The 41318-nt window shown below is 60.9% G+C and carries 48 protein-coding genes and 1 pseudogene (1 of these 49 running past the window's edge); 32 read left to right on the forward strand and 17 right to left on the reverse strand.

The genetic code is table 11. From position 1 onward, the window contains the following. Nucleotides 1-63: the 5' portion of an Abi-alpha family protein gene (locus AC1RWL_RS28680; RefSeq protein ID WP_493096834.1), read on the reverse strand. The gene continues 648 nt to the left of window position 1, outside the view; the window shows 63 of its 711 coding nt (coding positions 1-63); it begins with the start codon at nt 61-63; the stop codon falls past the left edge of the window. Nucleotides 64-163: 100 nt separating this feature from the next. After that, nucleotides 164-820 carry a hypothetical protein gene (locus AC1RWL_RS28685; protein ID WP_493096835.1) on the reverse strand — a complete coding sequence of 219 codons (657 nt, stop codon included), beginning with the start codon at nt 818-820 and terminating at the stop codon, nt 164-166. Nucleotides 821-890: 70 nt separating this feature from the next. Here AC1RWL_RS28685 and AC1RWL_RS28690 point away from each other — a divergent pair, with 70 nt between their 5' ends. The 20 genes from AC1RWL_RS28690 to AC1RWL_RS28785 all read left to right on the forward strand — a co-directional run bounded on the left by AC1RWL_RS28690 (nt 891) and on the right by AC1RWL_RS28785 (nt 18138). After that, a complete protein-coding gene (locus AC1RWL_RS28690; protein WP_493158560.1) occupies nt 891-1358 on the forward strand; it encodes a DUF5681 domain-containing protein in 468 nt (155 codons plus the stop codon). A 125-nt stretch (nt 1359-1483) separates the two neighbouring features. Beyond that, nucleotides 1484-2746 (forward strand): terminase large subunit domain-containing protein, encoded by a 1263-nt coding sequence (locus tag AC1RWL_RS28695; RefSeq protein ID WP_493096837.1) that lies wholly within the window; start codon nt 1484-1486, stop codon nt 2744-2746. Nucleotides 2747-2804: 58 nt separating this feature from the next. Beyond that, nucleotides 2805-3200, forward strand: coding sequence for a hypothetical protein (locus AC1RWL_RS28700; RefSeq protein WP_493158561.1), 396 nt, complete (start codon nt 2805-2807; stop codon nt 3198-3200). Between the two features lie 6 nt (nt 3201-3206). Then, nucleotides 3207-5054, forward strand: a complete 1848-nt coding sequence (locus AC1RWL_RS28705; RefSeq protein ID WP_493096839.1) for a portal protein — start codon at nt 3207-3209, stop codon at nt 5052-5054. A 1-nt stretch (nt 5055) separates the two neighbouring features. Beyond that, nucleotides 5056-5856: a hypothetical protein gene (locus AC1RWL_RS28710; protein ID WP_493096840.1), complete on the forward strand. Its 801-nt coding sequence runs from the start codon at nt 5056-5058 to the stop codon at nt 5854-5856. Between the two features lie 19 nt (nt 5857-5875). Continuing rightward, a complete protein-coding gene (locus tag AC1RWL_RS28715) occupies nt 5876-6976 on the forward strand; it encodes a phage capsid family protein (RefSeq protein ID WP_493096841.1) in 1101 nt (366 codons plus the stop codon). 12 nt (nt 6977-6988) lie between these two features. Further along, nucleotides 6989-7312 carry a hypothetical protein gene (locus tag AC1RWL_RS28720; RefSeq protein ID WP_493096842.1) on the forward strand — a complete coding sequence of 108 codons (324 nt, stop codon included), beginning with the start codon at nt 6989-6991 and terminating at the stop codon, nt 7310-7312. Nucleotides 7313-7437: 125 nt separating this feature from the next. Then, complete coding sequence (locus AC1RWL_RS28725; RefSeq protein ID WP_493096843.1) at nt 7438-8076, forward strand: phage adaptor protein; 639 nt, start codon at nt 7438-7440, stop codon at nt 8074-8076. A 95-nt stretch (nt 8077-8171) separates the two neighbouring features. Next, nucleotides 8172-9920, forward strand: coding sequence for a hypothetical protein (locus AC1RWL_RS28730; protein ID WP_493158563.1), 1749 nt, complete (start codon nt 8172-8174; stop codon nt 9918-9920). A gap of 4 nt (nt 9921-9924) precedes the next feature. Continuing rightward, nucleotides 9925-10824, forward strand: coding sequence for a virulence factor Pgp3 (pgp3, locus tag AC1RWL_RS28735; protein ID WP_493096845.1), 900 nt, complete (start codon nt 9925-9927; stop codon nt 10822-10824). Beyond that, nucleotides 10824-11270: a GNAT family N-acetyltransferase gene (locus tag AC1RWL_RS28740; RefSeq protein WP_493096846.1), complete on the forward strand. Its 447-nt coding sequence runs from the start codon at nt 10824-10826 to the stop codon at nt 11268-11270. The genes pgp3 and AC1RWL_RS28740 overlap by 1 nt, the downstream gene beginning before the upstream one ends. Continuing rightward, complete coding sequence (locus tag AC1RWL_RS28745) at nt 11254-12018, forward strand: hypothetical protein (RefSeq protein WP_493096847.1); 765 nt, start codon at nt 11254-11256, stop codon at nt 12016-12018. Before AC1RWL_RS28740 ends, AC1RWL_RS28745 begins: the two co-directional genes overlap by 17 nt. Next, on the forward strand, nt 12018-13349 hold the full coding sequence (locus AC1RWL_RS28750; protein ID WP_493096848.1) for a hypothetical protein: 1332 nt from the start codon (nt 12018-12020) through the stop codon (nt 13347-13349). Before AC1RWL_RS28745 ends, AC1RWL_RS28750 begins: the two co-directional genes overlap by 1 nt. Further along, on the forward strand, nt 13346-15022 hold the full coding sequence (locus AC1RWL_RS28755; protein ID WP_493096849.1) for a hypothetical protein: 1677 nt from the start codon (nt 13346-13348) through the stop codon (nt 15020-15022). Before AC1RWL_RS28750 ends, AC1RWL_RS28755 begins: the two co-directional genes overlap by 4 nt. A gap of 24 nt (nt 15023-15046) precedes the next feature. Continuing rightward, a complete protein-coding gene (locus AC1RWL_RS28760; RefSeq protein ID WP_493158565.1) occupies nt 15047-15340 on the forward strand; it encodes a hypothetical protein in 294 nt (97 codons plus the stop codon). Nucleotides 15341-15486: 146 nt separating this feature from the next. Beyond that, complete coding sequence (locus tag AC1RWL_RS28765; protein WP_493096850.1) at nt 15487-16617, forward strand: phage head spike fiber domain-containing protein; 1131 nt, start codon at nt 15487-15489, stop codon at nt 16615-16617. After that, entirely contained in the window at nt 16614-16904 is a 291-nt protein-coding gene (locus AC1RWL_RS28770; RefSeq protein WP_493096851.1) for a hypothetical protein, read from the forward strand. Before AC1RWL_RS28765 ends, AC1RWL_RS28770 begins: the two co-directional genes overlap by 4 nt. A gap of 11 nt (nt 16905-16915) precedes the next feature. Further along, on the forward strand, nt 16916-17344 hold the full coding sequence (locus tag AC1RWL_RS28775) for a D-Ala-D-Ala carboxypeptidase family metallohydrolase (RefSeq protein WP_493096852.1): 429 nt from the start codon (nt 16916-16918) through the stop codon (nt 17342-17344). Between the two features lie 333 nt (nt 17345-17677). Beyond that, nucleotides 17678-17890 (forward strand): hypothetical protein, encoded by a 213-nt coding sequence (locus AC1RWL_RS28780; protein WP_493096853.1) that lies wholly within the window; start codon nt 17678-17680, stop codon nt 17888-17890. Further along, complete coding sequence (locus tag AC1RWL_RS28785; RefSeq protein WP_493096854.1) at nt 17890-18138, forward strand: hypothetical protein; 249 nt, start codon at nt 17890-17892, stop codon at nt 18136-18138. The genes AC1RWL_RS28780 and AC1RWL_RS28785 overlap by 1 nt, the downstream gene beginning before the upstream one ends. Before the next feature lie 316 nt (nt 18139-18454). On the opposite strand, the gene AC1RWL_RS28790 is transcribed toward AC1RWL_RS28785, so the two are convergent. Further along, complete coding sequence (locus AC1RWL_RS28790; protein WP_493096855.1) at nt 18455-19360, reverse strand: ArdC family protein; 906 nt, start codon at nt 19358-19360, stop codon at nt 18455-18457. 109 nt (nt 19361-19469) lie between these two features. Between AC1RWL_RS28790 and AC1RWL_RS28795 the strand changes: the two genes are divergently transcribed. Then, nucleotides 19470-20948, forward strand: a complete 1479-nt coding sequence (locus tag AC1RWL_RS28795) for a type IV secretory system conjugative DNA transfer family protein (protein WP_493096856.1) — start codon at nt 19470-19472, stop codon at nt 20946-20948. A gap of 1 nt (nt 20949) precedes the next feature. Here the strand turns inward: AC1RWL_RS28795 and AC1RWL_RS28800 are convergent, their stop codons facing one another. Continuing rightward, nucleotides 20950-22203, reverse strand: a complete 1254-nt coding sequence (locus AC1RWL_RS28800) for a hypothetical protein (RefSeq protein ID WP_493096857.1) — start codon at nt 22201-22203, stop codon at nt 20950-20952. 297 nt (nt 22204-22500) lie between these two features. Between AC1RWL_RS28800 and AC1RWL_RS28805 the strand changes: the two genes are divergently transcribed. From AC1RWL_RS28805 to AC1RWL_RS28825, 5 genes and pseudogenes are all read left to right on the forward strand, one after another. Next, nucleotides 22501-22938: a hypothetical protein gene (locus AC1RWL_RS28805; RefSeq protein ID WP_493096858.1), complete on the forward strand. Its 438-nt coding sequence runs from the start codon at nt 22501-22503 to the stop codon at nt 22936-22938. Between the two features lie 38 nt (nt 22939-22976). After that, nucleotides 22977-23288, forward strand: coding sequence for a hypothetical protein (locus tag AC1RWL_RS28810; protein WP_493096859.1), 312 nt, complete (start codon nt 22977-22979; stop codon nt 23286-23288). Nucleotides 23289-23301: 13 nt separating this feature from the next. After that, entirely contained in the window at nt 23302-23664 is a 363-nt protein-coding gene (locus tag AC1RWL_RS28815) for a hypothetical protein (protein WP_493096860.1), read from the forward strand. A gap of 23 nt (nt 23665-23687) precedes the next feature. Then, nucleotides 23688-24185, forward strand: coding sequence for a site-specific integrase (locus AC1RWL_RS28820; protein ID WP_493096861.1), 498 nt, complete (start codon nt 23688-23690; stop codon nt 24183-24185). Then, nucleotides 24185-24436 (forward strand): annotated as a pseudogene (locus AC1RWL_RS28825) (site-specific integrase); the annotation flags it as partial. The gene AC1RWL_RS28820 and the pseudogene AC1RWL_RS28825, both read left to right, overlap by 1 nt. A gap of 166 nt (nt 24437-24602) precedes the next feature. Here AC1RWL_RS28825 and AC1RWL_RS28830 read toward each other — a convergent pair. Then, nucleotides 24603-25115, reverse strand: coding sequence for a DinB family protein (locus tag AC1RWL_RS28830; protein ID WP_493096862.1), 513 nt, complete (start codon nt 25113-25115; stop codon nt 24603-24605). Nucleotides 25116-25249: 134 nt separating this feature from the next. Here AC1RWL_RS28830 and AC1RWL_RS28835 point away from each other — a divergent pair, with 134 nt between their 5' ends. Together AC1RWL_RS28835 and ndk are read left to right on the forward strand one after the other, a co-directional pair. Continuing rightward, nucleotides 25250-25951, forward strand: coding sequence for a glutathione S-transferase family protein (locus tag AC1RWL_RS28835; RefSeq protein WP_493096863.1), 702 nt, complete (start codon nt 25250-25252; stop codon nt 25949-25951). A 138-nt stretch (nt 25952-26089) separates the two neighbouring features. Beyond that, complete coding sequence (gene ndk / locus AC1RWL_RS28840) at nt 26090-26512, forward strand: nucleoside-diphosphate kinase (RefSeq protein WP_050742909.1); 423 nt, start codon at nt 26090-26092, stop codon at nt 26510-26512. Nucleotides 26513-26584: 72 nt separating this feature from the next. Here ndk and AC1RWL_RS28845 read toward each other — a convergent pair whose 3' ends face one another. From AC1RWL_RS28845 to AC1RWL_RS28855, 3 genes are all read right to left on the reverse strand, one after another. Further along, nucleotides 26585-27994, reverse strand: coding sequence for a hypothetical protein (locus AC1RWL_RS28845; protein ID WP_493096864.1), 1410 nt, complete (start codon nt 27992-27994; stop codon nt 26585-26587). A 62-nt stretch (nt 27995-28056) separates the two neighbouring features. Next, the gene (locus tag AC1RWL_RS28850) at nt 28057-28557 is read right to left on the reverse strand and encodes a hypothetical protein (protein ID WP_256118870.1); all 501 of its coding nucleotides are present in this window, start codon (nt 28555-28557) and stop codon (nt 28057-28059) included. Continuing rightward, the gene (locus AC1RWL_RS28855; RefSeq protein WP_493096865.1) at nt 28554-29108 is read right to left on the reverse strand and encodes a CGNR zinc finger domain-containing protein; all 555 of its coding nucleotides are present in this window, start codon (nt 29106-29108) and stop codon (nt 28554-28556) included. The genes AC1RWL_RS28850 and AC1RWL_RS28855 overlap by 4 nt, the downstream gene beginning before the upstream one ends. Before the next feature lie 65 nt (nt 29109-29173). Between AC1RWL_RS28855 and AC1RWL_RS28860 the strand changes: the two genes are divergently transcribed. After that, on the forward strand, nt 29174-30070 hold the full coding sequence (locus AC1RWL_RS28860; RefSeq protein ID WP_493096866.1) for a branched-chain amino acid ABC transporter permease: 897 nt from the start codon (nt 29174-29176) through the stop codon (nt 30068-30070). 63 nt (nt 30071-30133) lie between these two features. Here the strand turns inward: AC1RWL_RS28860 and AC1RWL_RS28865 are convergent, their stop codons facing one another. From AC1RWL_RS28865 to AC1RWL_RS28890, 6 genes are all read right to left on the reverse strand, one after another. Then, nucleotides 30134-30601: a molybdenum cofactor biosynthesis protein MoaE gene (locus tag AC1RWL_RS28865; protein ID WP_493096867.1), complete on the reverse strand. Its 468-nt coding sequence runs from the start codon at nt 30599-30601 to the stop codon at nt 30134-30136. 3 nt (nt 30602-30604) lie between these two features. Further along, nucleotides 30605-30859 (reverse strand): molybdopterin converting factor subunit 1, encoded by a 255-nt coding sequence (gene moaD, locus AC1RWL_RS28870; RefSeq protein WP_493096868.1) that lies wholly within the window; start codon nt 30857-30859, stop codon nt 30605-30607. Nucleotide 30860: 1 nt separating this feature from the next. Next, the gene (pgsA, locus tag AC1RWL_RS28875; RefSeq protein WP_256118876.1) at nt 30861-31445 is read right to left on the reverse strand and encodes a CDP-diacylglycerol--glycerol-3-phosphate 3-phosphatidyltransferase; all 585 of its coding nucleotides are present in this window, start codon (nt 31443-31445) and stop codon (nt 30861-30863) included. A gap of 143 nt (nt 31446-31588) precedes the next feature. Beyond that, on the reverse strand, nt 31589-32062 hold the full coding sequence (locus AC1RWL_RS28880) for a hypothetical protein (RefSeq protein ID WP_493096869.1): 474 nt from the start codon (nt 32060-32062) through the stop codon (nt 31589-31591). A gap of 67 nt (nt 32063-32129) precedes the next feature. Then, complete coding sequence (uvrC, locus tag AC1RWL_RS28885; protein ID WP_493096870.1) at nt 32130-34178, reverse strand: excinuclease ABC subunit UvrC; 2049 nt, start codon at nt 34176-34178, stop codon at nt 32130-32132. After that, nucleotides 34175-34939: an SDR family oxidoreductase gene (locus tag AC1RWL_RS28890; RefSeq protein WP_493096871.1), complete on the reverse strand. Its 765-nt coding sequence runs from the start codon at nt 34937-34939 to the stop codon at nt 34175-34177. The genes uvrC and AC1RWL_RS28890 overlap by 4 nt, the downstream gene beginning before the upstream one ends. Nucleotides 34940-35297: 358 nt before the next feature. Here AC1RWL_RS28890 and AC1RWL_RS28895 point away from each other — a divergent pair, with 358 nt between their 5' ends. Continuing rightward, on the forward strand, nt 35298-35939 hold the full coding sequence (locus tag AC1RWL_RS28895) for an outer membrane protein (protein WP_493096872.1): 642 nt from the start codon (nt 35298-35300) through the stop codon (nt 35937-35939). A gap of 58 nt (nt 35940-35997) precedes the next feature. On the opposite strand, the gene AC1RWL_RS28900 is transcribed toward AC1RWL_RS28895, so the two are convergent. The 3 genes from AC1RWL_RS28900 to AC1RWL_RS28910 all read right to left on the reverse strand — a co-directional run bounded on the left by AC1RWL_RS28900 (nt 35998) and on the right by AC1RWL_RS28910 (nt 38321). Next, complete coding sequence (locus AC1RWL_RS28900) at nt 35998-36588, reverse strand: glutathione S-transferase family protein (protein WP_439628363.1); 591 nt, start codon at nt 36586-36588, stop codon at nt 35998-36000. A gap of 72 nt (nt 36589-36660) precedes the next feature. Further along, a complete protein-coding gene (locus AC1RWL_RS28905) occupies nt 36661-37383 on the reverse strand; it encodes a ribonuclease T2 family protein (protein ID WP_493096873.1) in 723 nt (240 codons plus the stop codon). 77 nt (nt 37384-37460) lie between these two features. Further along, nucleotides 37461-38321: a 23S rRNA (adenine(2030)-N(6))-methyltransferase RlmJ gene (locus AC1RWL_RS28910; RefSeq protein ID WP_492648967.1), complete on the reverse strand. Its 861-nt coding sequence runs from the start codon at nt 38319-38321 to the stop codon at nt 37461-37463. A 57-nt stretch (nt 38322-38378) separates the two neighbouring features. Here AC1RWL_RS28910 and AC1RWL_RS28915 point away from each other — a divergent pair, with 57 nt between their 5' ends. After that, a complete protein-coding gene (locus AC1RWL_RS28915) occupies nt 38379-40538 on the forward strand; it encodes a molybdopterin-containing oxidoreductase family protein (RefSeq protein ID WP_493096874.1) in 2160 nt (719 codons plus the stop codon). Nucleotides 40539-40558: 20 nt separating this feature from the next. Beyond that, on the forward strand, nt 40559-41155 hold the full coding sequence (locus AC1RWL_RS28920) for an NUDIX domain-containing protein (RefSeq protein WP_493096875.1): 597 nt from the start codon (nt 40559-40561) through the stop codon (nt 41153-41155). Nucleotides 41156-41318 lie beyond the last annotated feature (163 nt).

Below are 41318 nucleotides of genomic sequence, written 5' to 3' on the forward strand. Positions count from 1 at the left end.
TTCCTTGACGGGGAGTTGGTCAACGAGCTCCTTGACGATCTTCGCTGCTGTGTCTTCGCTCATGGGGGGGGCTCGTTTGAATTTGGATGGGCGATGTCATATATTGCGAAAGTCGGCCCCGCCGATTGGGCGAGACCGACCGTGATGACGGCTTACGCTATTATCATGTACCACCCCCCGGAACGGCTTCACGCCCTTGCGCGCGGGGTTTATCGGAGGCCGCTGATGAGGTGCCCCGCAAAGGTCCGTCAGCGGCCTTATCCATATCGGCCAACCAGTACTGAGGCGCATCTTTCGCCTTGCACAGAGTCCCCGATTTCGCCATGCGCCAAGCGACGCTGTTAACGTTCTGTGTTTCGGGAACGGCCCCGAAAATGAGGCAGATGTTTTCTTCGATCTCTTTTGGTGTCAGGGCTTTTTTATCCTGACTGTGAGCAAAGCGTAGCGCGGCCTCAATCATAACCGGCATCGTGCGCTTTTTTCCATAAAGCTCATGCCAGAATGAAAACTGATCAACTGAAACACTGCGCCCGAGCTTCGATAGATGGTCGCATGAATAGGATTTCGTATTGGTGCGCCCCCACAGTTTGGTCATACCATCGAAATTGGCGCAAAAGTAACGCTCTGCACGTCGGTTGGTGTGATTAACGGTTACAACGGTATCATCGACGTAAGCCGCACCGGTAACCCGCGACAGAACATTCCCCGCCATATCCAACTCGAACAGCTCCCGTTCAAGGGCCTGTAAATCATCGCGTAGCGCGTCAATTTGAGCTAGAACCTCTGAACGGCGACGTTTCAAGGCGTTCATGTCGGACATTAGCATCACTCCTTAACATACCAATCACATATCAGATGCTATGTGAAAAGGATACATACCGCGTATAGTGATGTTATCCACAGCTATTGTCAGCTCTGTCTTACGGAGGTATGCTTTTGATATGCCAAACAGTGGACCAGCAGCGAAGATTCGCCCGGACGGGCGCTCTGTTGGTAGGCCGTTTCCAAAAGGGCAATCAGGCAATCCCGCAGGCCGCCCTAAAGGTCTTCGGGCAAGCAAAGTCATCCTTCGCGAACTGTTGGAACTTGTAGAGGAAGGCGTGTGCCCGCTTACTGGCCACACCGGAACTTTTAATCAACTGGATCTTATATTGGCCAAGATGGTAGCTAACGCCAAAAAGGGGGAGGGCTGGAGCATTGACCGTGTTCTTGACCGGCTGGAAGGGAAGCCGGAGCAGGCGACCAAGAACATCAACACGAACCTGAACGTGGACACGACAGCTGATGAATTGAAGGGTGCGCCTGATGAACTAATCGAGGCGCTCAGCAAGGTAATCAAGGGAAGCGTCACGAAATAGACGCCGCGATACTCGCGAGCAACCCACAGCTCGTCCTTGACGAGTATCGTCGTCGGTTCCTCCATTACCAGCCCCACCCGAAGCAGGAAAGTTTCCACGGCCTTGGTGCCGCATGTCGTGAGCGCTTGTTTCTTGCCGGTAACCGTGTGGGCAAGACCTTCTGCGGCGCCAACGAAATGGCCATGCACCTCACCGGCCAGTATCCGGCATGGTGGGTAGGTCGGCGTTTTACAGAGCCCGTTGATGCGTGGGCCGCCTCTGATACCAGTGAGACCACCCGCGATATTCTCCAGCGCGAGTACCTCGGCAATCCCAGCAAGGGTACGCGGGGCGCAATCCTTCCCAGTCTTATCGTTGACATGTCCCCGCGACGCGGAATTGCCGATGCCGTCGATACCGTCCTCGTCCGGCATATAAGTGGCAGGGTCAGTCAACTCGGGTTTAAGTCCTATGACCAGGGGAGGGCGAAGTTTCAGGGGACGCACAAGCACGCCATCCACCTCGACGAAGAGCCGCCGCTGGATGTGTATGACGAATGCTTTATGCAAACCGCCGCCGTCGGCGAGAAGGTGCAAGGCGTCATCCTCGCCACCATGACGCCGCTCGGCGGTATGACACCGCTCATTGCCAACTACCTTGACCGCATGGTTTCCGGCGTACCGGTGGATGGGCGCGTCTTCGTGCAGGCCGGCTGGGAAGACAACAACCACCTCTCTGTCGAAGAGCGGCACGACCTGATGAAGCGCTTTGCGTCCCGGCCGCATGAGCTGGAAGCGCGGATGCGCGGGGTGCCGTCCATTGGTTCGGGTATGATCTATCCCATTGAGGAGAGCCGGATTGTCTGCGACCCTTTCGAGATACCCAAACATTTCAAGCGCTGCGCCGGCATGGACTTCGGGTGGACGAACCCTACTGCCGTCATATGGCTGGCGCTCGATCCAGACACTGACTCGGTCTACGCCTACAGCGAATACGCGCAATCCGAGCTGCCACCCCAAACCCATACGAACAATATCCTTGCCCGCGGCGCATGGATACCGGTTGCATGCGACCCGTCCGGACAAAGCGTCGGCCAGAAGGATGGAGAGGCATTGCTGGCCGCCTATGAGAAACACGGATTGAAGCTCACCACTGCCGATAACTCGGTCGAAGCGGGTATACAGGAGGTCTTCGAGCGCATGCTCACCGGCCGCCTTAAGATCTTCTCCAACTGCGAAGGGCTCCTTTCCGAGCGCCGGTCCTATGCCCGAGACGAGAAGGGCAGGGTCAAGAAGGTCAACGACCACCGGCTGGACGCCCTGCGCTATGGGGTGATGACGGGTTTGACCATCGCGTCAACGGAGAAGCTCGTCGCATCCGGGTTCAGCCGTCGCGACTCCCCGTGGTAATTGCTTTACATGATAATTAGCTGATGCTTATATTATGACGGTAACGAAAGTAATCAGCATGTCCCGTAGATCGAACCCCAACCAGCCCCAGACGGAGCCGGCTGTTGACCCCGTGAGCGCTGCCGTCAGCCCCGAAGACGCAACAGGGGCTGACGCTGTAGGACAGTCGGGCGAGGTTAGCGCGCCCGCTCCCAATAACGATGAGGCGCAGGAAGCCGCTGATGCACAGGCAGAGGCCGAACGGATTGTGGAAGAGCAAAAGAAGGACGAAGAAGCCCGACTAGCTTCCGAGCAAGAGTACCAGCGAGTCTCCGATGAAAACTACGGCAAGGCCCGTGAAGAAAAAGACGGCCTCACACTTGTCCCGTCGCACAAGGTGAAGGCCAACAGCACTGTCGTGCTGTTGGAGCCGCGCATCGACCGCGATGGCATGACGGTTTGCAAGCGGAAGTAGCCATGGTTGGCGAAGCTAGAAGCCGCTGACGAATTCGCAAAGTGCCGGTCCATTTTTGAGGCGACGGTACTTAGCGGAGCCTATCGCGGCTGGCATGACGACGCCTGCCGCGATTACGACTATTACGAGGGGCGGTCATTCTCGGCCGAGGACCTCGAAAAGCTGCACGAGTCGTGCATTCGCCCATTCCAGCACAACCTCATCGGCCCGCGCATTAACAGCGTGGCCGGCAAGGCCATTCAGGCCCGTACCACCATTACCTACAAGAGCCGCACCGGCGCCGACGAAGAAGTGAAGACGGCCGAGGGTCTTAGCTCCCTCGCCATGTTCGTGCAGGACAAGAACAAGTCCATGCGCATTATCGGCGAAGCGGGCGTGTCGGCGATCATTTGCGGGCTCGGGTGGCACGCCTTTGATGTCGATGACGGTGTCATCCGTGAAAACCGCGAGAGCGTGTTTGACGTCGTGTGGGACGTTCGTGACCGCAGCCAGTACCTGACCAACCAGGGCTTTAACGCCTTGATGATCTGGAAGAGTCGCGAGGAGTGGAAGCTCATCTTCGAGGAGAAAGAGGCCGAGATCGATGCCCTTGCTGCGAATGGCTCGCAACTTGTCGGTGGTAGCTCCGATTATGGCGTTCAGGGCGAACGCCTGCGCCTCGTCACTAATGGCGCCTATTACGACAAGAATTTTGACGAGCTGTGCGTGATCAAATTTGAATACCGCGTCGCTGCGAAATATTACGTCTACACCTCCAAGGACAATGACGCCGTTTATCAGACCTTCGACAAGAAGGAGGCCGAGAAAAACCGCGCCAAGGGCGACGAGATCATCGAGCAGAAGGGCTACAAGACCTACATCTGCTATTTTTCCGGTGACGTGATGCTGGATTGGTTTGAGAGCCCGTACCAGCTCAACCCTGCACGCGGCGATCTCATGCTCACGCCCATCGTGGCGTTCCGTGAGGAAATGTCCGGTCGTCCTTATGGTCTGGTCCGCGCCGCCCGCGACCCGCAGAACCTCTATAACCGGGTGCTTTCCAAGGCCTACTGGTACATGAACAACAACCGCATCGTCATGGAGACGGGGGCGGTAGACAACAAGGCAGCCGTTGCTAAGGAGATAAACCGCGCGGACGCCATGATCGAGGTGAAGGCGGGCAAGCGGTTCGATTTCGAGAACAACGAGCGTCAGGTTGCCCAGCTTTACGAGGCCCTGCACCTCGCGGACGGCGACGTGCAAAAAGCCCTCGGCATCTACGACGAGATGATGGGCGTTGAGACCAATGCTAAAAGCGGCATCGCGATCCAGCGCCGGCAGGCCGCATCCCAAACCACCATTGCCCTCATGTTCGACCGGTTCATGGACGCGAAGTACCGCTGGGCCGACAAGCTACTCTGGCTGGTGCGCGCCACCTTTACCGAAAACAAGGTCATCAACGTCACCGACGACGAGGGCGTGGTCCAGTCGGTCAGCCTTAACGAGCCGGTGAAGGGCGAGAACGGCAAGACCGTCATGCGGCAGGACGTACGCATTGGCGCCTACGACGTTTCGATTGAAGAGACGATGGACGTGTCCAGCCAGCAGGAGGAAACCCGGATCAAGCTCTTCGAGCTGGTGCAGGCTGGCATTAGCCCCGACAAATTTACACCCGGCCTACTCGACATTGCAGGCGTTCTGAAGAACGCCAAGCTCCGTAAGGAAGTTGAAGCCGGAGTTCAGGCGGCAGTTGAGGCGCAGGCCCAGCAGAGAGATGCCGCCGACAAGCTTGCAGGACGCCCGCAAGGGATAACTCAAGGCCAAGCGGGGGCCATACCCGCTGCAATAACCAGTAATATAGTGGGACGTGCCTGATATGGACGACAATCAAATCGAGAACCCTTTGGACGATAACCAGCCGCAGGATGTGGTTGAAGACGCGCTCGAAGGCGACGATGACGATGCTGAGGAAGCTGCGACAGCAGAAGGTGTAGGCGACGGCAAGAAAGAAGAAGAACCGGAAGACGAACGCGACCAGCGAATCCGCGCTCTGGAGGCTGAGAATAAATCCGGCCGCGACAAACTTGCCAACGTTAAGGGGAGGGCCGAGACCTTACGGCGTCTCCTGAAAAAACAGAAGGATGAGGGCCTGTTGGAAGATGCCGACCTCGCCGTTGATGGCGTGGACGGAAAAGAGGTGGCGGCATGGATCGAAAAGGGCGTCGATAAGGACGCCGTTGACGATAAGCTCCGTTATTTCGACCAGCAGGTGTCGAACTCGAAAGCGTATTTTGACGACAAATACGGCGATGTGAACGATCTCATCCAGAACTACTCCATCCTCCTGCGTGTTGACCCTGACGAACGGGCCCGCCTCGACGCGACCCCCGATGCCGTGATTGTGGATTACATCCTCAGCCGCGGTAAGGAGATCGGCGCGGAAATCGGCGACCTGAAGGAAGCTGGTGGGCGCTCGCTGCCGGTCATTCGTAAGCTGACCAAAAAAACCACTGACCAGCAGGCGCGGATTACCGAGCTGGAAGCCGAAATCGCCGCCCTTAAGGGCAGTGGGGGCGAGGGTGGCGGGACACAGACCGTCGTCCATAAGCCGAAAACGAGCGTAAACACGCCGGCCGTCGTAACCCGACGGACCGGAGGGTTCTACGCAGACTTGTAATCAATGAAAGTACCGGGGAATGACAACCTTTACCCCGACTATCGGCACCGGGCATGAAGCCAAACCCATTAACGTGGCGGACTTCGTGTTCCGGGGCTACAAAGAAGACAACCGTTTCAAGCGGTTGATGGGCAACAACAGCGACGCGGTGATCTTCACCAAGGCGTTCGACAAGGTCGCAGGCGATATCTTCAAATTCGTCTTCAGCGGTCAGGTCCGTCCGGAAGACTGGGTGAGCGGCAATACGCGTCTCGATGACGCCGCCGTGCAGCTCGTCAAAGTGACCGACCAACTCGGTATCGATCTTCACCGTGTTGCAGTGGAAATCGCCGGCTACACCATGAGCCAGCAGCGCACCACCTTCGACCTGCTCGAAAGCGACAAGATCGAGTTGCGCCGCTCTGTAGGTGAGAAGATGGAGGCCATCATTCTGGCCGCCCTTCTCGACACCTCCGATGGTCGAGCGCAATCCCGCTACCGTTACGGCTCGGCCGAGACCAACTGGAACGCCACCGCAGCGACCGCCAAGGGCAACATCGACAATACCGATGACAAGCTCAAGCTGTCCGACATTGCCGCTCTCGCCCTCAAAGCGAAGCGTGCGACCGTGACCGGCGGCCTGAAGATGAATCCCGTGAAGGTCGTGAACGCCAACGGCGCTCCGGCCCGTAAGTGGATCTATCTCGGCCACCCGCTCGCCATCCGTGACCTGAAGCAGGACACGAACTTCAAGGACCTCGTGAAATACAAGGACCGTCCGGAGTTCGATCTCATCGCCGGTTCCGACTACATCGGCGAGTACGAGGGCGTGATGATGTACGAGTTCAACAATGACGCAATGATCGAGGCCTCTGGCATTCAGATCGCGCACAACGTTCTGCTCGGCTCTCAGGCTGTTGGTGTCGGTTTTGGTAAGACCGCGCTCGCGCCGGGCAACCGCGCCATGAAAATGGCAGCGCCCGACAACCGCGGTATCGTCACCATCGAAGACAGCGACCACGGTCAAATCGTGCAGGCTGGCTTCTCCATGGTTACGGGTGCCAAGCAACTGGTCGAAGACACCAGCGGCACGGGTCAGGCCTTCGGCGTAATGCACCACTACACCGCGGCAGTTGAATAAGGAGGACAGAAAATGAAGAACTTCATCAAGAACATCCTCTTTGGCGTTTCCGCGCTCGTCGTGGCAATCCTACCCGTGCTGCCGGTCCAAGCGGCCGACATTTCGGTCACGGAAGTCGTCCGCAAGGCGAACACCGGCGTCGGCACCAAACCCGTAAGCGGTTACGCGAAAGGAACCGTGACCGCGGCTGCCGTCTCGGCCGGTGCACTGACCATCGACGCGCCTCCTTCGTCCGTGCCCATTGCGGCGTGGACGGCGAATGTGCGCGATACCTCGGGTCGTCCGCTGTTCCCTGCCATCGTATTCGTCAGTCCGACGTTCTACGTGAAGCAGTAGCAACGGCACTTCGGGAGCGCTGGTCAGCGGTTCGCTCGTGACGATCGACATTTCGTAGGATCGTAACCAGTAAACCCACGGGGGCGGGTCAAAGCCCCCACCAAATTAAATGAAAGCCATGCCGCGTGAATGCGAGCCAGATTCTAAGCATCCTCCGCAACCAGGCGCTGGTTGGGAACAGTGGTCTCGCGAGCGATACGCAAAAGCTGGTCGATTACCTGAACATGGCGTACCGCAAGGTCTACGACATCATCGTGCGGGATTACCCGTTCTTCGCGGCCACAACGCAAGTCGTCACCATCACTGACGGGGTAGGGACGCTCAATCCCGTGCCATATTACGTCCTTTCTGTCCGCAATACGGGTGCATCCTCGCAGCCGTTGGAGAAAAAAAGCGTAGAGGCGATACAGGCAGAGGATAACGCTCTCAATATGCGCGGCGCCCCGTTCTACTGGTACGAGGAGGGTTTCGGTAATATCCGGACCTACCCCCTCAACTCGACCACGCTGACCGTGCGGGCGGTGCCCAATGTGGCCGTGCTCACGAGTAATTCCGATGAGGGCGCCATTCTTATCCCGCCGATGTTCCATGACATCCTCGTGTGGGAAACGCTGAAAATCATCGCGTACGACGAGCGGGATAAAGCCAGCGCGGCGGAAATGGCGATGGCGGAACGTATGTACGATGACGTGGAGCAGCGGTTGCGGACGTTCCTGACCGCTTACACGGCGCAGGCGCCCGTTCGTAGCCGGAGTGCCATCTAATGAGCATCAGGAGCGGGCTTTGGGACGGACGGCTTATCAGTCTGTTCCCGCGGAAGCTGACGAACAGTGCGCGCTCCGCAACCGTTTTGCAGGGAATGAACTACGCCACCCTCATCCTCAACATCGTGCCCAACAAGTCCAAGGCGGGCAGCGGGCGCCAGCGCAACGGCCTCGGTAAGAAGGGCGCCGCCATTGTCGGAGAGAACATTCTGGAGATAATGGAATACCGCCAATCGGACGGCTCCATCCAGCTTCTCGTCTACACCGACGCGGGCAAAATATACACGCTGGACGAAACAACCGGCGCCTACACGCAAGTCAAGGCCGGACTGGATACTGACGGGACGCTGTTCTGGCAGGCCTTCAATGGCAAGCTCGTTGTCGTAAACGGGCTGGACCCTAATATGGCGTGGGACGGATCGGCCTTTGTCGATCTAGGCGAGTATGTATCCGACTATGATGCCGACAATGACGTATTCCTCGGCTCAAGCCCTGTGTGGGTGGACAACAACACATTCACGATTGTCAGAAGTGGCGGCAACGACAAGTTCCCGAACGGGCGAAGCATCCGCGTCACATTTGAATCGGCCGGCGCGGTGACTGCCACCATCGCCAGTACGAGCTTCAACTCGGGAACGCAGACGTTGACGGTCAATGTGAGCGGAACGCCATTTCCCGCCTCAACGCAGGCGATTAAGCGGGTCGAGTACTACGATACGCCGCCGCCGTTCAGCTACCTCTTCGCCGAACATGACATCCTGTTCGCGTTGTCCGGCGGTGAACAGCATCCTAAAACCTATCGTGGGAGCAACGGTCTCAAGGTTTACTATACGGACAGCCCCAACAACGAAAATGCTTGGTTCAGCCAGTCGGGTACGAATCCGACACAAGAGGTGCCGTTCTTTAATATAGAGAACAAGGCCCGCATTTTTGACGAGCTGCTCGCCATCCGTTCTACCGACGGAAACATGGTGTTCATGGGGCGCAACCAGCTATACCTGTATGCGGGGAGCGACCCTTCCGACCCGCAGAACTGGGCGTGGGTAAAAACCATCCCCGTGGGTATCGTCCATCCAAAGCTGGTGCAGGATTTCCCCTCGGACACGCTGTTCTTCACGACCTACGGCGCGCGTAGCCTGCGCCGCGTCTTCGAAACCCAGAATCTCCAGATTGCCGCCGACCTCGGCAGCGACATCGAGGGCGATGCGTCCGAGAAAATCGCCATCCTGACCGCGAGCGCCACTGCCTACCGGAAGGCACGAAGCTTTTACTACGACCGCGACGGCTATTACGGCTTCAAGCTCGATGACATCTCCATGCCCCTCTACGTCATCAACGAGGACGCCCGCGGTTGGGTATTCTTCAGCGGGTTCTTCAGTGACGCGCGCGCTTTCCTCGGCGCGACGGACGGGCGCCTTCTAGTGGGTCGTGGCGGGCAGCTCTACGCTTACGCGAACGGCAGCGACCTCGATGCCGGTATTTCCTACAATGACGACGGAACAGCCTTCGACTGCGTCTGGGAGAGCCCATGGATGCGCCTTGGCAGCAGCCGGTGGAGCAATCGCGCATGGGAGATCCTCATGGAGGAAGCCCAGACCGGCACCATGGTGATTGAGAGATTCATCAACACCAATGACCGAAGCTCGGTGAATGTCGAGTTCGCAGTTACCGTAACCGGCGCGACGTGGGACGAATCCGATTGGGATGAGGATACGTGGGACGGCGATGTGATCAACCCGATCAGCAGCGACCGGTTCCTCTGTGACGATTTCAGGTTCAGGTTTAAATTGTCAGAAGTTGGCGGACCGTTCAGTGTCCTTGGTATAAATCCGATAGGAAGATAGGTATGTGGGAACAATAACTCGGCCCGCCGGTGGTTACACACCGGCAAACCCGATCACTAACAGCACGAAATATCAGGACGACCGCAACAACGGCATCAAGGTTTCTTCTGTGAAGGTGGATGGCGGCATCAACAAGGCCTTTGATGTACTTACCGACCATGATAATGAGATCGAGACGCAGGATGAGCGGATTACCGCGTTGGAGGAGGCGACACCGGGCACGGTAACAAGCATCGCGCTGGCAATGCCGCCTGAGTTCAGCGTCTCGGGTGGTCCGGTGACCGAAGGCGGCACCTTGGCGGTGACCAAAGTAGATCAGGCGGCCAACCTCATATACGCGGGGCCCGCAAGCGGTGTCGCTGACGAGCCCGCCTTTCGTGCGATTGTGGCAGCCGATATCGGCTCGGGTACGGCCAACGCCACAACTTACCTTGCTGGCGACATGACCTTCAAAAATGTCGCGCACCTCGGCGGCGCCCAAGCATCTACGAACGCAGTCATAACCTGTACGGGTCAAATACCGCTCGATGACACGATTCCGCAGAATACCGAGGGCACGGAGATCGTCACGGTAAACTACACGCCCAAAAAAGCGGCATCCACCCTCAAGGTGATGGTCAACTTCTTTTCCACCTCAGGGAATGGTGCGAGCCATGTCGCCGCGCTTTTCAGGGATAGTGGCGCTAATGCCATTGCAGTGACTGCCGCCTTTGGTACGCCTTCGCAAGTCGTGGCCAAGACACTTATCGCGTATGTGCCCGCAAGTTCGACAGCGGCGACAACGTTCAAGGTGCGACATGGTCTGACAACGTCGGCAACGAGCTATGTCAACGGCGACAACGCAGGTAATCGCCTGTTTGGAGGCGCTGCCAGTTGCTCGATAACCGTCGAAGAGCTGGGGTAGTGGAGGTCATACGCGCCTGCACGGCGGACGTTCCAGCCATCTATGCGTTGCTGGACGATGTGCGCTTTCGGGATCTCCCGCCTTATGACGTCGCGCATCCCGTACTCGATAGCGCGACCGCCTTCATAGTCCGGCATGACGGGCATGTCGTTTTATGGGCTGCCTATCACGGCTGCGGCGAACCCTGCCTTGATCTGGTCATGTCGCCTACACTCGGCCGACCCTCCATAACCAAAGGTATATGCAAAGATATCCTTGCCGCTGGATTCGAGTTGACGCAGAATGATTGCATCACGGTGGAGGCTTACAACCCGAAGGGGATAAAGGCTGCCCTGAAAATGGGATTTGAGCTTGCAGACCTCCGTGAGGAGGATGGATGGGTGAAGCTGGTTCTCACTCGCGAAGAATTTGAACGGAAGTTTGTCATGCGTGGGAAGTCTCTTTAAACCGAAGGTCGAAACCCCGGCGATTCCGCAACAGAATGCGGTCGATAACTTCGTCAACTCGCGGGATGAAATCAATAAAACCGAGTCTGTAAAGGTTCAGCAGCCAGATGGCACATGGACCGTTGTCACCCGCCGGCTTCCCCTCACTACCGAACAGCAAGCGGAGGAAGACAACCTCAAGCGCATTGCCGAATCGAACCTCGCCCGCTTCGAGGAACTGTCCACCAACTTCGATGTGGACCAGATCGACGGCCTCCGTGACTACGTCGATGCTTTCACCACCACCAACAAGCAAATCCTTGATCAGTCCTTCAAATCGGCAAGTGAGGCCTCCACGCGGTCGCTCGCCCGCAGCGGTCTGGACGACAGCACCGCAGCCGTGCAGGAGCGGTCGCGTAACAACAAATCCTATGTTCAGGGCCTTGAGCAAATCGGCCGCGATGGTGAGCAGATAAAGCAGGACGTCCGCTCTCAAGAGCAGAACAACGCCTTGAGTCTATACAGCCTAGCCACCGGCCGGCAGGACGCCCTCCTAAACAGTCTCACCGGTGCCGCCGCAAACAATATGCAAAGCGGATTGTCCCTCGCCAACATGAACATGCAGGGCCAGTGGAACCGATACAACGCCGAACTTGATGCGGCGAAACAGCGTAATGCCGCGGGCCAGAACGGTCTTTCAAACGTGCTCAGCTTGGTCAGCATAGCCGCTTCCAACGCCGCGCGCGCAAAATATGGAGGAGCGTTCTGATGGCTGATACGATTTCCCTTTCCGAACTCATCAACCGGCCGCTGCCCCGTGTAAACACGCAGATTGACCTCGCAAAACAGCAGACGGGAAGGGAGACGCAGGCACAGGGCCTAATTGATGCGTCTGGCCGTATTGCCCAGTCCGGCGGCCTTACTCCCTTGACCGCAATTCTTGGCGGTCTTGCAGGTGGCGTCGGGCAAGGCATGAAGGAAGCCGAAGCAGGCAAGCGCGACGAGAAGCTCGAAGCTATTCGCGGAGAGGTGGCGAGACAGGAGGCGGTGGCCGCGGAGACGGATGCCATCCGTACGAAGTTGGCCAACGCCCAGCTTGCCGACCAATTGATGATGCAGAATGGCAAGGTCGTAGGTGACGTTCTTCAGACGCTGGAGCTCGGCAACAGCCAGCCGGTCGTTGACTTCGTCAAGGCGAACCAGGAGGTCGCGACGCTCCTTGGCGATGATGGTCCGGGCGGCATGGAAATCAACAACATCATCCTCGACGTTAACCCGAAAGACGGCACGAAACAGGTGCGGGCGGTATGGACGAACCCCGACGGGACAGAGGTGCGAGGGCGGTCAATCCCATTCGACGGGCTTTTGCAGCGCTACGCGCCGGATGCATACACCGCTCGAACCGAGGCCCAGCTACGGGCGCAGGAGGATGCGGCAAAACTGGCCTTGAATGAGGCGAGAATTGCCACCGAGCGAGCCCAGGCCAACTCCTATGACGCACTGGCCGAGCAGCGCAGGGCGCCATCCCCGATTAGCGCAAGTCCTTCTCCCTCAACGGATACGGAGTTTATCGCACCCCCTCCGGCGGTCACTGCAAGCGACCTTCCAGAGCTGAGCGCCGGCCAGAAGCGGGCTTACGACGTTCAGACCAAAATCGATGAGAAGGCCAAGGGCAAGAAGGACGTGGCATCCATCCTCGACGATATTTCCAGTCACTATCAGGGCTTGAATAAAATGGGGGGAATCGTCAGCACCGAAAACAATGCCCTCCAAAATCTTGTTGCGAAGGCCGGCAGCTCTGAGCTGGGGCAGAAGGCGGGAGGCGCTGTAGGTACGAGCGAGCAATCCGTACGGCAATCCATTCGGAACAGCCTTCCGCTTCTCATGTCGGCGATCAAGAACTCCACCGGCATGTCGGCTCAGCAGATGAACAGTAACGCCGAGTTGCAGTTTTACATGCAGGCAGCCACCGACCCGTCGCGCGATTTACAGAGCAACCTGAACGCTATTGAGACCCTTCGAAAAATGTTCGCAGAGGGTGAGCTTCCTCCGGAAACGACTGCGCAGCCCTCCATGAAGGAAAAGTACGGCCTCAAGTGAGCCTCGACGTCGCCCGCGTGAAGGATAACGTGGCCAAGATGGTCGAGATGGGTGCGCCCGAAGAGGATATCGACGCCTACATTGCTGAGGAAGGTACGACGGTGGAAGCCGTAAAGGCCTTTCAGGCTGAAGCTCCTAAAGAGCGGAGTTTTATGCGCGACACCCTGTTGCCGGCAACCAAGGCGGGTGCTGTGAGCGGATTGCAAACCGTGATGGAGCTTATCGACCCAACGCCCATGTTCGGTATGGAGCGCGTCGGGGGCCCCATCGTGCCCGACCTGACGAAATCGAAGGTTGCCGCTGGCCAGATTATTGACGATGAGCGGGAGAAATACCTTGCAGGCGGTGTCGGCGGCGACGTCGTCGGAACCCTTACCGAAGCTGCGTCCAATCCGGCGAGCTGGCTTCTTGGGGCTGGCGGAAAAGCGAAAGAGGGGGTGGAGACCGCAGTTAAGGTCGGCGGACGTATACTGAATTCTGCCATCCGCGGCGGTACGCAGGGTTTTGCGACCGGTGTTGGTGAGGGTGAGAGCCGCTCCGCCAACACTGTCGTCGGTGCCGCCACCGGCGGTGCGACTCAGGGGGTGGGGGAGATTGTGAAGTCGGGCACCCGTGTTGCCGCGACCGGGTCGGCCAACGTGGCTGCCGGTGCAAAGTCTCGCGCGGCAAGCCAGTTGGACGAGGCCGCCTCCGCACTCAAGCAACAGGCATCAGCGAGCTACAGCGCGGCACAGGATGCGGGCGCCGTAATAGCCAAGCCGACCGGCGTAAACATTAGCAACCGCGTGCAGGCTGCGGTGGGTGATACCGGTAAGCTCAACGCGCGGCTTCATGCCGACACACTCTCCGTGATGGACGATTTTAGCAATGCAGCCCGCGCGGGTAACCTTGGCCTTGAGGAGCTGGACCAGTTTCGCCAGCTCTTTGGTGATGTGGTCAAGCGTAATACCACTAAGCTTGACGGCGCCAACGCCGATGCCATGAAGGCCAGCGTGGCCATCGAAGCGATTGACGATGCCGTCGGCCGCCTTGGAAAGACAGATATCCTCGGTGGCGACACGGCTGCGGTCGAGCAGCTCCTCTCTGCACGGTCCCAATGGAGCACCTTCCGAAAGTTTGAGGCCGTGTCGGACATCGTAAAGCTGGCCGACGGCGACCCAAATAAGATTAAAGTGGGCCTCAAGCGCCTGTTGGAGAACCGCAAACGCCTTCGAGGCTTCACCGAAGAGGAAATCAAAGGGCTCCGCGAGGCTTCTGAAAACTCGACAGCGGAATGGCTGGCCAAAGGCCTCGGCCGCTTCGGTTTCGAGCCCAATAACGTGTTCATGCCGCTTGTAGGCGGTGGGCTCGTTTCCTTTGGCGGCGGACCAGGAGCTGCCGTTGCTCTGACCGTCACCGGTACCGGAGCTCGATATCTCCAGAAGCTCCTTGGTCGCGGCAAGGCAGAGAAGGTCCTTGGACTGATTGAGAATGGTGGCGACAGTCGAAACCTCGTGGCCGCCATTTCGAAATTGGCGGGGAGCGACGCGATGGGCAAGAAGACGATGCGAGTGATTACGAACAACATTCCCGACAAGGGTGTCCGCCAGCAATTTCAGGAACTCGCCGGCCAGACGGAGTCGACCGCCGTGCCGGTTGCGCGAACAGTTGCCGAGCCAACGCGTAGGCGCTAGAGTAAATCAACGAAAGCTAATGTAATGCCATCCCTCACCGATAGCGTCATGCAAACCGCGCAAACCATAACGCGGTCGGTAACGAGCGCGTCTGCCCAGAGTGCCGCCATCAAAGGCGGAGACGGACCCTTCGAAATTGTCTGCATCCACTCGGATGTCGATTGCTATTGGGAAGCCGGAGTGAACCCGACCGCGACGGTAGCCAGCGAGCCTTTACCGGCTGGCATCCTTCACTACAAGAAAATCGTCTCAGGCCAGAAAATTGCAGTCCTCCGCAAATTTGCTGACGGTACACTCCACATTATGCGGCAGGTCTAGACATGCTGGCGGGCGTTGGGCGAGTAGGGCGACCTTACCCGATAGGCGCAAGGCGCTTGGTAGGATTTGACTTTGCTTCCGGCAGCTTAGACAGCCGTATAGCCTTTTCCAGAGCATCACCGGCGCCGTATTTCGATAATGCGGCCATGTATAAGACCGCCGCGGTTGACGTTGCCCGCCTCGACACCAACCCCGCCAGCTTGGCCCCGCGCGGTCTTCTCATTGAGGGGGCCCGCACTAACCTCATCCGCAACTCCGAGACGCTTGGCACCCCGACATCAGGCGGGACCAGCAATGGCTCGACCGTCTGGAACCTGTACAATGCCACCGCGATTGAAGTGTCCGATCCGCGATTTGGTACGGTGATTCAGGTCACCGACGGCGGCACAAGCGATGCCCACGTCATAGCTTCGGCTAGGGCCGACGCGCCTGCTTCGACGGAGATGCGCACGATGTCCGTACGGGTCAAAGCCGGAACGCTGACGAAGGTGGCGGTAACATTCAAAAACCAGTTCTGGAGCGCCAACGACAGCAACGTAAAGGTTGACCTGTCCAACGGGACGATAATCAGTGCGTTCACCTATACCGAGTACGGTATCATCAATGAAGGCGGTGGCTGGTACCGCGTGTGGATAGCCATCAGCATGACGAACGTGGCCAACTTTCGGTGCGTAACTGTGCAGGGACTTAGCGCAGCCAATGCGGTCTCCTATGCCGGAACGGGACAAACATTCTTCGTCGCGCACCCGCAGCAGGAGACCGGCAGTTTCGCTAGCAGTTACATCCCTACAGGCGCCTCCACGGCCACCCGTGCGCTCGACTTTGCGTCCATTCTCGACCTCGCCACCATCGGATATAACCAGCCCGAAGGCACGGTCATCTTGATAGGCGAGCAAATGGACGTCTCCAACAAAACACTGTTGACGTTTGACGATGGTACGACCAGCAACATCATACGGCTCCGCCTATCCAGCGTAGGCGTGCTTAACGCGCAGATTTTTGCCGGTGGGGTCGCGCAGGTTAATGCAAACACCGGCTCAACGGCTGCTGTCGCAGGGACGACAACGAAGGCGGGCTTTGCATTCAAGCAGGGCGATGCCGCATTCGGAATGAATGGCACGGTGGTTGCCGCCAGCCCCGGTCTCATACCTTCAGTGAACAACCTGAAGATCGGACGTTACCAGACCTCGACCGAGGTATCCTACTCATGGGTGCAACGGCTCATATATTTTCCGGTCCGCATTCCGGACAGCGAGTTTCAGGCGCTCATCACATGACGAGCCGCAACGACCTCTCCTCGATCCAAGTATCGCTTCTTAAGGAGCTATTTGAAGCGCACCTTGGTCCAATCCGTGAGGACGTAAAGGCGATTCGCTCGGACATGCGGATTGAGCAGGCAGCCATCCGCACCGACCTGGGCGCAATTCATAAGCGGACCGAGGAGGCGCACGACGAGATTGCCAAGTACCGGAACCGCGCCATCGGGTTCGGCGCCACGCTCGGGCTGGGCGGCGGCGGGGTAGGCGCGTTCCTCGCAAAATACTGGCCGGCGATATTCAACTGAAAGACCTGACAATGATGCATGCAACGCTTTGGAAGGAGGTCCGGCACTTTGCCCGCGCCGAATTTGACAGCCGTGATAGACCGGGAAGCGGTGGCAACATGAAGCCGCGCGTGGTGTTCATGCTCGATGCGCTTCGCGGCCTCATGGATAAGGCGTTGGTCGTCAACAGTGGCTTCCGCACGCCGGAGCGCAATCAGGCAGTAGGTGGTGCGCCGTCATCCGCGCACCTGTTTGGAGAAGCCGTAGATATCCGCACCGTTGGCTGGACGGAGCGCCAGCGCTGCGACCTGATACTTTATGCCATCAAACTCGGTTTCACCGGCATCGGGATAGCTAAAAGCTTCATCCACCTCGACATCAAGGGGCGTCGTGCAAGTTGGCAGTACGTGAATGGTAAGACCATCGCGATTCCGGTTGGCGAGGAGCTTAAACACGTTTAGGATGGACATATTTGGGACGGTCTCCTTTGTCCTTCGTTCCGAATATGTTGGGGGAGCGGGTGTGGACCCGCTCTTTTATATGGAGGGCACCATGCCGAAGACGAAATCCAAGCGGGTTTCGCGGACTCCCGAATGCCGACGTAAAACTCCCGTATTTAAATCTAGGCCATCGACTACACGCAGGATTCAGTTGCTCGTATGGGCGTATGGTATCCCCGAATATACATTCGAAGAGATGCGAGCGATGCTCCGGCCGGACCGTCCATCGCTTGTTTCTTCTTCCCGATACTCGTAATACGTGATTGAATTACCCTGAAATGAAAGGGTAATCTCGTGTTTAAGAAAATCGCACTGGCGGCTGCCGTCGTGTTCGTGCTGGGCGGCGCTGTGCAAACGGCCAAACTGTTTGGTTATCCCGAGGTCGCCAACCTGCTCGATGCGCAGATTGCGGCCTTTGCAGCACAATATCATGCGGCAAAGGCTGAGAAGGCCGCGCAGGATGCCGCCGTGGCCGTTGCAGAAATTTCCCCAACGACCGTCCAGTAATGTGGCCGGCCCTCCTCGACTTCCTGAAAGCCATCTGGCCGTCGATTGCCGGAGCCCTCAAACTGCTGGTAGCCGGCTGGGTCGGCCGTGAGATCGCGCAGGGGAATGCCGCGGAAGATGAACTTGAGCGCGTGGATAAAGCGATGCGGATGGCTGTGGTCAACAGCACTCGGTCTGTCGATGAGCGCCTGCGCGGCGCCAAGCAGCGCGGGCTGTATCGTGTATCTCGCAAATCGGGCAACGATTAGCGAGGATGACACGATGGACACCCAGTTAGGCGTCCAGCATCTCGATCTTGTGATGGACGAGGCGTGCCGGTAATGTCGCGCCATGGAAATCAAATACTATTACAAATTCCGGCAAATCATCCCGCGACCTCCGGGGCAGTGGGTCTTATGCGGCCCGTTTGACAGCTATGAAGAAGCGAAACTCGATCGTGAGAACAGTAAGCAGCCAGACGCTGAACTCACACCGGTCTTCGGGTCGCCGTCTCGTCAGCAGGCTCTAGAGAGCCGGCCTTACGGGGTCTAAAAAAGACGCACCTCTAGGGTGCGTCTTACTTCGCTACTCGGCGGCCTGCCGTTCCACCTCAGGTGTGTCGTCGTTGACGGCATGGAAGGATTGCTCCCAAAGCCAGTCGGCGGCATGGCCGGCGTAGCTCGCGGCGCTGAAGATGGCGCGGTTGTCACCCTTGAGGACCTTCAGCCAGCTTTCGATGTAGCTTGCTGACCGGAACGACGGAGCGATGTTCAGGCGGGCGCACAGGAATGCGCTTCCCAGTTCCGCCACCAGTTCCTCGAACGCGTAGCCGGCGTCGCCGAAGCGCTTGCCATAGACGCGGGCGAGGCGCTCCTTATGCCCGGTCGCATGAGTCGCCTCATGATTCCAGACGCCCCAGTACGCATCCTCGCTCTCGAAGCTGCCGAAGTTCGGCATGACGATTTCGTCGCGCTGGGGGTAGTAGGCCGCCTTGTTCGAACCGTGGACCGTCTGGATGCCGCACCCCTTTTGCAGGTCGAGCGCCATCTCGTGGGTCATGTCCTCGTCGGGTACATCCTGCGGCAGGAGGTATTTGTCCGGAACGTTGTCCAGCTGGGACAGGTGGAAGACGGGATAGGTCTTCACCATCGTCCCGGCCTTCTCCTCACCGGTCTCGGCATCTTCGCGCCGGACGTGCTTCGTGAAGATGACGTGGACGGCGCGCTCACCCTTCCTCACCTTGGCGCCGATGCTGTTGACCTGATGGTACGTGCAGAACTGGAGGCTCGGGTAGCCGTGGGACTGCGCCGCCAGCCACAAGAGGAGGATATTGCCTCCACTGTAGAGCCGGCCGGTAATGAGGTTGCTTGGTAGCATGCCTACACCCTTGAGTTTATTTTCCTTCCATGGCTTAGTCCATGGTGGAGTTCCTGCCTCAAGGTCAGCAATAACGCGCTGGGTAACGGAGTTGTAGAGGTCTGCGGCTTTCATGATTAAGCCTCGCAAGGCCATGCAGGATTATCTAGCCGAAGGTATCCCCGCGGCTTTGGAAAGGTTAAAGATGTTCAGGCTAGACGCGTTACTTTAAAGGATGCTGCCAATGTGGACCATTATTTTCGCACCCTTTCTGGTAATACGCTGGGCATTCACGGCAACTATTGACGCTATAAAGGGTTCGCGGGACGCCGTTGGCAATTTCCGGAGCTGGTTGCAGAAAAAGTCGCCCGTCCACGGGGACGCTCACTTCGCGGCATGGAAGCAGCTGAAGAATACAACCCATGCCAGACCGGAAGGCTGGTACATTGGCTTGCAGGAAGGGCGCCGCGTCTACACCGACAACGAAGCCTGCGTCATCGGCATCGCACCGCGCCGCACGGGGAAGTCCAATGCGGCCAAGGCCATGTTGCGGGCACAGGCCGAGCGGACCAAAAAGCCTGACGTGCTGTTGTTCGACCCGCACTGCGATATTCGCCCTGCGATTTTGCAGCACTATATCGACGCCGGCTACGAGACCCAGTTCCTCAATTTCGAGAAGCCCGAAACCAGCGACAAGCACAATCCGCTGTCGTTCGTTAGCAGTAATCCGATGTTTCAGGCACTCGACTGCTACCAGATCGTCCAGCTCATCATGGAGGCCAAGAAGGGCGAGAACGAGCACTTTACAAGGTTTCCCCGTTTGGTGATTGCGGGCGTCATTGCCTATAAGCTGCGCACCGATCCCGCCGGCGCAAACATGGCCTCGATTGTCCGACTCTTGACCGCTTCGCAGGCGGATAGGGCCAAGCTTTTCGACGAAATGGCGAAAGAGGGTGGTCCGATTGAAGTTGCGGGCGTGACGGCCTTTCGTGATGCAGGCGAAAAGGAGCGTGGCAGCTTTGGGACGACAATGGCGTGGAAGCTCCAGATGTGGCTTCTCAATAACTTCGCAGCGATTACGAGTGAGGGAGGGTTCACGTGGGAAGAAAATTTCTTAAATCCCAAGCCCATACTGACGGTCATTTCCATTGGACGCGGGAACCTCCAAGGCGACGCGGCGCGGCTAATCATCGGGAATGCCATCAACACCCGTGTGAAAATGTGGCCCACCGTCGTCGACGCGCATCATGGGGAAGGGCGACCACGGTTTCCAAAGGAGCTGAAAATCCTCCTAGATGAGCCGCGTCTGCTCGGAAATTGTGAGGCCGTGGTCACGGCCGTGACCGAGACCGGCAAGATGGACGTATCCCTATGCATGTGGATGCTGGGCATGCGCGACCTGTTCGAAATTTATCCAAGCGCATCCGTCATCGCTAACAGCAGCAACCTTGTGATTTTCGGTGGAGGTACGGAGATGACCACTTACGAGGACGTCAGCCGTATGATCGGGGATAAGACGATTGCCAACAAAGGCTATGCCGAGAGCGACGGTGGGGTAAAGCAAAGCTGGAGCGAGCAGGCGATTCGCGCAATTAAGGCCGACCAGCTGCGCGCCCTGCCTAATGACGAGCTGGTGGCCGTGATGTCGCAGATGAGCGTCCGGCTCAAGAAAACCACCAAAGTCGTCGGAGACGGCGATAACAGAACCCTGAAATATCTGTAGGCTAGATGTCGAGACCCTCGTCTCGACCATCCCGCGCTTCCTCCAAGGTCTCCAGTAACTGCGTCTGTCCGGACACTTCGAGGTAGGTTCGCACCTCCTCGATGGTCAGCTCACCGTCGCGCATGGCATTCGAGATGTCCTCGACGGTGATGTCACCCTCGCTCAACTCGTCCAGATGATGCTTGATGGTGCTCTCAAAAAGGCGCTCCGCCTTTTCGACGGCCTCCGCGCTTCCGATGGCGTCAACCAGATGGTTCCTTGCCATGAGGGCGGCCCGCTCCGCCTCGCGCTCGGCAGTAGCGGCCGATGCGGCGTTGTAATCGTATCCGGCCTGTTCCTGCCGCGCATGCCCCGCCTTATAGCGCGCGATTTCGGCTCGCGTCTGGGCGGCTTCGGCCTGCTTGCGGGCGGCGGTTTTCAACTCGAAATTGAACACCTTCAGCCCGATTCCGCGAAGCTTCCCACGGGCGGTGGTGTGCTTCTGGAAGCTCTCCTCGGCCTGTGATGCCTCTTGGAAAACCGGCAGGCTCTCCGCCTTGTAGGCGCCGGCCTCGTGCTCCGCCCGCTCCCTCGCCTCGCGTGCGGAGGCATACTTCGCCTCGGCCTCGGCGACACGCGTCCGCATCTGATGGAGGTAGTTCAGCTCGGTTTGCGCGTCGTAAATCTTGCGTACATGGTAGCCGCCGACGGTGCCGTCGTAGGCGTCCAGGTCCTCGGTCTCGATGTAGGCCTCTTGGAAGACTTCCATGCTGTCAACGCCGTCCGTCGCAAGCGTTTCGGGTTCCGGCACGGTATCAGTATCGGGGGAAGGTTCAAGGGCTTCCGGAGCGGCCTCTTGCTCGGAAAGCGTTTTGTCGTTGGCCTGCTCCTGTTTCCAGTCCTTCACCTTGACGCGCACGTCATATCCAAGCTCAGCGAACATATCGTTCGCCACGTGCTGCCACTCCAGCTTGAGGCCTTGCGTGCTGTTGCGGTTGGTCGTTCCGTAGACGCGGCTGCCGTCCTCGACCGACTTGTCGATGAAGATGAAGTGCGCGTGGTGGTTGCCGGTGTCGAAGCCTTGCAGGGTGAACATGAAGGGGCAGACGCCCTGACCGATACGCTCGCCATAAGCCTTCAAGGTCGAGATGGCATGCGCCTCGGTCACGTCCCGCGGCACGCTGATGATGAACTTGTCGATGACGCGACCATTGGCGCGTAGGCCGTTTTCGTGGTCGAAAAACCACCGTTGCCGGGCATTGTAGTTCTCGGGCATGAGGTGCACGTGGACGTGCTGGGTCGCTCTGGCGCTGGACGTACCGGCTGTGGGCACGGGCGGTGTACGGCTTCGCCTGCGACTTCTTGCCGATAAAGTCGTGCTTGAAGAAGACGCCGATTGTTGCCGCCATGCCCCACCTTATCACGCGTTGCTAATGGAACCGACTTTCCTCGAAAGTCGTATGGTTCCACTACTACAATCACGCTACCAGCTATCCTTTTCGCCGGCCTCTTGCTTATCGGGGCTTAACGGGCTTAGGGTGTGGTTGGGCTAGTCTTGCAACATGGGGTTTGCATGGCGGGGGAACTATTCGACCTGTTCGCACGACAGGTCTGCACGACGGTGAAGCTGCCGCGGGGTGAGTTCACGGCGGAACAGCTAACGTATTACGCGCGCCAGTGGCCGATGCCAACACGGGCGCTCTCGATGATGAACATGTCTTACGATGACGTGCCCATCGTATTCCTCGACGTATCCTTCAAGTACATGGCCGACTGGCTGCTTGAGCTGTTCCGGAAAGGGCTGGCGTCCTTTCCTATCGGCCTCATGCCGGCCGAGCGCATGTTCGACTGGGACGAGGATATACAGGTCAAGACCTTCAAGGGCTATTTTGCGGGCCACAACCTTGGGCTTCAGATGGTCTTTGAGGAGACGGCGGTGCTGTGCAGGGGGGAGTGGGTCCACCCCTGCGATTTCCGGCCGGTGTTTAATTCGGCCTACCAGTTTTCATAATCGTCGTTTTTATCTCCCATTTTCCGAGCGGGGCGACCATGGCGAAGGCAGTCACACTAAAACCTTCCGTTGCGGTGGCCGGCGCGGTCCTTATTCTCTGCGTCGCCAACTGGTTGTCGGTTCAAGCGGTGGGTTACCCCTTCCTGCATTGCTGGCTGACACCGGTGCTCTGGCCCATCTACGAGGGATGGTACCAGTTCATCAACGTCATCCTGATCGGCTTCCTGCTGTTTTACGCGATGCGCCAAAAGTGGGCCTCATTCATGACCGGCGCCTTATTGCTGGGGCTGGTGACAGGGATTCCGCAGTTTGCTAATATTCTATTCAGACTAGGCGGGTCGTGTGGATAGGGACGAGAGACAGATGCACCGGATGGAACTTGCGAGGCATCACAAGTTCGAGCTTTACGAGAGCTACTCGGAAGCCGAGGCCGCGCATATCCTCCGCATCAACCATGACCACCTGAAGAAGATGCGTCGTGCGGGCAAGACTCCCGCAATCAACCTTGGCGAGCGCATGGTCCGTTACCTCGGCATCCACATCGCCGACATGCTCCTGCTGGGGGATAAATGGCAAAGTACACCCGTCGAGAATTCCAACTCGGTCCCTACTGGCTCGGACAGCGCGACAGCTCTCCCGCTTGGTACCGGTGTTGGATTGAAAACGGACGCACCAAGCGCGCATCACTCGGCACAACGGATTTTCAGTCCGCGCAAGAAGCCCTGACCGATTGGTATTATGCGAACCGCGTGCTCGGCGAGGAAAACCTCTCGCCGGCCAAAATGCCGCTCGCCGATGTCCTGCTCGACTACTGGAACCATCAGGCCAGCAAGCTCCGCTCGGCCGAGACGGTGAAGGTCCACCTCCGCTACTGGAACGACTTCTGGAAGGAGGCGACCGTCGCCGATGTCCGGTCGGTCGGCCGGCAGGAGGAATTTCAAGAGTGGCTGACGGCCAAGGGGCTGAAGGACAACAGCGTCAACCGTTGCCTTGAGGCTGGTCGAGCAGCGATGCGCCGTGCCTACAAGCGTGGCGCCATTACCTCCGCGCCGTTCGTGCACATGCTCAAGGTTCGGGAGGAGGGCCAGAAGGGCAAGGCGCTGTCCATCGAGGAGCTGCGGGCGTTCTACCTAGGCAGCGAGCAGAAGCACTGGCGGGACCTCGTCTACCTCCTGACGGCCACCGCCGCCCGTCCCGAGGCCATCACCAGCCTCACCAAGGGGCAATCGATTTCGATGCGGGCCTGATTTATCTCAATCCCGAGGGCCGGAAGCAGACCAACAAGTACAGACCGACTGTAAAGCTCACAGAGGGCTCACGGGAACGTTTCAAGGACCATGCCGATGGTCGCCTGCTCATCTTCCATGGAAAGCCCATGGACCGGCCTGAGACGGTTGTACGGAAGGCGCGGACGCGGGCGGGGCTGGACAAGTCGGTCACTCTCTACAGCATCCGCCACACGTGCGCCCGTTGGATGTGCATGGAGAGCGTCGATACCGCGGAGATTGCGAATCAGTTGGGCCACAAGAAATTCGGCGCCGACATGACCCTGCGGTACATGCCACACTCGCCGACCTACCTCACGGCCGCCGCCGCAGCATTGGACAAACTCTGTAAGGCCGCTTTTTTTCGCCCTATGACGCCAAAAACGCGCCAGTCGAGGATTAAAGAAACGCGCCACCGGCAGGGCTACGAACGAAATAAATCAAGTCTAGCGTTATACTTGGCCCGCCTACCATGGTCAGCATGGCATGGCACTGGCCCCTGTGGTGGGTCTGGTGGTTGAAGACATGGGTCAGTGCGGGTCCGAGCGGATGGGTGACGATCGTCGGGTTGGTGAGCGGGCTATAGGTGAAGTCGGCGGCGATCTTCTCTTCCGTCAACGAATCGATGAAGGCCGCCAGGCGCGCGTCCTCCACCTCCCGTGCCGCGCGCAGGCCGGCGAAATCCTCGTGCAGGATGGTGTCGAGGCTGGTCGGCGCGTCGCCGCTGCCGGTAAAACGCTTCAGCCAGATGCGATCCGCGGTGAGCAGGTGGTTCAGCGTGCGGTGCAGCGAGCCGAAGAAGGCACCGAGATTCTGGCGGTAGGCGGCATCGTCGAGCTTGCCCACTTCGTCATAGAGCGCGCGGTTGGCCCAGGCATTGTAGGCGGCATACATGCGGTAGTGGTCGAGCATCGGGGTCTCCGTGATGTGCCCGGACTATAGCGGAAGCCTGCATCGCCTGCATGAATGCGACCCATGAAATTATCTGATTTGCGCGACGGGCCGCCCTGCGCTCCAATGCGCCGACACCAAACGACGAGGCTTCGATGACCCGATTGCTCTACGCGCTCTCCGGCGCCGACAAAACCCGCCAGTTTTCGCCCCATGTCTGGAAGACGGTATTGTCGCTCGCCCACAAGGGCCTCGACTATGAGACGGTGCCGGTCGGCTTCACCGAGATCCCGGCGATCGAGGGCGGCAGCTCGCCGACCGTGCCGCTGCTGCGCGATGGCGACCGGCTGGTGCGCGACAGTTTCTACATCGCGCTCTATCTCGACGAGGCCTATCCCGACCGGCCGTCGCTGTTCGGCGGCGAAGGCGGCGTGGCGATGGCCCGTTTCATCGAGAACTGGTCGCAATCGACGCTGCACATGGCGGTCACCCGCATCGCCATCCTCGACATCCACAACCTGCTCGGGCCGGCCGACCGGGACTATTTCCGCCGCAGTCGAGAGGAGCGCCTCGGCGCCTCGCTGGAAGACATCGCAGAAGCCGGCAAGGCCGAGATCGAGGGCTTTGCCAGGAAGCTCCAGCCGCTGCGCAACATGCTGAAGATCCAGCCGTTCATCGGCGGCGCAGGTCCGCTTTTCCCGGACTACATCGTCTTCGGCGCGCTGCAATGGCTGCGCACCACGGCGGGCACGAAGGTGCTTGCCGAGGATGATCCGGTGGCGGACTGGTTTGCCCGCTGCCTCGATCTGCACGGCGGCGTCGGCCACCGCGTTGCAGCGGCCCAGGCCACCGTGTGACGGCGGCCCAGGCCACCGTGTGACGGCTGCATGAAACTTCGGCCCTGACATCGCCAATCGCCGTCACCCCCTTGTTTTGCCGGGCGTTGGCGGCTATGGAACCGCCACTTTCACCGGAAAACCAAGGGAAACGGGAAAATGGCGATTGAACGCACCTTTTCGATGATCAAGCCGGACGCGACCAAGCGCAACCTGACCGGCGCGATCACCAAGATGCTCGAAGACGCGGGTCTGCGCGTCGTGGCCTCCAAGCGCGTCTGGATGAGCAAGCGCGAAGCCGAAGGCTTTTACGCCGTTCACAAGGAACGCCCCTTCTTCGGCGAACTGGTTGAAGGCATGACCTCCGGCCCGACGATCGTCCAGGTTCTCGAAGGCGAGAACGCGATCCTCAAGAACCGCGAAGTCATGGGCGCCACCAACCCGGCAAATGCCGACGAAGGCACGATCCGCAAGACGCACGCCCTGTCGATCGGCGAAAACTCCGTTCACGGCTCCGATGCTCCGGAAACCGCTGCGCAGGAAATCAAGTACTGGTTCTCCGACACCGAAATCGTCGGCTGAATCAGATTGCCCGGCTCCGGCCGGTCATGATTGATATGTGTGAAGAACCGGGGCCGTAAGGCTCCGGTTCTTTCATTTTAGGGTATCGAACTTGAAGATCGGCTGGCCTGAGAGCAGCACCGCTTCGGCCTGGTGATACATGGTGCTGGCGCAGCCGCGGTCGAGCCGCATGGCAAAGTCGGTCGCCATGGCAAGCTTCGCCTCCACCGGTTCTGCCGCGAGCACGACATCGGCGAGGCGGGCATGGTCGCCGGCGGCAAGCAGCAGTTCCGCGACGATCGGCGCCTTCAGCGGGTCTTTGGCGAGCGGCGTCAGGGGGGCCGCCTTCAGCGCCGCCGCCATCTCCGCCCAAAGCGGCCATTGCGCCTGGAACCTGGCGCTGAGCTCTTCCGGCATCTCCGGCACTGCGGTCGCTTCACCCTTGAGGAAGGGCGTCAGGGCCTCGACCGCGATGAGGCGGTCGATGACATCGCGCACGGAAAGGCCTTCGGCGGTGCGCGAATAGCGCCCGGCATAGAACGAGATTTCCGTGAGCACCGTATCTACCTTTGCCGGATCGGCCGCCGTGGCGCGAAGGCTGCGATAGGCGGTCAGCCAGGCGCGGTCCAACAGGCCCTCCGGCCGGATATCCCCGCCATCGATCTCCGCCAGCACGGCCTGCGCCGCTTTCTCCGTGTCGGCAATGTCGCCCGTATAGTTCAGGTAGGTCATCAGGAAGTCCCGTTCCGGCTCGCGGGCGGCGACGATGAAGACGGTGTGGACGGATTTCCGCATCGCCTGGGCTTTCGCATCTTGTGCCGGACGCGGCAGGGCGGGATTGCCGACAAACCCCGGCGCCCAGTTCCAGGCCTGCACCAGATCCGCGAGCCTGTCCGGTTTCGAGGCGGCGAAGGTGGCCCAGGCTTTCGGGTCGCGCTGCGAGGCGATGAGGCCGGCCTGTATGAGGAGGAGGCCATGCTTGCCTGCGGCCTCCGCAAGCGCTGCCTTTCGCTCGTCCGGCCAGTCGATGACAGCCGCGACGATGCGCTGGCCGATCGACGCCTGCTGGTCGCCCTTCAAGGCGGCGATCGCGGCGAGCAGCTTTTCCGTATCGCCCTGTTCCAGAACCGCCCGGACGGTGGAGATGAGCACGCCGAACTGCGGCAGGCCTGCCGGATCGTCGGCAACCGCGGCGAAGCCCTCGCGCCGCGCATCGAGCGCACCGGCAAGGTCGATCGCCTCCCGCACGCCGGCCTCGCGCAGGCCGTGGGCAAGCGTGGTGGCGTCTTCCGCCGAAAGCCCGCCGTAGCGGATCTTGAGATAGGCGGCCTCGGCGCCAACACCGCGCGCCTTCAGCCGCGGCAACGTTTCCCGCTCGGCAAGCACCATATCGGAAAGGGCGAGAATGGCGGCCTTGGCCGGGCAGGCGGCTGGTTCCTGCGCGCGGGCCGCGGTGGACATCACCAGGAGGCCGGCGGCGGCCAGGACAGGCAGAACCCTCATGCGCATAGCCTCCCGCGACAAACCATTTCAGGCGGAACGCATGAGCCTTGGCGAATATTCGCTCAGAACGGGCACGTCGCCATTTCGAAATGCTCCGGCGTCTTGCCGTCCTTGAAAACTTCCGGGTTCTTGTCATAGCCGGGACCGACGACCAGCGCCTTTGCCGGCAGGGCGCTCTGGTCGAGCGTGGAGGTGACTTCGGCCTCAAGGGTTTGCAGCGTCGTGCCATCCGGCCCGACGACCGAAATCGCCACCTTGTAGGGTTTGCCCTTCTTCACACAGGAAAGGTCAGGGCTCTCCAGCGCGACGCGCTTGAGATTGGCAAAGAGCTTGCGCTCCAGCGTCAGCGGCGCGCCGCCCGCCGGGTTCTCGAACTCGGCCTTCACCACCGATCCCTCCGGCACCGGCGCGATGCGGTCGAGCGTGATCATGTAGGTCGCGTAAGCCAGCCGGTAGTTGAAGACGAACATTTTTCCAGTCAGCTTCAGCGGGTCCGCCCCCGTCTCGCGCTGGCAGGCGGCGAGCATCAGGGGCAGCAGGGCGATCAGCAGAAACCTCTTCATGGCCGTGGCTCCTCGCGGTTGCGGCGATAATGGCGGCTGGCCTTCGCCCGGTTGCCGCAGACGGCCATGTCACACCAGGCGCGCGACCGGTTGCGGCTGCGATCGAGGAAGAGCCAGTCGCAGTTCGGGCAGATTTTCAGCCGCTCCGGCTCCGGCTGCGTCAGCAGCATCAGGGCGGAGCGGGCGGTGGCCGTATCGAGCGCGTGGTGCCGGGTGCCCGAGCGGCGCAGCGTCGCTGAAATGGCATCGAGCAGGTCGGCCATCAGCGCCGGCTTTCCCGCACCCAGCACCTCCGCGCGAAAATGGCGGTCGATCGCCTCGCGCAGCGCCACCAGCCCGTCGCGGGCGTCCGCGCCGACCGGCTCCAGCGCGCCGAAAAGCGCGCGTTCCGCGCCATGCCGGTTCGCGCCGTCGGGGAAGGCGTCCATTACGGCCGGATCGGCGAAACGGTCGATCCGCCGCTCGGGATCGGCGCGCAGCACGACGGAGTTCGCGACATCGAGGGCGAGCGCGCCGCCGGAAAACCGATGCGGGGTCCAGGAAAAGGTCATGCGATATTCTAACTGGTAAAAGCAATTTTGCCAGTTATAATTTATCGAACCCGTCCGGAACCGCCATGGCCTATTTCCTCCAGCAGATCGCCAATGCCATGCCCGTCGCCGCGCTCTATGCGGCGCTCGCCTTCGGCTATTCGATCGCCTTTGCCGTGACGCGCCGGGCGGACATCGGCTACGGCGCGCTCTTCGCCTTCGCGGCGCAGATGTTCATCCTGTTTGCCGGTTTCGGTTGGGATCGGCTGTGGCTGGTGCTGCCGGCGGCGCTGGGTTTCGGCGCGGTCGTGGCGCTCCTCTACAGCATCGGCGCCGGCCTGGTCATCGGGCGCTTCGTGATGCGCCCGCTTGCCTTCTCCTCGGACAACACGGTCGTGGTCGCCGCCGTCGGCACCGTGCTGGTGCTGATGGAGACGGCGCGGCTTGCCTCGGATACGCGCAGCCTCTGGCTGCCGCCCTTCCTCAACACGCCGATCGTCTTCTGGGGCGACCCGGCCTTTCCGGTGGCGTTGACGCTGCTGCAACTGGCCAATACGGCCGCGATGGTCGCCATCGTCCTCGCCGGCCACGTCTTCCTCGCCCGTTCCGCCTGGGGCCGGCGCTGGCGGGCCGTCTCGGAAGACCGGCAGGCGGCGGAACTGTGCGGCGTGGATTCTGCCGGCGTCTACCTCGCCGCCTATGCCATCGCCGCGCTGATCGCCAGCCTCACCGGCATCCTCGCGGTCTCCTACTACGGCAACATGGATTTCGGCGCCGGTCTGGTCTTCGGCGTGAAGGTGCTGTTCATCGCCGCGATCGGCGGGGCAGGGGCGCCCCTGCTTTCGGCGCTCGGCGGTGCGGCCATGGGTTTCGCCGAGACGCTCTGGAGCGCCTATGGCGATTTCCTCTGGCGCGACCTGGTGATCTTTTCCGCGCTGGTGCTGCTGCTGGTGATTTTCCGCCGCGAACGGCCGGTGCCGTAGAGTTTGTCAGGGAAAAGTGGGAACCGGTTTTCCCGAAAAGACAAACGAAAACAAAAGAGCCAATTACGCCCACTTCTCCCGCGCCCGGTCGTCGCTCTCCTTGGCGTCGACCCAGCCGCCGGTGCGGCCGTCGGCGAAATGTTCCTTCTTCCAGAAGGGGGCGGAGGTCTTCAGGTAATCCATGACGAAGGAGGCGCCGTCGAAAGCGGCGTGGCGGTGGGGGGCGGTGGCGATGACCAGCACGATGTTTTCGCCCGGCGCGATCTTGCCCACCCGGTGGATGGCGGCGATGCCGAGGAGGGAAAAGCGCGTGACCGCCTCGCGGCAGATGCGCGTGATCTCCGCTTCCGCCATGCCCGGGTAGTGTTCGAGTTCCAGTGCGGCGAGCAGGCCGCCCTCATCGCGGCAGAGGCCGGTGAAGGTGACGATGGCGCCGGCATCGCCGCGGCCGCCGGTGAGGTGCGCGGTCTCCGCTGCGGCGTCAAAATCGTCCGTCTGGACGCGCACGATGACCGGAGCGTCGCCGGCCACCGTTCAGCCCCCCGTCATGGGCGGGAAGAGGGCGATCTCGCGGGCACCCGCGATCGGTTCGTCGTGCTCGACATGTTCCTGGTTGATCGCGATGCGGATGACGTTCTCGTGCTCCAGCGCATGGGCGTAGTCGTCGCCGAGCGTCTTGAGGTGCCGCAGAAGGTCGCCGCCCGTCTGCACGGAGGCGGGCAGGTCGATCTCTTCCTCGCCCTTGCCGATCCGTTCGCGCACCCAGGCGAAATAGACGAGCTTCGTCATCTCATTCGTCCACGATGTGCTTCAGGCCGACGCGGAAATAGTCGTAGCCCGTATACATGGTGATGAGCGCCGCGATCCACAGCAGGCTGATGCCGATCTCGGTCGTGTAGGGCAGCACCTTGTCGCCGGCGGGACCGGCCAGCAGGAAGGCGATGGCCAGCATCTGGATGGCCGTCTTCCACTTGGCGATGCGCGTGACCGGCACGCTGACCTTGAGGTCGGCGAGATATTCGCGCAGGCCCGAGACGAGGATCTCGCGGCACAGGATGATGATCGCGGCCCAGATCGTCCAGCCGGCGATGGTGCCGTCGGCGGCCATCAGCAGCAGCACGGAGGCAACCAGCAGCTTGTCGGCGATCGGGTCCAGCATGCGGCCGATATTCGACGTCTGGTTCCAGATGCGGGCGAGATAGCCGTCGAGATAGTCGGTGATGGAGGCGACGACGAACAGGCCGAAGGCCGCCCAGCGCGCGAAATCCGATGATTCCAGCCGTCCTTCGATGAAGAAGCACAGCACGATCAGCGGTACGGCCACGATGCGGGCGTAGGTAAGGAGGTTCGGGATATTGTATGCGCGGGAAGCCATGGATTCTTCAGTCTCGACTATTTCCGGCTAGATGAGGTCTTTGTGACAGTGCCGTCAACCTTTGTTTCCGGCAATTCTTGGCGAATTTACGGAGCCGGGCCGAATGACGCATCTGTTTGCAAAAAACCGCGCCTTGCGGGTGGTCACGTCGGCGGTTTGCCGTCCGTAGTGAAGCGTGCGGAAAAGGCTTCGCCGTCGGCCAGCGTGCCCTCACAGGAAACCGTCATGGCGCCCTTCATCGGATTGCCGAAGCCGCAGGTGCCCTTTGCCGGGAAGACATCGGGCGTGTCCGGCGTGTCCTTGCGGCTGACGATCACCTTGTCGAGGTCGATCACGTCGCTGTCCGGCGTCGGATTGGCGCCGTCCATACCGCTGAAGGTGATGATGCGGCTATCCTCCAGCACGAAATAGAAGCCGACGCGGCCGTTCGGATAGGAGACGTTGAGCAGTTTTCCCGAGCAGCTGTCGCTGAACTGCTGTTTTCCCACGACGAGCGCCTCGCAGGTGCCGGTCACGCCCAGCATCTGTGCATCGCCCACCTGGGTCTGCGCGGCGGCACCCGTTGCCAGCAGGCAGAGGCCGGCGATGGCGAGCAGGCTATGCTTGAAGACGATCATGACGCCTCGCTGTCTATGGAGGAATGTCGTGCCGGCACCCTAGCAGCCACCGGCCGGCTCGCAACCGCTATCCCGCCGCGTCGTCGTGGAAATGGTTGTAGACGATGCGGGCGACCGATTCCGAAATGCCGGCGACGGCCATCAGGTCCGACATGCCCGCGCGCGACACCGCCTTCGCCGTGCCGAAATGCTGGAGCAGGGCGCGCTTTCGCGTGGGGCCGATGCCGCCGATCTCGTCGAGCGGGTTCTTGACCATTTCCTTCTTGCGGCGCGCCCGGTGCGAGCCGATGGCGAAGCGGTGCGCCTCGTCACGCAGGCGCTGCACGAAATAGAGCACGGGATCGCGCGGCGGCAGCGAAAAATCCGGAATGCCGCGCATGAAAAAGCGCTCGCGCCCGGCCTCGCGGTCGGCCCCCTTGGCGACGCCGATGGCGATGACCTGGTCGGTGATGCCGAGCTCTTCCAGGATGGCGCGCACCGCCGTCATCTGGCCCTGGCCGCCATCGATGAGGATGACGTCCGGCCAGGCGGGGAAGGGCAGGTCGGCGGCTTCCGCGCCGGCCTCGGCCGTGCGGTCCGGCAGACCCTCTTCCTTGATGAGGCGCGAGAAGCGCCGGGTCATCACTTCCTTCATCATGCCGAAGTCGTCGCCGGGCGTGATGTCGGTCGATTTGATGTTGAATTTTCGGTACTGCCCCTTCACGAAGCCTTCCGGCCCCGCCACCACCATGCCGCCGACGGCATTGGTGCCCATTATATGCGAGTTGTCGTAGATCTCGATGCGGCGCGGCACGGTGGGCAGCTTGAAGGTCGCGGCGAAACCGTCGAGCAGGCGCGACTGCGAGGCCGTTTCCGCCAGCTTCCGCCCATGCGCCTCGCGGGCATTGGCCACCACATGGTCGACGAGGTCCTTCTTCTCGCCGCGCTGCGGCACGGAAATCGTCACCTTGTAGTTGGATCGTTCGGAGAGCGCCTGCGCTAGTAGGTCGATCTCCTCGACGGTTTCGGAGAGCAGGATCTGCCGGGGACAGGGCTTGTCGTCGTAGAACTGCGCGAGAAAGGCGTTCAGCACCTCGCTGCCGGAAAGCTGCGGGTCTGCCTTCGGAAAATAGGCGCGGTTGCCCCAGTTCTGCCCGGTGCGGAAGAAGAACACCTGGATGCAGGACACGCCGCCCTCATGGTGGATCGCAAAAATGTCCGCCTCTTCGACGCCCGCCGGGTTGATGCCCTGGTGGCTCTGCACATGGGAGAGTGCGGCCAGCCGGTCGCGATAGACGGCGGCGCGCTCGAAATCGAGGTCCTCGGCGGCGGCGTTCATGGCCTCGGCCATGTGCGCCTTCACCTTCTGGCTCTTGCCGGAGAGAAAATCCTTCGCCTCCTGCACGAGCTCGCCATAGTCCGCATCGCGGATCTCGTTCGTGCAGGGGCCGGAACAGCGCTTGATCTGGTAGAGCAGGCAGGGCCGCGTGCGGCTTTCGAACACGCTGTCGGTGCAGGTGCGCAGCAGGAAGGCGCGTTGCAGCGAGTTGATCGTGCGGCCCACGGCACCAGCCGAAGCGAAGGGGCCGAAATAGTCGCCCTTGCGGCTGCGCGCGCCGCGATGCTTGAAGATCGCCGGCGCCCGCGTGTCGCCCGTCAGCAGGATATAGGGGAAGGACTTGTCGTCGCGCAGAAGCACGTTGAAGCGCGGGCGCAGGCGCTTGATGAGGTTGGCTTCCAAGAGCAGCGCCTCGGTCTCCGTGCGCGTCGTCACGAATTCCATGTTCGCCGTCTGGCGAATCATCTGCGTGATGCGGTTGGAATGGCCGCGGCCCTGCGCATAGTTCGTCACGCGCTTCTTCAGGCTGCGCGCCTTGCCGACATAGAGCACGTCGCCATCCGCATTGAACATGCGGTAGACGCCGGGGCTGTTGGGCAGGCGCTTGACGAAGAACTCGATCAGCGCTGCGCCGACAACGCCTTCCGGCACGTCGCCGCCTTCGTTCCAGTCCATGCCGGGTGTCGCGACGGCCGGCGCAATGACGCCTTCGAGCGGGCTTTCCTGAAGCTCGTCGTCCTCTTCCGTCTCGTTCTCGTCATAGAGGATGCCGCCATCCTCCACCTTCCGGCCATTCATTCCGCTATTCCCCCGACATCGGGTGTTTCCCAGGCGAGATGCTGCCCGCCATCGAGCGCTATCATTTGCCCCGTTATCGATGGCGTGTCGAACAAAAAGCGAACTGTTCGGCCGAATTCCCCAAGCGAAGGGCCGCGGCGCAGGATCAATCCCTCGACCTGCGCCTGGAAGGCGGCGTCGTCCTGCCGCTCGTTCGGCAGCGACGGTCCGGGGCCGATCGCATTGACGCGCACGCGCGGCGCAAAGCTCTGCGCCATGGTGCGCGTCGCCATCCACAGGGCCGATTTCGAGAGCGTGTAGGAATAGTAGCGCGGCGTCGGGTTCCAGACGCGCTGGTCGATGATGTTGACGATCGAGCCCGCCATGCCGTGGGGAAGCTGGCGCACGAAATCACGCGCCAGGATCGACGGCGCCTTCACATGCACGGCGAAATGGCGGTCCCACAGCGCATCGTCGAAGGCCTCGACCGTATCGGGCTTGAACAGCGAGGCGTTGTTGACGAGCAGATCGAGCGGGCCGACCGCAGCACGCGCCGCCGCGATGAGTTCCGCCGTCGCAGCCCCGTCCGAGAGGTCGCATTGCACGACGGCCGCCGTCACGCCGCGCGCGGTGAGGGCGCCGGCGATCGCGTCCGCCTCGTCGCGGGATTCGTTTGCGTGGATGGCGACGGCAAAGCCGTTCGCCGCGAGATCCTCCACGATGGCCTTGCCGATGCGTTTCGCGCCGCCCGTCACGAGGGCCGTCCTGAGGGGGTTCTTCAAGAAAATCCGTCCTGCCGATTCATTTGTTTAACCGGCCCAAGATATAGACATCCCAGCGCAGGCTTAAACTCCCCCCGACAATTGGTTGCAGAAAAATTAACTGCAAAAGCCACTTCAAAGTAATTTTAAGTATATTTTACCGGTTTTCGCGCTTCTTGAATTCATGGTTAATAAATTCCCTGTTGTTCAAAAGTCACATCCCATTTGTGCCGTGTCTCTGCCACAATCATTTCACATTTTGGCTCTTTCAATTCCTCAATCTTTATTCAATTTCCCCTCAACCGGGCGGGACTGAATTAGAAATGACGACGCCCGACAGCCTCCCAACAGAGGGCGTCGTTCAGTAAAGGAGAATATCATGCGTACACTCATCGCCACCCTCATCGCTTCGACCGTCTCGATCGTTGCTTTCCAGGCCGCTCACGCCGCCGACGCCATCGACGAAGTACCCCAGGCTCCGGCCGCTGAATATTCCGAGCCGGTCTCGGGCGGCAACTGGGCCGGCGCCTATGCCGGTGGTACGGCAAGCTGGCAGCGCGGTGACTTCAACCGTCAGGGCGATGCCAAGGCAAACGGCCTCGGCGGCGGCGTCTACGGCGGCTACAACATGCAGTCCGGCCAGATCGTCTACGGCGGTGAAGCCGACCTGAACTACTCGGGCGTCGACGCCGAGCGCAACGGCCTGAAGGCCAAGCAGGGCGTCAACGGCTCGATCCGCGGCCGCGTCGGTATCGACCTGAACCCGGTCCTGCTCTACGGCACCGCCGGTGTTGCAGGCACGAACGTCGAGCTGAAGAACGGCGCCGGCAAGGACGACCGCAACATGGTCGGCTGGACCGCCGGTGCAGGTGCAGAAGCCTTCGTGACCAACAACGTCACGGCGCGCGTCGAATACCGCTACAGCGACTACCAGAAGAAGGGCTTCAACCTCGGCGGCGACAAGGTCAAGTCGGGCTTCGAAGACCACAGCGTCCGCGTCGGTCTCGGCGTGAAGTTCTAAGCCTCACGGCTCTGGAATACGGAAAGGCCGGGCGAAAGCCCGGCCTTTTTGTTTGTGCTCAATCCTTGAACTGCGCGAAGTCCGGGAAGACGGCTTCGAAGCGGGAGAGGAAGCGCTTCAGCTTCGGGCGGCCGCGCTGCCACTTTCCTTCGAAACGCAATTCGATGTAGCGCAGCATGGCGGCGAGCGCGAAATGGCCGCCATTCGGCTTCTTGCCGAGGCGCGGCATGTTGGCTTCGAGATGATCGAGCGCGCGCTCGGCCTTTTCCCACTGCCGGTCGATCCACGGCTGGTGGATCTTCTCCTCCGGCCGGAAGCGGCGTTCATAGACGATGGCGAGCAGGCAGTCGCAGATGCCGTCGGCGGTCGCTTCCAGCACGTCCACTTCGGTGCGCTTGGCCGCATTGCGCGGGTAGAGCGAGCCGCGCGTCTGGCGGTCGATATAGTTCATGATCGCACGGCTGTCGAAGACGGCGAGGCCGTCGTCGGTCACCAGCGCCGGGATCTTGCCGAGCGGGTTGGCAGCGAGCAGTTCGGCCGGGTCGGCATTGGTGTCGGTGGCGATCGCTTCGACCGGCAGCCCGGCGAAATGTGCGGCCATGCGCACCTTGGTGGAATAGGGCGAGGTGGTGGAATAGAAGATTTTCATCGGCAGGGTCCTGTGCTCTTTGAATTTACGCATGATCCTTTCCTTAAATCGATTCCGATTTAAGGGGGCATGCTAGCGGATGGGCGGTTGTTCGATGGATTTGGCGCGGCAGGCCGCGCGGTCGACTTCAGGGCAGGGGCGGAAGGAGAGGTCCGGCGTCATGCAGATGCGCACTTCTTCCAGCCGCCCGTCCTCGCAGGTCACCGCGATGCCCTTGCGGTCAAGCCCGGGATTGGCGGCGATGAAGGCCTGCTCCACCGCATCGGGCGAAAGGCGCGCGCCGCCGCGCTGCGGCTCCGCCTCCGCCGGAATGCTGACGTGCTCGAAGGCCGCGCGCGTGACGGCGAAATAGTCCTTCTGGCTGAGGCCCGAGCAGGAGCCGTGCTTGCGCCATTGGTGGCCGACCAGGCCCATGGAGGGGATGATGTCCAGAACGGTGCGGCCGAGATTGTCGGGCACCCGGTCCGGCTCGCGGGTCCGGCAGAATTCCGGATAGCCGCGGTCGTTCTGCGGCCAGAGCCCATGCACGATGAAGCCGTTGTTCTCGCCGCGCCGGCATTGCTGGGTCTTGCCGGTGGCATCGTTGCCCGCGCACCAGGTCGGCGACCAGGACAGCGAGAGCACGTAGAAATCGAACCCCTTGCCGAGCGGAATTTTTTGCGCCGGCGTCTTGCGGCTCACTTTTGTCTTCGGCTTCTCGGCCGGCTTCTCCTCGCTGCAAGCGGCAAGCGTCGCCAGGCCGGCAAGGAGCAGGCTTACGGATCGCACAACGGTGGAGAAGTGCGGCCGACTCATCGATTGGCGGCCGCGAGGAAAGGCGTCATGAAAGTCTCCCGGTTCGGCGCGCGATTGTTGCCGCCGAACGGCAAAGGTCAAGAGGCCTTCGTTTCGCCCGCAAGCCAGAAGGCACGCGCCGAGGCGAAGCGATCCTGCGCCAGCCGTTCCTTCAGGAAGGGCAGCAGCACGTCGAGCTCCGGCTTCAGGGTGAAGGGCGGATTGACGACGATGAGGCCGGAGCCCGTCAGCCCAGTTGTTTCGCGGTCGCTGCGCACGGTCAGTTCCGCACAGAGCATCTTGGGAATGCCCGTCTCCTTTAGCGCCTTGTGGAAGGCGGCGATGGGCGCGTTCTTCTTCAGCGGATACCACAGGCAATAGACCCCGCCGGGAAAGCGCCGCACCGCCTTTTGCAGCCCGTCGACCAGCCGTTCGTATTCGCCCTCGATCTCGAAGGGCGGATCGACCAGCACGATGCCGCGCTTTTCCTTCGGCGGCAGGTGCGCGCCCAGCGACAGCCAGCCGTCGAGCCGGGTGACGCGGCTCTGGAAATCGCCGTCGAACAGCCGGTGCAGCGTCTCGTAATCGTCAGGATGCAGCTCCATGGCGGAGAGCCGGTCCTGCGGGCGGAAGAGCTGGCGCACCAGTTTTGGCGAGCCGGGATAATAGGTTAGCCCGCCATGCGGATTCAGTTCGTGAACGACCTTCAGGTAGGGCGCGAGGATATCCGCCACCGCCGCCGGCATGTCGCCGTCGATGAGCCGGCCGATGCCGTCGAGCCATTCGCCGGTCTTCTGCGCTTCCTCGCTCGAAAGATCGTAGAGCCCAAGGCCGGCATGGGTATCGAGCACGCGAAACGCCTTGTCCTTGCCCTGCATGTAGAGCACGAGGCGGGCGAGCACGGCGTGTTTCAGCACGTCCGCGAAATTGCCGGCGTGGTAGATGTGGCGATAGTTCATTGTGCGACACCCACGATCATCCGCGCTGATGCGACGATGAATTGTTGCGATGGTAGAATGATTTGCCTTTTGGCACTTTGCGCTCTGCCATATAGAAAAGCCATGAACGTTGCGACCCCCAATCTCGGAAAACCCCGGATCGGCCATTCCGCCTGTCCGCATGACTGTCCCTCCACCTGCGCACTCGACATCGAGATCGGCGCGGATGGCCGAATGGGCCGCGTCAAGGGCAGCGCCGACAACAGCTACACGGCCGGCGTCATCTGCGCCAAGGTCGCCCGCTATGCCGAGCGCCTCTACCACCCCGACCGCCTGATGAAGCCGATGGTGCGCAAGGGCGAGAAGGGCAGCGGCGACTGGGCCGACATCTCCTGGGAGGCCGCGCTTGATGCGATTGCCGAAGCCTTCGTCAAGGCCGAGCAGGCGCACGGCACGGAGGCTGTCTGGCCCTATTATTACGCCGGCACGATGGGCCAGGTGCAGCGCGATTCCATCGAGCGCCTGCGCCACGCAAAACGCTATTCCGGCTTCTTTGATTCGATCTGCACCAACCCCGCCTGGACGGGCTTCACCATGGGCGCCGGCACGCTGCGCGGCCCCGATCCGCGCGAAATGGCGAAGTCGGACTGCGTGGTGATCTGGGGCACGAACGCCGTCTCGACGCAGGTCAACGTGATGACCCATGCGGTGAAGGCGCGCAAGGAACGCGGCGCCAAGATCGTCGTCATCGACATCTACGACAACCCGACGATGAAAACGGCGGACCTCGCGCTGAAACTGAGGCCGGGCACGGACGCGGCACTCGCCTGCGCCGTCATGCACGTCGCCTTCCGTGATGGTTACGCCGACCGCGCCTATATGGAGAAATTCGCCGACGACCCGGCCGGCCTCGAAGCGCATCTTGCGACGCGCAACCCGGAATGGGCGGCCGCGATCACCGGCCTCACCGTCGAGGAAATCGAAACCTTTGCCGCCCTCGTCGGCCGCACCAAGAAGAGCTTCTTCCGCCTCGGCTACGGTTTCACCCGCAGCCGCAACGGCGCGGTCTCCATGCATGCCGCACTCTCCATCGCCACGGTGCTCGGCTCCTGGCAATATGAGGGCGGCGGCGCGTTCCACAGCAATTCGTCAATCTTCCATCTGCGCAAGAGCGAGTTGATGGGCACAAGGCTCATCGATCCGGATATCCGCGTGCTCGACCAGTCGCAGATCGGCCGCGTGCTGACCGGCGATGCCGTGGCGCTGCGCGATCGCGGCCCCGTCACGGCCATGCTGATCCAGAACACCAATCCGGTGAACGTGGCGCCCGAGCAGCGCCTGGTGAAACAGGGTTTTGAACGCGACAACCTGTTCGTCGCGGTGCACGAGCAGTTCATGACCGATACGGCGAAGCTCGCCGATATCGTCATCCCCGCCACCATGTTCGTCGAGCACGACGACCTCTACCGCGGCGGCGGCCACCAGCACATCCTGCTCGGCCCGAAACTCGTCGAGCCGCCCGCTACCGTGCGCACCAATCTCTTCGTCATCGAGGAGCTGGCGAAGCGTCTCGGCGTCGACGGGATGCCCGGTTTCGGGCTGTCCGAGCAGGAGCACATCACCCGCATGCTGCCCTATTACGAGATGGATTTCGACGGGCTCAGGCAAGAGAAGTGGATCGACTGCCAGCCGGATTTCGAGACCGCGCATTTCGCCAAGGGTTTCGGTTTCCCGGACGGCAAATTCCGCTTCCGCCCGAAATGGATCGACACGCCGGCGCCCAACCGGCCGCCAAAGGTGCTCGGCGCCTTTGGCCCGCATGCGGCGCTGCCGGCCTTTCCGGATCATGTCGAGCTCATCGAGACGCCGGATGCTGAACACCCCTTCCGCCTCGCCACGTCGCCCGCCCGCATGTTCCTCAACTCCAGCTTTACGGAGACCAAGGGCTCGCGCGAGCGCGAAGGCCGGCCGGAGGTAATGATCCATCCGCAGGATGCGACGGCCGAGGGCATCGCGGAGGGCGATATCGTGCATCTCGGCAATGTCCGCGGCGATATCCGCCTGCACGCGAAGATCACCGACAGCGTGAAGCCCGGCGTGCTGATCGCCGAGGGCATCTGGCCGAACTCCGCGCATCTCGACGGGGAGGGCATCAATGTGCTGACCGGCGCCGATCCCGTCGCCCCCTATGGCGGTGCCGCCTTCCACGACAACCGAGTCTGGCTGCGCAAGGCCTGATTCCACCTGAAGGATTTTCCATGACGGCTCCAGCCACGTCCGCCATCCGCATCGTCGACCAGCAGACCGTCTGGAAGCGCTTCATCCACCTTCGCACCCTCGTCATCGAGCAGACCCGCGCCGATGGCCGGGTCGAGCGGCTCGACCGCGAGGTGCATGACCACGGCCCGGCGGCCTCCGTGCTGCTGGTCGATCCCGCCCGCCAGTCGCTCATCCTCGTGCGCCAGTTCCGCCCTGGCGCCTTCTTCGGCGGCCATTCCGACGGCTTCCTGCTGGAGGTGCCGGCCGGCCTGCTCGATGACGACGCGCCCGAAGAGGCCGTCGCCCGCGAGGCGATGGAGGAGACCGGTTACGCCGTGCGCGACGTACGCCACCTCTTCGACATCTATTCGAGCCCCGGCACGCTCACCGAGCGCGTCGGCTGCTTCGTCGCCCGCATCGATGCCACGAAGCGCGACGGCAAGGGCGGCGGCGTGGACGGCGAGGGGGAGGATATCGAGATCGTCGAAATGCCGATCGACGAAGCGTATGGGTTGATCGCTACGGGTGGCATTCAGGATGCCAAGACGATCGTGCTGCTGCAATGGCTGATGCTGCATCGGGGCGAGTTTGGCTGAGGGGCGCGGGTGATTCTCGCTACTCCGGCCAGGCAGCTCTCGCGGCTTGCCCCCCTCTGCCCTGCCGGGCATCTCCCCCCTTGAGGGGGGAGTGTTCATGTTGGACTCGCGAGGCGTTTTCTTGCGAGGAAGATGTCGAGTGTGATCTGGAGCATTTCGAGTG

The sequence above is a fragment of the Shinella sp. GW821-FHT10F02 genome, assembly GCF_058809275.1.

Bases quoted from the DNA above. Each gene is read 5' to 3' on its own strand.
- AC1RWL_RS28765 (WP_493096850.1), top strand. From the start codon at position 15,487: ATGTATAAGACCGCCGCGGTTGACGTTGCCCGCCTCGACACCAACCCC.
- AC1RWL_RS28915 (WP_493096874.1), top strand. From the start codon at position 38,379: ATGATTTGCCTTTTGGCACTTTGCGCTCTGCCATATAGAAAAGCCATG.
- AC1RWL_RS28880 (WP_493096869.1), bottom strand. From the start codon at position 32,062: ATGATCGTCTTCAAGCATAGCCTGCTCGCCATCGCCGGCCTCTGCCTG.
- AC1RWL_RS28900 (WP_439628363.1), bottom strand. From the start codon at position 36,588: ATGAAAATCTTCTATTCCACCACCTCGCCCTATTCCACCAAGGTGCGC.
- AC1RWL_RS28700 (WP_493158561.1), top strand. From the start codon at position 2,805: ATGTCCCGTAGATCGAACCCCAACCAGCCCCAGACGGAGCCGGCTGTT.
- AC1RWL_RS28760 (WP_493158565.1), top strand. From the start codon at position 15,047: ATGCCATCCCTCACCGATAGCGTCATGCAAACCGCGCAAACCATAACG.
- AC1RWL_RS28795 (WP_493096856.1), top strand. From the start codon at position 19,470: ATGTGGACCATTATTTTCGCACCCTTTCTGGTAATACGCTGGGCATTC.
- AC1RWL_RS28895 (WP_493096872.1), top strand. From the start codon at position 35,298: ATGCGTACACTCATCGCCACCCTCATCGCTTCGACCGTCTCGATCGTT.
- AC1RWL_RS28860 (WP_493096866.1), top strand. From the start codon at position 29,174: ATGGCCTATTTCCTCCAGCAGATCGCCAATGCCATGCCCGTCGCCGCG.
- AC1RWL_RS28715 (WP_493096841.1), top strand. From the start codon at position 5,876: ATGACAACCTTTACCCCGACTATCGGCACCGGGCATGAAGCCAAACCC.
- moaD (WP_493096868.1), bottom strand. From the start codon at position 30,859: ATGACGAAGCTCGTCTATTTCGCCTGGGTGCGCGAACGGATCGGCAAG.
- AC1RWL_RS28805 (WP_493096858.1), top strand. From the start codon at position 22,501: ATGGCGGGGGAACTATTCGACCTGTTCGCACGACAGGTCTGCACGACG.
- pgsA (WP_256118876.1), bottom strand. From the start codon at position 31,445: ATGGCTTCCCGCGCATACAATATCCCGAACCTCCTTACCTACGCCCGC.
- AC1RWL_RS28710 (WP_493096840.1), top strand. From the start codon at position 5,056: ATGGACGACAATCAAATCGAGAACCCTTTGGACGATAACCAGCCGCAG.
- AC1RWL_RS28775 (WP_493096852.1), top strand. From the start codon at position 16,916: ATGATGCATGCAACGCTTTGGAAGGAGGTCCGGCACTTTGCCCGCGCC.
- AC1RWL_RS28800 (WP_493096857.1), bottom strand. From the start codon at position 22,203: ATGCCCGAGAACTACAATGCCCGGCAACGGTGGTTTTTCGACCACGAA.
- AC1RWL_RS28770 (WP_493096851.1), top strand. From the start codon at position 16,614: ATGACGAGCCGCAACGACCTCTCCTCGATCCAAGTATCGCTTCTTAAG.
- AC1RWL_RS28730 (WP_493158563.1), top strand. From the start codon at position 8,172: ATGAACTACGCCACCCTCATCCTCAACATCGTGCCCAACAAGTCCAAG.
- AC1RWL_RS28790 (WP_493096855.1), bottom strand. From the start codon at position 19,360: ATGAAAGCCGCAGACCTCTACAACTCCGTTACCCAGCGCGTTATTGCT.
- AC1RWL_RS28850 (WP_256118870.1), bottom strand. From the start codon at position 28,557: ATGAAGAGGTTTCTGCTGATCGCCCTGCTGCCCCTGATGCTCGCCGCC.
- AC1RWL_RS28785 (WP_493096854.1), top strand. From the start codon at position 17,890: ATGTGGCCGGCCCTCCTCGACTTCCTGAAAGCCATCTGGCCGTCGATT.
- AC1RWL_RS28685 (WP_493096835.1), bottom strand. From the start codon at position 820: ATGTCCGACATGAACGCCTTGAAACGTCGCCGTTCAGAGGTTCTAGCT.
- AC1RWL_RS28910 (WP_492648967.1), bottom strand. From the start codon at position 38,321: ATGAACTATCGCCACATCTACCACGCCGGCAATTTCGCGGACGTGCTG.
- AC1RWL_RS28905 (WP_493096873.1), bottom strand. From the start codon at position 37,383: ATGAGTCGGCCGCACTTCTCCACCGTTGTGCGATCCGTAAGCCTGCTC.
- AC1RWL_RS28920 (WP_493096875.1), top strand. From the start codon at position 40,559: ATGACGGCTCCAGCCACGTCCGCCATCCGCATCGTCGACCAGCAGACC.
- AC1RWL_RS28750 (WP_493096848.1), top strand. From the start codon at position 12,018: ATGGCTGATACGATTTCCCTTTCCGAACTCATCAACCGGCCGCTGCCC.
- AC1RWL_RS28690 (WP_493158560.1), top strand. From the start codon at position 891: ATGTTATCCACAGCTATTGTCAGCTCTGTCTTACGGAGGTATGCTTTT.
- AC1RWL_RS28830 (WP_493096862.1), bottom strand. From the start codon at position 25,115: ATGCTCGACCACTACCGCATGTATGCCGCCTACAATGCCTGGGCCAAC.
- AC1RWL_RS28810 (WP_493096859.1), top strand. From the start codon at position 22,977: ATGGCGAAGGCAGTCACACTAAAACCTTCCGTTGCGGTGGCCGGCGCG.
- AC1RWL_RS28720 (WP_493096842.1), top strand. From the start codon at position 6,989: ATGAAGAACTTCATCAAGAACATCCTCTTTGGCGTTTCCGCGCTCGTC.
- AC1RWL_RS28835 (WP_493096863.1), top strand. From the start codon at position 25,250: ATGACCCGATTGCTCTACGCGCTCTCCGGCGCCGACAAAACCCGCCAG.
- uvrC (WP_493096870.1), bottom strand. From the start codon at position 34,178: ATGAATGGCCGGAAGGTGGAGGATGGCGGCATCCTCTATGACGAGAAC.
- ndk (WP_050742909.1), top strand. From the start codon at position 26,090: ATGGCGATTGAACGCACCTTTTCGATGATCAAGCCGGACGCGACCAAG.
- AC1RWL_RS28815 (WP_493096860.1), top strand. From the start codon at position 23,302: ATGCACCGGATGGAACTTGCGAGGCATCACAAGTTCGAGCTTTACGAG.
- AC1RWL_RS28845 (WP_493096864.1), bottom strand. From the start codon at position 27,994: ATGAGGGTTCTGCCTGTCCTGGCCGCCGCCGGCCTCCTGGTGATGTCC.
- AC1RWL_RS28855 (WP_493096865.1), bottom strand. From the start codon at position 29,108: ATGACCTTTTCCTGGACCCCGCATCGGTTTTCCGGCGGCGCGCTCGCC.